Here is a 57,671-nt window from a genome sequence, read left to right as displayed (position 1 = left end):
AAACGGTCGAAAATCCTGAACTGAATGGTGAGGTAGCAATTTCCGAAGAGCCCTCTGCAGATATTAATAATGAAGCTACCGAGGCATCTGATGATACTGCTGAAACTAACGAATAAAAGTCAACTTTAAAATAACTTGAAATGAAAAAAATATTTTTAACCGCAACCCTTCTGGCAGCTGTTACCGTTTTCGGGCAGAAAAAAGAAATTGCTGCCGCTGTAAAAGCAGTTGATTCCGGCGACCTTGCCGGTGCCAATGCGCAAATCAGCCAAGCAGAAAGTGCGATGAATAATAATATTGCCGTTCTGGAGCCAGCCGTTTTGGAGCAGTATTACTATGCAAAAGGCCTTGCCCTATTGAAATCCGGTAAAACAGCCGAAGGCGCACAGTACCTTTCGAAAATTAATGACCTTGCAAAAAATCCTGTCTACGTAGGAAAAGACGGACGTACCAAGATGTACTTTGTTGGAAAAGCAGCAGCAGATGCTTCCGGCCTGAGTAGTTTGAAAGAAGAGCGCTATACTCCGGTCCTGATGTCTAAGCTTGCCGGTTCCATCAATCCGGTGATCGAAACTGCCAACAAGCAGGCACTCGACGCTTACAATGCTAAAAAGTACGCGGAAGCAGCACCGAAGTTTGCAGAAGTGTATAATCTTCTCAACGCGGCAGGTCAGGATAATAAAAAGTACTTGTACTACGCAGGTCTGGCCTATGCCTTGGCAGATAAAAAAGACGACGCTATCAAAGTATATAAGCAGCTGATTGACAGTAATTACAATGGCGTAGAAACCACCTACACGGCGAAAAACAAGAAGACCGGCGAAACTGAAAACCTGGAAAAAAGCACTTGGGAACTGTATAAGAAAATGGGAGCTTCCGGAGAGTATGTTGATTTCAAAACAGAAACTTCTCCGAGCATGGAACAGGAACTGTATGAAACCACAGTGGCCCTGTTGTTAGACAGCGAACGCTCCGATGAAGCGTTAGCCTTGATCGAGCAGGGACTGAAAAAATTCCCGACCAATGCGAAACTGGGCGAACTTCAGGGAACAGCGTATTACAAAGCCGGAAAAACGGATGAGTTTACCAAAAGCCTGAAAGCACAGCTCGCTAAAAATCCGAACGATGCCACCAACTGGTACAATCTGGGCGTACTGCAAAGTAAAGATCCGGCCCTGCAGGCAGAAGCTACTGCTTCTTATAAGAAAGCAATCGAACTGAAACCGGACCTGATTCAGGCGCATCAGAACCTCACCTATTTGACCATGGGGGATGACGCCAAAGCTATTGATGATTATAATGCTGCACGTACAGCGGGTAAAACCGAATTGGCGAACCAGATCATCGAAGCACGTCGTGTACGCCTGGCCAATACATTGCCATACGCTGAAATGTGGTACAAGCAGGATCCGGGCAACCTCGACGTAGTTTCATTGCTGCGCGGTCTCTACTTATCCACAAAGAATGATGCAAAATATCAGGAATTCAAAGCGAAAGAAGCTGAATTGAGCAAAAAGAAATAATGTAGTTACCACTAACTACCAATTGCAAAAGCACACTTTATTATATAAGGTGTGCTTTTTTTAGCACAGCATCTGAAATTTTTAAGGCGTAAAAAAAGGCTGGCTGTCATTTTCTTCGTAAATTCACCTTCAAATTACCTTTTTTATGAATCCAGCAGAAAGAATAGCAAGTTTGCGCCAGAAGATGGCCGATGAAAATATAGATGCATTTATCGTGTACTCCGCAGATCCGCACATGAGCGAATACCTTCCGGCGGAATGGCAGGAACGTTCCTGGCTGTCGGGCTTTACCGGCTCCGCAGGATTTGTGGTGGTAACAAAAGAGAAAGCAGGCCTCTGGACCGATGGCCGGTATTTTACGCAGGCACCCATTGAACTGGCAGGTTCCGGCATTGATTTGTTTAAAGACGGCATGGAAGGCACGCCGGATTATATCGACTGGATCATCGACAATACGCCGGAGCACGGTGTCGTCGCTGTGAACGCACTGGCAACTTCGCACGCCAACTGGGAGAAACTCAGCGAAAAACTAAAGGCAGCAGACAAAATGCTGATTGACGAACCTTTGCTTAAAGACCTTTGGACCGATCGCAATCCCAATGCGGTAAAGAACCCGATTTTTGTACATCCCGTGGAGCGCGCCGGGAAATCAGTGACCGAGAAAGTGGCCGACATTCGACACAAAATGGAAGAAATGTGTGCCTCCGTTCATATTATTTCCAGTCTGGATGACGTTGCTTGGACCCTCAATCTTCGTGGCAGCGATGTGCAGTCCAATCCTGTGTTTTTAGCGTATATTATTTTAACAAAAAATGAAACCAAGCTTTTTGTAGACCTTGAAAAGCTTGATGCTGAATCGCGCGAACAGCTGCAGGAAGCCTGGGTGAAAATTCTGCCATACGAAAAGTTTTATGAAGAACTGGGTACCTGTGAAAACGAAACCGTATTGGTTTCACCTACCAGCAACCAGGCTATTTTTGAAGCCTTAAAAGAAAAAAACACTTTCATCAAAGCACCCGTTCCCGGCAATCTGATGAAAGCCGTGAAAAACGAAACCGAACTCGCCGGCTTCCGTACCGTCATGAAACGCGATGGGGTAGCGATGGTGAAATTCCTCTACTGGCTTACGCATCAGGCCGGAAAAGAAGCGATGACTGAATACAGCATCGGCGAAAAACTACTCGGTTTCCGCGCCGAAGGAGAAAACTTTGTCGGCGAGAGTTTTGGCAGTATTGTGGGCTTTCGTGAAAACGGCGCCATCATGCATTATTCTGCCAAGAAAGAAGGAAGTAAAGACGTAACCAACCAGGATACCATCCTCGTAGATTCCGGCGGCCAGTACCTCGAGGGAACCACTGATATTACTCGTACGCTGGCACTCGGTACGCCTTCTGATGAATTTAAACACAATTGCACGCTGGCGCTCAAAGGGCTCATTCAGCTTTCCATGGTCAAATTTCCCAAAGGAACACGTGGTGTGCAGCTCGATGCTTTCGCGCGCCTGGCTTTGTGGAAAGAAGGGAAAGACTATAACCACGGCACCGGTCATGGCGTCGGCAGTTTCATGAACGTGCACGAGGGGCCGCAAAACATCCGCAAGGATATGAATTTCCAGGAACTGTTGCCGGGCATGGTGCTGTCCAACGAGCCGGGCTTTTACTGGGAAAACCATTACGGGATCCGTCATGAGAACCTGATTGCGGTGCAGGAAGTCGAAACCACTGAATTCGGAACTTTCTATGAATTTGAAACATTGACTATTTGTCCGTTTGATCGGAAGGTCATTAAAACAGAATTGCTGACAGAGCCTGAAAAAGACTGGCTGAACGGTTACCATGCTTGGTGCCGCGAAAAGCTGGAAGGCCAGCTGCAGGGCGAAGTGCTCAGCTGGTTCCTGGAGCAGGTTCGACCTCTATAAAATTTGAAAAGCAGATCGTAATCGGTCTGCTTTTTATTTGGGCGTGCCCCGCGCCTTCGCTGCGCTGCGGCGCGCGTCGGGCTTTTCACTGCAATTCCTCCCGGCCTCCTATCGTCGGCCGGTCCGGGATTTCCGCTGCAATCCCTCACGCAACTCCCGCTGCCGTGGAAAGTTTTAGCCATTTACTGTAGAAAAAGAAGAAAGAGTAAAGAGGAAAAAATAAAATATAATGAAAGTTTAAAACCTTCATTTTCGACATAAATGGTTCTGCTGCAATGCTTTAATGTGCGCAGTATTCCCTCCACCTTCGCATTTTCAATAAGGCATACGATTCATACCAAAACTTTATACTCAGTACAACATACTTCACACATTATATTTAGCGCTTTCTACAGTGTACATTTTACTTTATACATTATACATTCTACATCACATCCACTGCCCATTTTTTCCTATTTTTGCCCGATGCGCTGGCTGAAAATTTTTCTCGTTATTATTATCCTACTCGGCGGTGTGTACGCTGCACTTATGTCTGTGGTGGATGAAAGTCAGGATTTCACTGTAGAGAAGGAGTTGCCGTATCCTGTGGATAAAGTATTTCCACAATTTGTCAACCTCCAGAATTTTGCACGCTGGAATACCTTTTTTTCCAAAGAGAAAAATCTTTCTTTTCAGTTTTTCGCGCCGTACGAAGGGCAGGGGAGTTCCATGACCTATCGCAGTGCAAAAGGAGATAAAAAGGGAGGCGAACTGTTCGTGCGATATATTAATCCCAACCGTACTTTAAAGCTGGAACTTTTTGAAGGGGAGGATAATATGCCGTATCATATTGATATTAAATTTATTCCTTCCGGAAATAAAACCAAAGTAATCTGGTACATCCACACGCCAGCACAACCATATCTGAAACGTTCTGTAAATCTAATTGAAGAAGATGACTGGGCCGGCTCCGTAGATAAAAGCATGGCGCAGCTTTCTCAAATGATGGGGAACAAAGTTCAACGCGAAAACCGGCGCAATGCAGTAGTCTTCGACAGTATCTTTGTCGATCGCCAGGAAAGTGCCTTGCTTCTGGGCATCAGTGCCAATGTGAAAAACAACAAAGGGGCGTTCTTCCAGAGTATTGTGCAGCACCATAACAAAGTCACCAACTATGCGAAACTCGATTTAGGTAAAGAAGAAGATGAGTTCGGCGAACCGCAGTTGCTGGCAGATGGTGATCAGTTCAAGGATAAAATCATTTCCTTTTATTACGGCATTCCGATGCTGCGCCGTGAAAAAATATTTGACAATAATTTCACCTATCGCGAAACTCAGGCCGGCACTTCGTATGTGATGTATTATAAAGGAAATTTCGCAGGTCGCCTGCGTGCCGTTCAGCAGTTACGCGAAAAGGCGAAGTCCGAAAATCTGATTCCGGGCAAAATTATCATTACCTTTCTGGAAGAACCGGTTTCCGAGGACAAGGTCTTATTGAAAATATCAATGCCTGTATCTTAGAAAGTCACCTGCAGCGCGGATTATTGCTGTTCATCAGTTCACATATTTTTGTTAAATTTGTTCTCTTAAATTATAACCCCAGATAATTTGTAAATGATGGACAAATTTTCGTTCCTAAATGCTGTACACGCACAGTTAATCGACGACTTATACCAACAATATCTGAAGTATCCGGATTCACTGGAGCCTTCCTGGAAGTCTTTTTTCCAGGGCTTCGATTTCGCGTTGGAAAATTATGGTGAGGAAGCAGGGTACAGCGGCGGAACACAGGCTTCGGCTCCGGTGCAAGCGACTGAACAGGCTGCTGCGCAAGGGCAGATTCCCGAAGAGATTGAAAAGGAGTTCAAGGTGCTGAACCTAATTGAAGCCTATCGCACCCGCGGCCATCTTTTTACAAATACCAATCCCGTGCGCGAGCGCCGGCACTTTGAGCCAACGCTGGCTATCGAGAATTTTGGGCTTAGCAAGCAGGACCTGACTAAAAGATTCAGCTCTGCCAAAGAAACCGGGATGTCCGGACCTGCTACTTTGCAGGAAATCATAGACCATTTGCAGCAGATTTATTGCAGCTCCATCGGACTGGAATATATGCACATCGGTAATGTGGAAGAGCGCCAGTTCATCCGCGAGTGGATTCACGTAAACAGCAATCGCCCGAAGCTGAACGCAGATGAGAAAGTGGAAATTCTGGAAAAACTAAACCAGGCCGTTGCTTTTGAAAATTACCTGCACACGAAGTTTGTGGGCCAAAAGCGTTTTTCGCTGGAAGGAGGCGAGTCTTTAATTCCGGCATTGGATCAGCTTATTACCCGTTCTTCTGAATTGGGAGTTGATGAGGTGGTGCTGGGGATGGCACACCGCGGACGACTGAATGTACTCACCAATATTTTCGGTAAATCGTATAAACAAATCTTTTCTGAATTCGAGGGGAAAGAATTTGAAGAAGATGTGTTCTCCGGTGATGTGAAATACCACCTGGGATCATCTAAAAAAATAAAAACCGCTAAAGGCGAAGAAGTTGCGATTAACCTCACACCGAATCCGTCGCACCTGGAAACAGTCGCGGCTTTGGTCGAAGGAATCTGTCGCGCAAAAGTGGACAATATCTACAAAGATTTCGGAAAAGTACTTCCGATTGTGATTCATGGCGACGGTGCGATTGCAGGTCAGGGAATCGTATATGAGGTGGCGCAGATGATGACTTTGGAAGGTTACCGCACCGGCGGAACTGTTCACATTGTGGTGAATAACCAGGTTTCGTTTACCACCAATTATCAGGACGCGCGTTCTTCCGTCTATAGCACCGATATCGCGAAAGTAACCGAATCTCCGGTGATGCACGTGAATGCTGATGACGTGGAAGCGGTGGTACATGCGATTCGTTTTGCAGCGGATTTCCGTGCGAAGTTTGGCAAGGACGTGTACATTGACTTGTTGGGCTACCGTAAATATGGTCATAACGAAGGTGATGAACCGCGGTTCACACAGCCGAATCTTTATAAACTGATTTCCAAGCATCCGAATCCGCGTGAGATTTACAAAGATCAGCTGATGAAGGAAGGCATCGTTTCCAGCGAGAAAATGAAGGAAATGGAAAGCAGTTTCAAAAAACTTCTGGATGCTGATTTCGATGCATCTAAAGAAATTGAAAAGAACGCCCTGGATCTGTTCATGGAAGAAGCATGGAAAGACTTTCCGCTGGCAGCCCGCGATACTGCTCTGAATCCTGTTGATACAAGTTTTGATCTGACAAAACTGAAAGAGCTCGCCATCAAAATGAGCACGTTGCCGGCTGACAAAAACTTTATTAAAAAAGTAAGCCGCTTGTTCGAAAATCGTCTGAAGATGATTGAGAACAACCAGCTGGACTGGGCTTTGGGCGAATGGCTGGTGTATGCTACGCTTCTTTCAGAAGGGCAAAATGTTCGTATTTCCGGGGAAGATGTGGAGCGTGGTACCTTCTCGCACCGTCATGCTTTAATTAAAACAGAAGACACCGAAGAAGAATACATCCCGCTGCGTCATATCTCCGACAGCCGATTTGATATTTATAACTCTCACCTTTCTGAATATGGAGTACTTGGTTTTGACTACGGGTACGCCATGGCATCCCCGAGCACACTGACGGTTTGGGAAGCGCAGTTTGGTGACTTTATGAATGGTGCACAGATTATTATTGACCAGTATCTGGTAGCTGCTGAAGAAAAATGGAAAATTCAGAGCGGTCTGGTGATGCTGTTGCCACACGGCTTCGAAGGCCAGGGTGCTGAACACAGTTCCGCACGTCTGGAGCGTTTCCTGACACTTTGTGCCAATGATAATATCACCGTAGCCAACGCGACCACGCCGGCCAACTACTTCCACCTGATGCGCCGGCAGATGAAATGGAACTTCCGCAAACCACTTGTGGTAATGTCTCCAAAATCATTGCTCCGCCATCCGAAGGTAGTTTCAACGCTGGAGGAACTGGCCAACGGATCTTTCCAACCAATCATTGATGATCACTCTGCAGATGCACCGAAAATTGAAAAACTGGTGCTGTGCTCCGGTAAAATCTATTATGAATTACTGGCCAAAAAAGAAGATCTCGGCGTAGATAATATTGCGCTGGTTCGTCTGGAACAGTTATATCCGCTTGATTTTAAAAAGATCAACGCCATCTTGGAGAAATACGGCAAGCGCAAGCAATTGCTGTGGGTACAGGAGGAGCCGGAAAATATGGGTGCGTGGACATTCATCCTGCGCAACTTCCGTGAAACCGGTATTCAGGTAATTGCACCGGTAGCCAGCGGTACACCGGCACCGGGAAGCCATAAAATGTTTGAGCGTAACCAGAATGATGTAATCAACCGCGTGTTCGACCGTAATGATGAACCTGAAAAACGTCCGGTAACTGCGTAATTGTATCTTTAGTTTTAATATTATAAAAAATATATCCGATGTCCATATTAGAAATGAAAGTTCCCTCTCCGGGAGAATCCATCACCGAAGTTGAAATCGCAACGTGGCTTGTACAGGACGGCGATTATGTAGAAAAAGACCAGCCCATTGCCGAAGTCGACTCCGATAAAGCGACACTGGAACTGCCCGCGGAAGAAAGCGGCGTGATTACCCTGAAAGCCGAGGAGGGAGACACAGTAGAAGTGGGTCAGGTGGTCTGCCTGATTGATATGTCTGCTGCCAAACCTGCCGATGGGGAAGCGAAAGAAGAGAAAAAAGAAGAAGCTCCGGCTGCTCCTGCGCCAAAACAGGTAGAGAAAAAGGAAGAACCTAAAAAACAGGAAACGTATGCAACCGGAACTCCGTCTCCAGCGGCCAAGAAAATCCTGGACGAAAAAGGAGTAAATGCTGCACAGGTTACCGGTACCGGACGCGACGGACGCATCACGAAAGAAGATGCACAAACGGCATCCGTTCCGGCGATGGGATCTGCTGACAACGGCGGTTCCCGCAGCACCAGCACCAGCAAACTGTCCGTACTGCGCAGAAAAGTGGCGGCCCGTTTGGTTTCAGTGAAAAATGAAACCGCGATGCTGACGACGTTCAATGAAGTGGACATGTCCGAGATCTTCCGTTTGAGAAAACAATACAAAGAAGAATTTGCACAAAAGCATGGCGTAGGTTTAGGCTTCATGTCCTTCTTTACAAAAGCGGTTACGCGCGCTTTGCAAATGTATCCTGATGTGAATGCCAGTATTGATGGTGATTATAAAATTAACTATGATTTCTGCGATATCTCCGTAGCAGTTTCCGGTCCGAAAGGCCTGATGGTGCCGGTGCTCAGAAATGCAGAAAATATGTCTTTCCGCGGAATTGAAGCCAACATTAAAAATCTGGCGGAACGCGTACGCGATGGCAAAATCACCGTTGATGAAATGACCGGTGGCACCTTTACCATTACCAACGGTGGTGTATTTGGCTCCATGCTTTCCACACCGATTATCAACCCGCCGCAGTCTGCGATTCTGGGAATGCATAACATTATCCAGCGTCCGGTAGCGGTAGATGGTCAGGTGGTGATTCGCCCGATGATGTATCTTGCTATGTCGTATGACCACAGAATCATTGACGGCCGTGAGTCTGTAGGCTTCCTGGTGGCTGTGAAAGAAGGAATTGACAATCCCGTGGAAATCCTGATGAACGGTGATGAAAGACGCGGTCTGGAACTGTAATTTTTATTACCGAAAAATAAATATTCAAGATCCCGCTGATAAAGGCGGGATTTTTGTATCTCTTGCCCTAAATATTGCTGCCATGTTTTCCACTACCTCTTTTGACATTAAAGTTTCAGTTGTTCCGGAATACGATATCATGAACAGTTATCCTTCGGAAAACCGTTTTGTTTTCAGGTACAATATCATTATTGAAAACCTGGGAAAGGAACCCATTCAGCTGCTGCGACGCAAATGGATGATTTATGATTTAGGATATGGTTTTACAGAAGTCTCCGGCGACGGTGTGATTGGATTGACCCCTGAAATCATGCCGGGCGAGAACTTCTCCTATTTTTCCAATGTAATGCTGCGCTCCGGCGTGGGAAGTATGTTTGGAATTTATTATTGCACCAACCTGAATACCAGTGAACAACTGGAAATAGAAGTTCCGCGCTTCAACCTGATTGCTGATATTCTGAGCAATTAATATTTACAGAACTTTCAAGTTTTTCTGCATCACACTGTGGATTTCGTCGGTACGTGTGACCATCATCTGATCAAAAGCAAGCAGCGCTATTTTCGCACAAACTTCAGCATCATCCCCCGCGCGGTGGTGATTGAAACTTAACTGGTGGTGATCTGCCAGGCTCTTTAAACCATATTTCGGTAAATGTTTCCAGGACTTTTTTGCAATGGAAATACTGCAGAGGTAGTTCATCTTTGGCCGGAAAAAACCATAGTGGTCCAGGCAGCTTCTTAGTACGCCGGCATCAAAGCTGGCATTGTGCGCAATCATTAAGGAGCCATACATCAGTTCTTCCGCCTCGTGCCACATTTCTTCAAAGGTGGGCGCGTCCTTAACCTCATCAGGTGTGATTCCGTGGACGGCGATATTTCTGGGACTAAAATACGGGTAGCTGGGCGGCTTGATGAGCCAGGTTTTCGTCTGTTTCACTTCGCCGTTTTCCACCACACAAATACCCAGTTCACAGGCTGAGTTCCGTTCGAAAGTAGCCGTTTCAAAATCTATAGCGCAAAAATCAATCATAAAATATAATTGCGAATTAATATTTCGCTAAAACGCAAAGGTACTGAGAATCTAAAAAGTATAACGATAAATAGTTGCTAAATATAACTCTGTATCTGGAATTTTATTTACCTAAAAAGCTCTTAAACACAAGCCATTTTTCGCTGTAGTAGTGTGTAATCTGCTTTTTTTGTCTTCTCTTGATATTTCCCGGCAACATTCGGTAAAAAGCAAAATGTCCTTTTAAAACAGCAATAAAATGCTTCGGTCCTAACTTTAAACCAAAATAAAATGCGGTGAAGGCATCCAGCACCAGCCGGCTGAAGATGACCGGAAAAAGCTTATCCGCAGGCAGATTTTTGGCGAGCATAGAAAGATTATTCCTAATGTTGAGATAGGTTTTTCGCGGATTTTGCTTTGTTAAGGTACCGCCACCAACGTGATAGACGGTACTGTCCGCGCAATAATATATTTTTTTTCCGGCATTCTGAAGCCTCCAGCACAAATCAATTTCTTCCTGATGCGCGAAGAACCGTTCATCAAAACCGCCCATCTCGAGAAACTCCTGACTGCGAATAAACAGGCAACAGCCGCTCGCCCAGAATATTTGCGCATTGCTATTATATTGACCTTCGTCTTTTTCAATATTTTCAAAAATGCGTCCGCGACAGTAAGGAAAACCTAAATTGTCAATCAGTCCGCCCGCCGCACCGGCAAACTCAAATTGATCCTTCTGATGATAATCTAAAACCTTGGGCTGTATGGCAGCAATGGAGCGGTCACTTTTAAATAAGTTTAAAACGGGCTCCAGCCAGCCTTCAGTAACTTCCACATCGGAATTCAACAGGCAATAATATTCTGCTTCAATATGCTGCAAACCCTGATTGTACCCGGCGGCAAAACCCGCATTTGTGGGATTGACGACAATCTGAACCTCTGGGAAATATTCCTGTAAATATAAAATGGAATCGTCTGTGGACGCATTGTCAATAACATATACTTCGGCCTGTGCAGAATGGCGGATTACGGTGGGCAAAAACTTTTCCAGCCAGGATTTTCCGTTCCAGTTCAGTATTACGACCGCCAGCGTATCAGACATGGGAAACGGTATTTTCGGTTTCTCTCATCGTTTTAATGGCGTGATCATATTTCCAGCGGCGGTGCGACCATAAATAATTGTCCGGATGTTTCCGGATTGTATTTTCGAGTAAAGTGTGAAACTTAGTCACTACTTCATACGGCTCAAACCGCTCACCATCCGGATAGATGCGATGGTAATTTACCTGGTAAAATCCACGCTTAACTTTCTTCATTTCACAGAAAACAAAGGCCATATCCATGCGTGTTGCAATTTTATCATATCCGATAAAAACGGGTGTTCTTTGATTTAAAAAACGAAGTCCGAGATTTATTTCTGAATAATGCGGTGTTTGATCGGCCACGAACATATAAACCGAGTTGCCATCATTAGGAGTACGGAAGATGTGACGAATCACCTCTCTGGCTTCTACCGCCGTATTCCCGAAACGATTGCGTAAACTCTTGATCTGGTCTTCCCAAAAACCATTTTGTACTTTGCGGTACACGGCAATGCTGTGTTCCTGTGGAATTAGTAAAGCAAGCGCATTGTACCATTCCCAGTTGAAAATATGACCGGATAACATGATGACATTTCGCCCCTCGGCTTTGGCTTCTTTAAAAACATCGCGGTTTAAATGTTGCACCCGAACCCGTAATTCCGTTGAACTGATGGTAAACGATTTAAAAGTTTCCACAATATAATCGCAGAAATTACGGTAAAACTGCTTTTCAATTTTGCGCAATTCCTCTGTGCTCTTTTCCGGGAATGAATTTTTTAAATTATTTTGAATGACTTTCCGCCTGTAACCAATCAGGTAATAGGTCACCATAAAAATAAGGTCGGAGAAAATGTACAGGATCTTCAGCGGTAACCGGGAGAACAGCAGCAGGAATTTAAATAAAAAGTTCATAGGCGAAACGCAAATTTAATCATAATAAAGTTTATTTTTACAGTCGTTTTATTAATTTGCAATACTAATATTTTAGAAATATGAATTACACTTTGAAAAGTTTAGTTGTCGGTGCACTTTTTCTTACAGCTGCTTCTGCATGCTCCCAGAACACAGCGCCGGCACCTGCGGATACTGCTCAAAAAACAGCGGTAAGTGACAGTGCTGCGGAACTGGCTGCCAGGAAAAAAGCTGCCGAAATGGAAAAAGCCAAGCTGGCCAAACCCTATAACCCTTCTGAAAATGCAGAAAGCAGACTTGCCGAACTTATTAAACAGGCCAAAGCTGAAAATAAAAACATTATGATTCAGGCCGGTGGGAACTGGTGCATCTGGTGCCTTCGTTTTAATGATTATGTACAAAAAACGCCTGAATTAAAAGAGATCGTGGATACTAACTATCTGTACTGGCATCTGAACTATTCTCCGGAGAACAAGAACGAAAAAGTATTTGAGCAACTCGGCAATCCGGGCGCGAAATACGGTTATCCCGTTTTTGTTGTCTTGGATCAGAATGGCAAGCAAATTCACACCCAGGACAGTGCCGTACTGGAAGAAGGAAAAGGCTACAGCCTGCAAAAAGTGAAAGATTTTTTCCTGGCCTATGCGCCAAAGAAATAACACATGGCCGGATGATTTCCGGCCTTTTTTATCCCAATAGTTTCCGGATCCAGCTAAACTTTTTTTGCGCGTACGGCGGATATTTTAGATTTGGTTCGCCCCAGGTTGCTCTTTTCAAAACCCCTTTTTGATGAGAAAAGGTTTCAAAGCCAAATTTACCGTGGTAGTTCCCCAGCCCGGAATTTCCTACACCGCCAAAAGGCAGATTGGGATTGCTCAGATGCATAATGGTATCATTAATGCACCCGCCACCGAATCGGACATTGTTGATAAATTGTTCCTGCTCTTTTTTGTCGTTGTTAAAAAGATATGCAGACAGCGGTGCAGGTTTTTCGGAAATCAGATTCAGTGCGTCCCTAAAGTCTTTATATGTCAGTATAGGCAGCAGCGGTCCGAAAATTTCCGCCTGCATAATTTCATCCTCAGGCTTTGCAGGGAAAATAAGGGTAGGAGCAATATATCTTTGCTGCGCATGAGTTTCTCCTCATAATAAATTGGTGATCGATTGAGCAGTTTTTGTAAACGACTGAATTCTTTTTCGTTAATAATTTGAGTGTAATGCGCAGCTTCAGCGTTATAGTCAAATTTCTCGATGAAATGAACAAGCAATTTTAAAAGCTTTTCTGCAACGCTTTCATGCACAAGAATATAGTCGGGTGCCACGCAAGTTTGCCCGGCATTTAAAAATTTACCCCAGATAATTCTCCTGGCTGCAATTTCCAGATCTGCAATTTCTGAAATGAAGGCCGGGCTTTTTCCGCCGAGCTCAAGGGTCACGGGGACCAGATTTTTCGCGGCGGCTTCGTACACTTTCCGGCCGGTGGCGGTGCTCCCTGTGAAGAAAATTTTATCAAACGGCAGTTGTGTAAGCTGCTGACCGGTATTTTCGTCGGCAGTAATTACTTTTAAAAATGCTTCATCAAAGTTGTTGTTAATGAGTTCCGCCATCATTTTCATGGTTGCCGGTGCAGTTTCACTGGGTTTGATGATGACGGTATTCCCGGCAGCGATCGCGGCAATTGCAGGTGATAACGAAAGCTGATACGGGTAATTCCACGCGCCGATTACCAGGACGCTGCCGAGTGGCTCCTGATAGATGGTGCTGCGCCCCCGCATGTTTGCCAGATTGGTGCGAACGCGTTTAGATTTGGCGAGTTTATGAGAGTGTTTTAAATAATAGTTGATATCATTCAAAAGAAATCCAATCTCGGTCGTGTACGTGTCAAAGGCTGGCTTCTTAAAATCCCTATAGATTGCTTCGTTCAGTTTTTCTTCATTCTGCCGGAGAATTTCTTTTAATTTTTTTAGCTGTTGCAGTCTAAAGGCAACCGGTCGTGTGGCACCGGAGCGGAAATATGATTTTTGTTTATCTAAAAGGATCTGGTAATTCATAAGGTCGGAAAATCAGTAGATATATTGTTATATAGATAAGAATTGCTGAGTGTACGAAGGTTAAATAATCAAGACTTGATGCTGCACGAAAACAACTTTTCAGCGCCCTATTCTGATGCAAAACTGTCACCAAAAGAGAAGGCACGGTCAGATATTTTACGTAAATTTGTGCATCTAAAAAAGTAAAAAGAAAGAATGAATTCGTACAAAAATCCCCTTGAAGAGCGCTATTCAAGCAGGGAAATGCTGTATAATTTCTCGCCCGAAAATAAATTTCGCACTTGGCGAAAGCTGTGGATTGCACTGGCAGAAATTCAGCGTGACCTTGGACTGGATATCTCGGAGGAACAGATTGCTGAATTAAAGGCAAAAGCCGAAGAAATCGATTTTGAAGCGGCAGCTGTTTATGAAAAAAAGTTTCGGCATGATGTGATGGCACAAGTTCACACGTATGGTGATGCCGCGCCTTCCGCGAAAGGAATTATTCACCTTGGCGCCACGTCTGCCTTCGTAGGAGACAATACGGATTTAATTCAGCTCCGGGATGGTTTGCAGTTAATCCGCCGCCAGATGGTCAGCCTGATGAAAAAGTTGTCTGATTTCGCACTTCAATATAAGGATTTACCGACTCTTGGTTTCACACATTATCAGCCGGCGCAGCTCACCACCGTAGGAAAACGTGCGACGCTCTGGCTGCAGTCTTTGTTGCTGGATTTTGAAGAGCTGGAATTTTTCCTGGAAACGCTTCGTTTTCGCGGAGTGAAAGGTACTACTGGTACAGCAGCCAGCTTTCTGGAATTGTTTGAAGGTGACTACTCCAAGGTAAAGCATCTGGACAAAGAACTGTCTGCCCGGTTTGGTTTTACCAAAGTATTTGGCGTTTCGGGGCAGACTTACGACCGCAAGATTGATGCGAAAGTCACGGCCTTGCTGTCTAATATCGCACAGTCTGCACATAAATTTTCAAACGATTTGCGCTTGCTGCAAAATCTGAAAGAACTTGAAGAGCCTTTTGAGAAAGATCAGATTGGTTCCTCGGCGATGGCCTATAAACGAAACCCGATGCGTTCCGAAAGAATCGGCGCTCTGGCAAAATTCGTGATGTCCTTATCGTCCAGTTCGGCCATGGTTGCTTCTACCCAGTGGTTTGAACGAACACTGGATGATTCGGCTAATAAGAGATTAACGATTCCGCAGGCTTTCTTGGCTGTAGATGCTATTTTGCTGATCTGGAATAATATCATGTCCGGATTGGTGGTCTATGAAAACCGCATTAATAAACATATTATGGAAGAGTTACCGTTCATGGCAACCGAGTACGTAATTATGGAAGAGGTGAAAGCCGGTGGTGACCGCCAGGAAATTCATGAAACCATTCGCGTGCATTCCATGGAAGCCAGCAAACAGGTGAAGATGGAAGGAAAAGCGAACGACCTGATGGAAAGGCTGCAGAATGACAGCAGTCTTAAAATGGACAAATCGGAATTGGGAAAAATCATGGATCCCGTCAATTTCATAGGGTTTGCGCCGGTGCAGACTGAAGAGTTTATCCGGCATGAGGTTCAGCCTGTGCTGGAGCGATACAGCGACCTTGTATCTGACGGCGAAATCGACCTTAAAGTTTAAATAAAATCATGCAGCTTCTTCGGCTGCATTTTTAATTAAATGCTGTTCCTGTTTTTAAGAAATTACAGTTGCAGTTTTTAGATATAAATTACATGAAAAAAAGAATTTTTGTAGAAAAGCGTGGCCTGTTTGATGTGGAAAGCCCAAAGCTGATGCATGAAATTAAAGATATTGCACCTTCTGCGCGGGATCTGAAGGTATATAACATCTATGATGTTTTTGGTGTAACCGACGAAGAGTTTCAGCAGGTAGTCTATAATACATTTGCTGATCCGGTTACCGATATTTTGCATGAAGAAAATCCTGCCCAGAACCAATTTTTTGCCTCCGAATTTTTACCCGGACAGTTTGATCAGCGGGCCGATTCCGCACAGCAGTGTATAACCTTGCTTACCGGCAATAATCAATCCGTGGTTCGCAGCGGAAAACTGTACGATTTTGCGGGTATCAACGAGCGGGAACTTCGCACAGTCAAAGATTTTATTATTAATAAAGTTGAGTCGCAGGAAAAAGACCTTCATCAGCTGGAAATACCGCAACAGAGCGCGCCGGAAGAAATTGTTATTTATGATGATTTCATCAATTTTTCCCAAGAGGAACTTTCTACTTTTTATGAAAAAGAAGGTTTTGCTTTCGGACTGGATGATCTGGCTTTAATTCAAAATTATTTTAAGTCTGAAAACCGTAACCCGACCGAAACAGAGCTGAAGGTCCTCGATACTTATTGGAGCGACCACTGCCGGCATACCACTTTTGAAACAGAACTGACCGACATTACCTTTGAAGGGGATTTTAAGGAAACTTTAGAAAATATATTTGCCCACTATCTTTCCACAAGAGCAGAGCTGGGCCGTGAGCAGAAACCACTCACGCTGATGGATTTAGCGACCGTATGCGGCAGATATTTCAGAAAAACCGGACAGCTGGAGGATTTGGTGATTTCTGATGAAATTAACGCCTGCACCATTAAGGTAGATGTGGAATACGACGGAAAGTCAGAACCATGGTATTTGTTATTTAAAAATGAAACCCATAATCATCCAACTGAGATTGAGCCATTTGGCGGAGCCTCAACCTGTCTCGGCGGAGCGATTCGTGATCCTTTATCCGGTCGCGCGTTCGTGTATCAGGCTATGCGCTTATCCGGCGCTGCAGATATTCTGGAACCTGTATCTTCCACCATTCCCGGAAAACTGCCGCAACGGCAGATCAGCCAGCAGGCAGCGAACGGTTATTCGTCCTACGGCAATCAGATCGGACTTGCCACAACGCAGGTTAGCGAAATTTATCACGAAGGATACCGCGCTAAACGCATGGAAGTTGGCTTCGTTGTCGGTGCGGTGCCTCAGGATGCCGTTCGTCGGGAAAAACCTCAGCCCGGTGATGTAGTCATTCTTTTGGGCGGTGCCACAGGAAGGGATGGTGTAGGCGGTGCTACCGGCAGTTCAAAGGAGCAGGATGAAACTTCTATTCATACACTGGCGACCGAAGTTCAGAAAGGTAATCCGGTGGAAGAACGAAAGGTTCAGCGGTTGTTCCGTCATCCGGAGGTAACCACTTTAATTAAAAAATCAAATGATTTTGGTGCCGGCGGTGTTTCAGTCGCTATTGGTGAAATAGCGGATTCGCTTGAAGTCAACCTGGATGTACTGCCCTTAAAATATGAAGGCCTGAACGGAACAGAACTCGCTATTTCCGAATCTCAGGAGCGAATGGCAGTGGTGGTGGCTGCCACCGATGCTGATAAATTTATCCGTTTCTGCGCAAAAGAAAACATTAAAGCTGTTGAAGTTGCCAAGGTCACGGACAGCGGCCGCATGCAGATGTACTGGCGCGGAAAGAAGATCGTGGATCTGCAGCGCTCGTTTCTGGATACCAACGGATGCCAGAAACAACAGCAGGTAGAAATTGGCCATTTACAACCAGTTCAGCTGGAAGAACCTTTGTTTACAGAAGAAAATTTCCTGGAAGCGCTGGCAGAAAAGAATATTGCCTCCCAAAAAGGACTTTCGGAAATGTTTGATGCCTCCGTGGGCGGCACAACGGTAGCGATGCCGTTCGGCGGCCGATTCCAGCAAACACCGATGGAAGGCAGTGTGCAAACATTACCGGTACAAAACGCCACCTCGGTGGAAACCGTATCGCTGGCCAGCTGGGGTTTTGATGCGGAGATCTCCGCGCAAAACTCGATGATCGGTGCTGCCAATGCAGTGGTGGAAAGTGTGGCAAAAATTGTGGCAATGGGCGGTGATTATCGCCGTATCCGTTTAAGCTTTCAGGAGTATTTTGAAAAGCTGGGCGATGATCCGTACAAGTGGGGGAAGCCGTTGGCCTCTTTGCTGGGAGCATATGATGCACAAATGCATCTTGGCGTGGCAGCTATTGGTGGTAAAGACTCCATGAGCGGCACCTACCAGAATCTTCATGTGCCACCGACGCTGATTTCGTTCGCATGTGCGCCCGGTAACAAGTCAGATATCATTTCACCGGAGTTTAAAAAGAGCGGTAATTATATCTACTACTTCCAGCATATTCCTCAGGAAAATGGTTTGCCGGATTACGACCAGCTGAAAAATATTTTTGAGTTTTTGCATGAAAATATCGAAGCGAAAAGTATAGTTTCAGTGAAGACCGTTAAAGAAGGCGGCCTTGCTGTTGCGCTTGCCAAGATGACTTTTGGTAATCAGTTGGGTGCCCGCATTGACATTAACGAAAGCTTCCTTTTAAAGAAAGAATGTGGAAGCCTGGTCGTTGAATCTACGGTGCGGCTCGATCATCTTCTTCTTCAATTAATAGGTGAAGTACAGCATCAAAAAGCGCTCATAATCAATGGAAAAGAATACGATACCCAAAAATTACATGAAGCATGGACCGGGACATTTAAGAGTATTTTCCCAACGCGTGAACCAAGCCAGATCATGGTGGAGTTCCCGGAAGTAACCCAGATTCAGGCGAGAAACATCAGAAGAAAAGCAGCACATCCTACAGCTGCGCCACGGGTCTTTCTGCCACTTTTCCCCGGGACCAACTGTGAGTACGAGACACAAAATGCTTTCAGAAAAGAAGGTGCGGACGTCCATAGTTTGCCGCTGGTAAATCTGAATAATGATTTGCTGCAGGAAACCCTTGATCAGTGGGTGACAGAAATTAATCGGTCGCAGATCTTAGTTTTCTCCGGTGGGTTTTCAGCAGGGGATGAGCCCGACGGGTCGGCGAAGTTTATCGTGAACGCACTTAAGAATGAAGCCATGCGCGAAGCGATTCACAAACTTCTGGAACGTGACGGGTTGATTTTGGGAATTTGTAATGGATTCCAGGCTTTGGTTAAATCAGGTTTGCTGCCGTATGGTGAAATCCGCGATCTGGATCAGGAGTCACCGACTTTAGCGCATAATGCCATCGGCCGGCATATTTCCCAAATGGTCCGCGTACGTGTGACCAGCGATAACAGTCCGTGGCTTTCAGGGATGCAAGGGCAGGAGTACACAATTCCGATCTCGCACGGGGAAGGACGCTTTATGGCGCCGGAGCAAGTGCTTAAAAATCTGTATGAACAAGGCCAGATTGCAACGCAGTACATAGACCTGGCAGGAAATATTGCACATGGAATGCCGTTTAATCCAAATAATTCTTTGTTTGGGATTGAAGGAATCACTTCGGCCAGCGGACAGATTTATGGACGAATGGGACATACCGAAAGATTCAGTGCCGGCCTGATGAAAAACATTCCGGACGCTTCTTACCACAATATTTTTAAAAACGGAGTAGAGTATTTTAAATAATATAAGCTATTAATATTATATAATGCATTTAAAAGCTCTTTTGCTTATATTTGAAAGATGATTGCTGTTATCACGGGAGATATTATTAATTCAGAAAGCAAACCGGCAGAAAAATGGCTGCCGGCTCTGAAAAGCCTGCTTCAGCAATGGGGCAGTACACCTGCTGACTGGGATCTTTACCGGGGAGACGAGTTTCAGTTGAAATGCAAAACAGAAGATGCGCTGCAATGCAGTTTGCTCATTAAATCTTTGCTGCGAACTACCGCACAACTCGACGCCAGAATAGCCATTGGAGTCGGTGAGGAAACGTTTACCGGTGCAAGCATTACTGAATCCAACGGAACAGCGTACGTGAATTCCGGCCGACTACTGGATACGCTTACTGTTTCCGGTGATACGCTGGCCATCAGCACAGACGATCCGTTACTGGATGCCGATATCAATATCATGCTGCGCTGGGCACTTTTGCAGTTTGATCAGTGGACTCCCGCGGTGGCTCAGATCATTCATCGGTTATTGCTGAATCCCGGTGCGACCCAGGAAAGCTTGGCTCGGGAATTAACGATCTCGCAGTCTTCCGTAAGCCAGCGCTTGAAGCGTGCTCATTTTGACTTAATAAAGCAAACCGACACGTATTACAGAACCAAAATCCAACAGTTGCAATGATATTCATCCCACTGATATTAGCGCATTTGCTCGGTGACTTCTTTTTACAGCCGGATCATTGGGTGCGGGATAAAGAGCGAAAAGGAGCCAGAAGTAAATATCTGTATCTGCATGTCCTGCTTCATATGGCGCTGGCCGCAGTATTCCTGTGGAATGCCGAGCTGTGGAATGTCGGGCTGTGGTGGGTAGTACTGTTTATCGGAATCAGCCATGGGATTATTGACTGGCTGAAAATCACTTTTCAAAAACCGAAAACCAAAAGGAGGTGGTTTTTTCTGGATCAGCTGGCACATCTGCTGGTGATTGCAGCAATTAGTTTAGGAATCATAGGCTGGACAAAAATAAAGTTCTTCGTAACTCCCGAAATAATTACGGTGGTAACCGGAGCGCTCTTCCTGTTGTTGCCCTCTTCTATTATGATCAAAACGGCTATTTCCGGCTGGACTCCTACGGCATTGCCACCCGAACAACTCGAAACCGATTCGCTGGCTAATGCCGGAAAATATATCGGCATGCTGGAAAGACTGCTCGTCTATATTTTTGTGCTCACCGGACACTGGGAAGGCGTAGGATTTATGATTGCTGCCAAATCAGTATTTCGTTTCAGTGATTTAGCGCAGGCACGACAGCGAAAGCTTACCGAGTATGTGCTGATTGGTACCTTGCTCAGTTTCGGTGCAGCCGTAGTAACGGCACTTGCCGTACAATATTATCTAAAATGAAACTAATATAAAAGTACTATGACTAAAGGAAACATGCTTTATGAAGGAAAGGCAAAGCAGGTTTTTGAAACTGATAATCCCAATGAAGTGATTGTCCGTTTTAAAGATGATGCTACCGCCTTCAACGCACAAAAGAAAGGCAACGTGGACCTGAAAGGCGAAATGAACAATGCCATTACCACGCTGATCTTTGAATACTTAAATAAAAAAGGAATTCCCACCCATTTCATTAAGCAACTGGATGAACGCGAACAGTTGGTAAAAAAGGTACAGATCATTCCGCTGGAAATGGTGGTGCGCAATTATTCAGCCGGCAGCATGGCGCAGCGCCTCGGGGTAGCAGAGGGGATCAAATCGCCGGTGACCATTTTCGATCTTTGTTATAAAAAAGATGAGTTGGGCGATCCGCTGATTAATGACCATCATGCTGTTTTTCTGGGTGCCGCCACCTACGATGAACTCGATGAAATGTATGAACTCACCTCCGACATTAATGATATATTAATTGAACTTTTTGCGCAAATTAATATCATACTGGTGGACTTTAAAATTGAACTGGGCCGCACACCGGACGGTAAAATAATTCTGGCAGATGAAATCTCGCCGGATACCTGCCGCCTCTGGGACCGCGACACCATGAAAAAACTCGATAAAGACCGTTTCCGCCGAGACTTAGGTGAGGTCACCGAAGCTTATGTGGAAATATATGAGCGCCTGAAAAAACATTTGCACGGCGCATAAAGAAATCAACTCTTTAATGAAAAACATTGCAAAGTTCAGAACGGAGTATCTGAACTCTTTTAAAGAAAATACATACGGCCGAAATCTGCTCAAAACAGAAGATCCCTGGGACGCGCCGCAGGAAGAGTGCGGTATTTTTGGGTTGTATTCCAGTGAAGATCTGGATACCTTCTCACTGTCGCAGTTTGGTCTGTTTGCCCTGCAGCATCGCGGGCAGGAAGCCTGTGGGATTTCGGTAATGAATAAAAGCAAAATCTTTAACTTAAAAGATGAAGGCCTGGTGCTGGACGTTTATAAAGAAATTCGCGATCCGGAAACATTTATGGGTAATGCAGCGATTGGCCATACCCGATACACAACAGCCGGCGATAAGAAAAAATACAACTACCAACCTTTCTTTGCCAAAAACGAGTACGACCAGATTATTCTATCTATCGCTCACAACGGTAATCTAACCAACGCGCGCGAACTCAAAGCAGAGCTGGAAACAGAAGGCGTGGTGTTTAAAGCAACCTCGGATTCAGAAGTTATTCTGCGCCTGATTCAGAAAAACCTGGACTTAGGACTGCGCGCGGCCATCCGGACAACAATGGAAAAAATCAAAGGTGCCTATTCTGTTGTAGGTATGACACGAAATAAATTTTTTGCCTTTCGGGATTTCCACGGTATTCGTCCGCTGGTGCTGGGTGCCATTGACGAAAAAACCTATGTAGTAGCATCGGAAACGGTGGCACTGGATGCGGTTGGTGCCCAGTTTGTGCGGGATATTTTGCCAGGCGAAATTGTTTTTACCCATGAAAATGAACCGGGCCTGCAAAGTTTCGTCGTGAAGGAAAATTGTGAGCAACGTATCTGCGCTTTCGAATACATTTATTTCGCGCGCCCGGATTCCACATTGGAGGGAATTAACGTTCACGAAATCCGGGAAAAATCCGGTGCGAAGATCTGGGAGCAGGCACCCGTGGAAGCAGATTTGGTTTTAGGTGTTCCTGACTCGGGCGTGCCGGCAGCTATTGGTTTCTCAGTAGCCTCGGGCATTCCGTTCCGGCCTGTTTTAATTAAGAACAGGTATATCGGGCGCAGTTTCATTATTCCGACGCAGGAAATGCGCGAGCGGATCGTGAACCTGAAGCTTAATCCCATTATTTCTGAAATTAAAGATAAACGCGTGGTGATTATTGACGATTCGATCGTGCGTGGGACCACGTCTAAAAGACTGGTGAAAATTCTGAAAGATGCGGGTGTCAAGGAAATCCATTTCCGCAGCGTTTCGCCGCCGATTATCGCACCGTGTTATCTGGGAATTGATACGCCTTCCAAAGATGATTTAATTTCCGCTAACATGACCAAAGAAGAACTGCGTGAGTATCTCGGCGTGGATTCACTGGAATTTCTGAGCATGGACAGTCTGCGTGAAATTTTGGGCAGTTCCAATCACTGCTTCGGTTGTTTCACCGGCGAATATCCGGTGCCGAAAGGAGAGGACATTGTTATGTTTTAAATAAAAAAGGTTGAGCATTAAGCTCAACCTTCCTTTTGTTATATATAAGGGTTGTGTTTTAGAATTTGTAAGCCAGACCTACCTGGAATACGTTGTTCTTTACTGCATCGGAACCACTTGGACGGTCCTTGGCAATATCTGATAAACCTGCGGTATATCTTGCAGTCAGACCTACGTTTGGTGTAAAGTAATATCCTGCACCTAAACCTACACCAAAGTTAAAGGTGTTGAAATTGTCAGTACTAATATCACTTGTTACAGTTCCAGTTGTATTGCCGTTCTCAGTGCTTTTTAATTTATCTTTTGCACTGACCATCAGACCAAACTCAGGACCTGCTTCCAGGTAAAATGCTGGGGTAGCGTTATACTGGAACATAACAGGTACAGTAATATAATCTAAATGTCTGGCATATTCAGTTCTGTAGGTTGTATTACCAACGTCAGTTTTTGTTAATGTTACTTTAGAACCTAAATTATTGTACAAAATTTCCGGCTGAATGCTGAAGTTTTCTGCAATTGGTGCATTCATAAACACACCCGCATTGAAACCAATTTTTGAACTTTGGTCGCTCAGCGTTGCATCGTCAGAAAGTGATGAAACGTTCATACCAGCTTTGATCCCGAATTGTTGTGCAAATGCTAATGATCCCATTACGACAGCTGCACTTAAAAATAACTTTTTCATAATTTCAAATTTTCAAATTGTTTTGGCTGGGTTGATTAAATAATCAGGCGCCAGCCTTTTTTAAATTTTTTGTTTTACGACAACAACATTCGCAAACGCTGTGCCAAAGAAATTTTAAAAAATGAAAAATTAAACGCGTGTTTAATCAAATAATTTTATAAGAACCTTATAATCAAGTGATTAAGTTTTGGTCAAAATAGTATTCTATAAATAACAGATCGTTTTGTGCCAGAAAAGAACTAGCTCTTTTTCGCTAGTGTTTTATAAAATGTAATAGATTCTAAAACTAAATCTGCTCTGATTTCTACATCAAAAACGGCCGTTCCGATCGCTTTTAACAGCACGAAAAGAATTTGATTTTGATTGTTCTTTTTGTCGTTCTGCATCAGTTGCATCAGTTCCTCTTCATTGATTTCAGCTAAATCGATCAGCGGAAACCATCGCATCAGTGCACTGATGATTTCTTCCGCGGTTTCCTGCTCCAGCGAGCCGGCCTGTACAGACAAATACGTTTCGCAAATCATGCCGGCAGCCACTGCCTCGCCATGCAGCAGCGGACGGTTTTCTGCGAGGAACAAACTTTCTATGGCGTGACCGATGGTATGACCGAAATTTAAAATTTTGCGTTGGCCCTGCTCGGTAAAGTCAGATTCCACCACCTGTTTTTTAATATTCATTGAGGTTTGAATGTGTGGCGCGAGCTGATCTGTGGTAAGCTCTCTTAATTGGCTAAGCGCCTGCCAGTGTTTGGCATCTGCAATTAAACCATGCTTCAGCATTTCCGCAAAACCACTGCGAAGTTGTTCAAAAGGAAGGGTCTTCAGGAAATCGGGAAAAAGGAAAATTTGCTTCGGGAGAGAAAAGGTGCCGATGACATTTTTAAGAAAAGCGTGATCAATCCCGGTTTTGCCACCGATCGAAGCATCGCACATCGCCAGCAGGGTGGTTGGTAAGTGCACGAACCGCAGGCCACGTTTATAAGTAGCAGCAATAAAGCCGCCCATATCTGTAATAACGCCGCCACCCACATTGATCATCAGCGCTTTTCGGTCAGCCTTAAAGTGGATCAGGATATCCCACAATTGCGCTGCTGTGTCGAGCGTTTTCATTTCTTCACCTGCGGCAATTTCTATGATTTCAAACGGAATTTCAGTTTCCAGCTCCGGCAGCAAAACAGGCAGACAATTCTCGTGCGTATGCTCATCGCACAGGATAAATATTTTTGAAGGTTTTTCGGTTTTCAAATATTGGTTGAGCTGCATGAAACTGCGATCCAGGGAAGAAATCATATGATGAAATTTCTCACAAAAATAAGGTTTAATTTAGTTTCGGCATTGGCGTTATATTGCTAAATTTGCGTTACTTTTTTAATTCCCGAAATGAACATTTTTAATGATACCCAGACTGCTTTTGCAGACAAGTCTGATGCGCAACTCAAGAAAGCTTTCTGGATGTTCAAAGCCATTGAAAAACCAACACTTACACGCTTTGGTATTTCAGCACTTAATTTTAGTGTGAAAAGCAGCCTTCCATTCGTGACCGGCATTGTGAAGAACACCTTATTCGAACAGTTTTGCGGCGGTGAAACCCGCGAAGAAAGTATGAAGGTGGTGGACCAAATGTACAAACACCATATTGGCAGTATCTTCGATTACGCGATTGAAGGAAAGGCAGAGGAAGCAGTTTTTGACCAGACCTGCCGTGAAATCAAGGAAAACATCAGATTCGCAGCCGGAAATCCTGCCATTCCTTTTGTGGTTTTTAAACCAACCGGTTTCGGCCATATCGATATTTATGAAAAGGTAGGTGCAAATAAGCAACTGACCGAAGCGGAGCAACAGGAATGGAACCGCGTCGTGAAGCGCTATGAAGAAGTTTGCCAGCTGGCGTTTGATCAGTATGTGGTTATTATGGTCGATGCGGAAGAAACCTGGATGCAGGACGCCACGGACGAATTGGTAAATCAAATGATGGAGCGCTTTAATAAACAAAAAGCAATTGTTTGGAACACCATTCAGATGTACCGCACCGGACGTATTGAATATTTAGAAAAAGACCTTGCCCGCGCGACTGAAAAAGGATATTACCTTGGGTATAAGTTTGTGCGCGGCGCTTATATGGAAAAAGAACGATTGCGTGCGTCCGAAAGAAATTACCCGGATCCGATCCAGCCAACCAAGCAGGCTTCCGATGATAATTACAATGCCGCGATTGAATTTACCATGAATCACCTCGACCGTGTTTCTGCCTTCTTTGGAACCCATAACGAGGAGTCGACCGCTTTGGTAATGAAAAAAATGGCTGAAATGAATCTGCCGAATGATCATCCGAATGTGTGGTTTGGTCAGCTCTACGGTATGAGTGATAATATTACCTATGTGCTGGGCGCGAAGAAATACAATGTTTGCAAATACCTTCCGTACGGACCAGTAAAAGATGTGGTGCCTTACCTTACAAGACGTGCACAGGAGAACACCTCCGTAGCAGGGCAAACCGGCCGTGAGCTGGGCTTGATCGCGAAGGAACTTAAAAGACGACACGAACAGAAAAGCTAATTGCGTATAATTTTGTTATAATGCTTTTTGAAGTATAAAGACGGAGTGTATCCGTCTTTTTTTATGATATTTTAAGAAAGAAAAATGCCTTAATTTTAGTAAATTTGTAAGTAGCATCTAGTAGTACTTTGCTGCTGTTTTTGAATTATTATTTTACGAAAATATACATGTTAACATACGCTCAGATCATATTACCATTAAATCTTTCGGGAACTTTTACCTATACAGTGCCGGAAGATCTGGTCAAAAAATTACAGCCCGGGATGCGGGTGCTGGTTCCATTTCGTGGCAAGAAAATTTATACAGGGATCGTATTTGGTATTCATCAGCAAAAGCCGGAAACCTTCGTGCCGCGAGAACTGATCACTCTTCTGGATGAACAGCCGATTTTACCACCGGAGCAGTTGAAATTCTGGAACTGGCTGTCCGAGTACTATCTATGTAACCTGGGAGAAATTTACCGCTTTGCCTTTCCTGCTTCCCTTAAGCTCGAAAGCGAAACATATCTTAAATTAAAACCAAACGCAGTCATAAAGCTTGAACAGCTGGAGGTGAATGAAGTGTATCTTATCCAGGCGCTGGAAGTGCGGCAAGTCATTAACCTTACCGATATTGAAGCTTTCATCCCAAAAAAAGATATCATCCGCACCATCAATTCACTGATTGACCTGCAGTATATAGAAATTGATGAGAAGATAAAGGAGAAATATAAAGCCAGGGAAGTGGCTTATGTGCAAATTAACCGTGACCGCGTGACGCCGGAGTTCTTGCCGGAAGTATTGTCTTTCCTGAAACGGTCACCAAAGCAGCAGGAACTTTTTCTGCATATCCTGCATGAAGAAACGGAAACCGGTGTGCCGATTAAAAAGTCGGATTTATTTTCAGATGCTCATTTTGCTTATGCACAGCTAAAAGGGCTGGCTGAAAAAGGACTGGTTACGGAGCACGTGCAACAGGAAGACCGCCTGGATCAGTACGCTGGCGAACAGGAAGAGTTGGAACCGCTTACCCCTTCTCAACTGGAAGCGCTGGCTGAAATTACCGGTGCTTTTAAAGAAGATAAAAATGTACTCCTGCACGGCATTACTTCTTCGGGCAAAACGCACCTGTATGCCGAAAAGATCGAGGAAATTGCGGCACAAGGAAAAAACGTGTTATTGCTATTACCTGAGATTGCACTGACCAAACAAATCGTACGCCGGCTTGAAAAAAAATACGGAAATCAACTCGGCTATTACCATCAGAAACTCACTGACTTTGAAAGGGTAGAGGTCTGGCGCAAAGTGCACAATAATGAAATCCGGATTTTGATAGGTACGCGTAATGCTTTATTCCTGCCTTTTACAAATCTCGGACTTGTAGTAGTTGATGAAGAACATGACACTGCCTATAAACCCCGCGAAGTGAATCCTTATTTCAATGCGCGGGATGCGGCGCAGGTTTTTGCGAAATATTACGGCGCACATGTTATTCTGGGTTCTGCCACGCCGTCGGTGGAAACGTATTATGCCGCGCGGAAAGGGGTTCTGCACTATGTGTATTTAGGCGAGCGATATGGTAAGGTTGCGGTTCCCAACTTCGAACTCATAGATTTCAAGGAAGAGCAGGACGCAAAAACCGTTTTCGGCAGTTTCTCGCAACCCTTGATTAAATCGATTCAGCAAGAGCTTGATGAACAGAAGCAAACCATGGTGCTGCATAACCGCCGTGGCTATGCGAATGTGGTGGAGTGCGAGAGTTGTGGTCACGTAACCTACTGCTCCAATTGTGATGTGGTAATGACGTACCACAAGTCCACCAATGAGATGAAATGCCATTACTGCGGCCACAAGGCGGCAAAGCCTGCCATTTGTCCCAAATGCCATTCGGAAAACCTGAATGTGCGCGGCGTGGGCGTTGAGCAGATTCACGAGGAAGCCGAAAGGCTTTTTCCGGATGCTGAAGTTGATCGCATGGATGTGGACTCGATGCGTCGCAAATATGCCTATGAAAAACTCTACGAAAAACTGGAGAAAGGCGAAACTGATATTCTGGTGGGCACCCAGATGATCGCCAAAGGTCTGGACTTCGAAAATATTGAACTGGTGGCCGTGCCGCGTGCAGACTCGATGTTGTACGTTCAGGATTTTCGGGCAGAAGAACGCGCTTACCAACTGCTGACGCAGGTTGCGGGACGTGCCGGTAGGGTTTCGGGCAAAGGGAGGGTCTTGGTACAGACTTTCAATCCGCAGCATCAGGTCTTTCAGTTGCTCAAAGAGCAGAATGTGGAAGCTTTATACGATCACATGCTGGAGGAAAGGAAAAAGTTTCATTATCCGCCCTTCGTCAAACTTATTCTTATTGAGCTGAAGCACCGGCGGGAAGATAAAGTAAACCGGGCCGCGCAGTTCATGGGTTCTGTCTTAAGAAAATATCTGCCGGAGGAATGTGTGCTGGGTCCTGAAAAAGCGCCAATTGCCCGACTCAATCTTATGTATCAATATCAGCTGATGCTGAAATTGCCGCGCGGAAAAAAATATCCGGAATATAAAAAGCTGGTGCTCAAAAGTTTCGAAGAGTTTGAAGAAGTAACTGCGTACCAAAGCATCAAGCGGTCGGTATATGTTGACTTTTAACAAATATTAACAAAGTTTACAAAGTTTTACCGTTGCCAGGCGGGTATCCGTTGGCAATAATCAGTACTTTTGAGCGTTTGAAAGAAAATTTGTTTTGATAAACCTTTTCTTTTACCATTTAAAAATAAGAAACTTACGTTTAAATGATTAATCTTAAAAAACTACTGACCGGTTCTGCTCTTGCCTTTTCAGCAATCTTTTACAGTCAGGGAACCTTCACTAATCTTCCGTCCAATTATAATACCGCTTCTTCTGAAGCTGCTCCGGAAAAGTTACTTTCAGCGAAGGAGCTTGTAGATATCAAGCTTAATGCCATGATGAATGATCCGGTGCTGCGAAATGCAAACTGGGGTTTTGTCGTATATGATCCGAAGACCAAGAAAGTCATCAGTTCGTATAATGAGCATGCTTCGCTCATCCCGGCTTCCACCACGAAACTACTTACAACGGATACGGCGATGAGTATGCTCGGTGAAGATTTCCGCTGGATCACGCAGCTGGAATATTCCGGAGAAATTGATGCGAACGGCGTATTGCAGGGAAATCTACACATTATCGGAAGCGGTGATCCGTCCTTGGGAACCAATAAAGGCGGCGCTTATGCCTACCGACAAATTATTGCTGATTTTGCCGGCGCTATGGCCGACCGGGGTATCAAAAAAGTGGCGGGTGATATCATAATCCAGACGGCACTCTTTAAAGTTAATAAAAACCAGAACCTGCCGGAAAATATTGTTTGGCTGGAAAACGGAAATTATTATCTGCCGGCCGGAACAACCTATGAAATCAATCCTAAAAATGAGAAACTGGTAGCGCGGCAGAAAAATCCATTCTCTGATCACAAAAGCTACTACTACATTTCACCTTATATTCAGAAAATTGTGTACGCTGATCAGTTTGAAGGCGGCTATCTCACTACTAAACTCCCTGATGCACCGGCGTACCTGGCCAATAACTTAAGAACTACGCTTGTAAAAAGTGGTTTGCCGGTAACCGGAAAAGTGGTGACACGCACGGCTGATCCCAACCCGGAAAAAAGAACAGTGATTACCAGATACGAGAGTCCCACTTTGGCGGAAATCATCGGGTATACCAATCTGCACAGCGATAACGCTTTATCAGAAGCAATGCTGAGAATGGTGGGGTTTCAAAAATACGGTGACCAAACACTGGAAAGCGGCCGTAACGCGGTGATGAGTCACCTGAGAGCAGTTTCATTCGATACCGATGGTCTGAATTATTTTGACGGCAGCGGACTTTCCCGTAATAACGTGGTTACTCCAATCTCCCAGGTGAAGTTTCTTGCCAATCTGATGAACGAGAATTACTACCGCACGTTCCGTAATACCTTGCCTGTTGGCGGACAAACCGGTACGCTTCGCCGCACTTTCAACACGGTGGGTAACGGACAAATCTTTGCAAAAACCGGTACGCTGAACCGTGTGAAGACACTTGCCGGATACATGGAAACCAATACCGGCCGGACCCTTGTTTTCTCACTGCTGATTAATAATTACAGCGGTTCCGTAGATCAGGTGAAATCGCGGATGGAGCAAATCCTGGAACCTGCGCTGCAATTGTAGAATAATTCTTAAATATTTGAAAAACCTTCCCAAACCGGAAGGTTTTTTTATCTTTATTAAAAATTTTATATGAAACAAATATATCTGTTGATGTTGTCGTGCTGCGGTTTGAGTGTCGTGGCGCAGCAGATGGACGTACAGAAAATGCGTGCCGCAGAAGCAAACCGGTATTCTAAAATGATTACTTATAACGTAAATCCAAATACACTTAATTACGATTTACTATACCAAAGGCTGGAGCTCAACCTGGATCCGGCAGCGCGCTATATCAGCGGCGATGTGACCAGTCATTTTAAAGCAAACTCGGTGATGTCTGAAATGTATTTTGACTTTTCTACAAATCTCACCGTATCACAGGTAAAATATAAAGGGCAGCCGGTCTCATTCAGTCAATTATCCACCAAGGAGATCAAAATTCAGCTCGGGCAGTCTTTAGCGGCGGGTGCCGTTGATTCGCTGACGATTTCGTACGCCGGAACGCCGGGAGCCTACGGCAGTGCCGGAGACGCATTTGCCATTTCCACCCAGGGAGGAACGCCGGTCCTCTATACTTTAAATGAACCTTATGGCGCGCAGGAATGGTTTCCCACCAAGCAGAGCATGAATGATAAGATTGAAAAAGTGGATCTGGTTATTACAACTCCGGGCGCGTACAGCGTTGCCGGAAACGGGAAACTCGTATCGGAAACTACGCTACCCGATGGTAAAAGACGCACCTTCTGGCAGACCAATTATCCGATTCCGGCATACCTTATTGCTGTAGGTATTACGAATTACGTCAAAATAAACGACACGATGGGCACGCCGCCTTTTCCATTTGTGAACTACGTTTATCCTTCCACGGCAAATAACAATTCGGCGATGAATAATATTGCGTGGACAAAAGAAGCGATGAATCTCTTCGAAACTTATTTCGGTCCTTATCCCTACCGCGAGGAAAAGTACGGCCACATGCAGTTCAACTGGGGCGGCGGAATGGAGCATGCTACCATGTCGTCTATGGGCAGTTTTGGTAAAGGGCTCATCGCGCATGAACTGGCGCATCAGTGGTTTGGGGATAAAGTCACCTGCAAAACCTGGAATGAGATCTGGCTCAATGAAGGTTTCGCTACCTTCGGCGAACATCTCGTGAATGAAAAACTGCTGATGTCCGCGTCGCAGTTTCAAAATTATCTGCAGGGAGAGATGGATTATATCACTTCCTCAGCGGGAGGATCGGTGTACGTGGCCGATTCGCAGCTTGGCAATACAGACGCTGTTTTCAGCGGGCGTTTAAGCTACTCAAAAGCAGGCTACGTTGTTCGCATGATGAAATGGATTTTAGGTGAAGAGGTATTTTATCAGGCACTCAAAGATTTTCACAACCGGCCGCAACTGGCCTATTCCTACGCCGGAACAGAAGATTTGGAAAACTCTGTTTTGCAGACTTCCGGGGTTGATTTATCAGGTTTTTTCCAGGACTGGATTTACGGTCAGGGGTACCCGTCCTATCAGATTAAATGGAATCAGACCACGGCGCAGCAGCTCGTTATAAAAGTGAATCAAACCCAGAGTCATTCCTCTGTAAATTATTTTGAACTTCCGTTGCCGGTCAGAATTAAAGGCACCAATGGTGAAGTCCTCAACCTGAAACTTGAAAATTCTATGAATGGCCAGAGTTTTACCGTTCCGGTCAACTTCACTGTCAGTACAGTTACCTTTAATGACGAGAAACATTTGGTGACCCGGAACTCCACGGTAACGAAAGATGGGACTTTATTATCTGCAACGGATCCAACTGCTGAAAAGATGGCTGTATTTCCCAATCCGGTTCGTGATCTTTTATATATCAAAGGATTAAAAAACACAGAACAGTTTGAAATCTACAGCATCGACGGAAAACAAATTTTAGATGGCAAAACGTCAAATATGATTAATGTCCGTTCACTTCCGGCCGGACTTTACCTGCTGAAATTAGACCGGCAAACATTTAAATTTATTAAAGAATAGATGACCTAATCTTTATACATACATAGATTTCAGAGCCTGCGCATGCGGGCTTTTTTTCGTATTTTAGCGACACTAAATTATTACTATGATCTCCAATGAATTTCTGCAATCACTGCAATCAGAGCTTGAAAATATTAAACAGGACGGGCTGTATAAAACCGAAAGAATCATTACTTCCCCACAGAGTGCGGTAATCGAGGCGAACGGAAAGCAACTGCTGAATTTTTGCGCCAATAACTACCTCGGTCTTTCTAATAATGAACGGGTGATGAATGCTTCCAAGGCGGCTGTAGATTCACATGGATACGGAATGTCGTCTGTGCGTTTTATCTGTGGTACGCAGGATATTCATAAAGAACTGGAAAAGAAAATATCCGACTTTTTAGGCTTGGAGGACACTATTCTGTACGCAGCTTGTTTTGATGCAAACGGCGGTGTATTCGAACCTTTGTTCACGGCGGAAGATGCCATTATTTCTGATGAACTGAATCACGCTTCCATTATTGATGGCGTTCGTTTGTGTAAAGCAGCGCGATATCGCTATAAAAATAATGACCTCCGGGATCTGGAAGAGCAGTTAAAAATTGCTTCTGAGAAAGAGCACCGTTTCAAAATTATTGTGACCGACGGCGTTTTCTCAATGGACGGAATCGTAGCAGATTTGAAAGGCATCTGTGACCTGGCAGAAAAATATAAGTGTCTGGTGATGGTGGATGATTCCCACGCCACCGGTTTTATAGGTAAAACAGGCCGCGGTACGCATGAGGCAAATGATGTGATGGGCCGGGTCGATATTATTACATCTACTTTAGGAAAAGCACTGGGCGGTGCGCTGGGCGGTTTTACGTCCGGTAAAAAAGAAATTATTGATATGCTTCGTCAGCGTTCGCGTCCGTATTTGTTCTCCAACTCGCTGGCACCCGGTATTGTGGGTGCGGCCATCGAAGTGCTGGATATGTTGACAGAAGATACTTCCTTACGTGATAAAGTAATGGAAAATGCCGAATATTTCCGGGCAGAAATGAAAGTCAAAGGATTTGATATCCCGGACGGTGACGCTGCCATTGTACCGGTGATGTTGTACGATGCACCTCTAGCTCAGAAAATGGCTGAAAAATTAATGGATGAAGGAATTTACGTGATAGGTTTCTTCTTCCCGGTGGTGCCGCGCGGAAAGGCCAGAATCCGGGTGCAGTTATCAGCCGCGCATACCCGTGAACAACTGGATCAGGCGATCGAAGCGTTTACGAAAGTAGGTAAGGAGCTCGGCGTGATTTCCTGATTGACATGTAATATAACTTATAAAGTCCCGTCGCCACTGGTTTCGGGACTTTTTAAATTCACAAATCCGACATTTTAAAATATAAAACTATCTTAGCGGTAAACCCGGACGAACTATGTTTAGCAAACAGGAAGCACAGGCGATGAAGAAAGAATTCTGGACCGCTTTTGGAAAATCTTTTCCGCGGCAGTGGATTCTTTATGATACCCAGATTAAGGACTTTTCATTTAAATTCAATGCAGACAACAAGAAAGCAGAGGTATCTCTCGATATCGAAATGAAAGACGAACTGTTTCGTAATGCGTACTATGAAAAGATGGAGTCCCTGGAAAATATGCTGCAGGAGGAAGTTGGTTACGTTTATAAAAATGAATTTTATACACTGGAAAATGGCAAAGTAATCGCACGCTTCTGGACGGAGCTAACAGGCGTTTCTATTTATAATAAAAATACCTGGCGTGACATTTTCGAATTCTTTATTGAAAAGATGGAGGGTTTTGAACGTGTCTTTCTGGAGTACGAAGATTACATTAAAGACATGTGACTTCAGGCAAACCGGCGCTGTCTCAGATAATGAAACAGACCGCCAACTGCTGCTACAATCGCCAATGGTATAAAAATGGTCATCCAGCGCCAGTAGGAACGTTCTTCATCTACTTTTGCCCGGTCCAGCAGGCGAATCTGCAAATCGCGGTTCCGGAGTTCCATCAGATTATCATCGTCCAGCAGAAAATCCAGCGCGTTTTGCAGAAACTGCCGGTTTCCATAAGATTGCTTAGTGAGAAGATCCTCACCGAGCGGCAGCGGAGTTCCTTTGTAGATTTGGTTCCGCCCTACATCACCATCAGCAATGACGATCATTTTATTGTCAGGGCTTTCTGCACGGAAGTTGGGAAACTTTTGTCTTTCGCTTCGGTTTTCATAAGCAGACCTGAATTTACCTTCCAGGCTCACTGCAAAAATTTTCGGCGTTGATTTGCTTTCGCCGGCAGCCACCGAATCAGCGCGCACGATTTCCGACAGGGCAACATAATTTGGCACCTGTTTCACTTGGGTGTGTGTACTGGATTCGAACAAAACCTGTGTTTTAATATTCGGCCGGCCGAGCGTATCAATGGACGTTGGGAATTCAAATTTAACAGGGTTCAGGTTTTTGGTAATGCTGTTCTTGGTTTCCGAAATTCCCAGCGGAAAATAGGGCCACATGAAACTGGTGTATTGCGGATTTCCGGCCACTTCGCCGGTTTGGAGCCTAAGCAAAGCTGCTTTTTGTTTGTCTTTGACCAGACCCGCGTTAATTCTTATTCCATAATTAAAGAAAAAATCCGTCATGTTCAGGTCGATCGGGTAGGCCATGATTTTATCAGTGTGCAGCAGTGTATCCATTTCAGCATTCACGGCATCCATCATCCAGAGCGTTTTTCCGCCTTTCATTATGTATTGGTCCAGCAGCACTTTTTCATTTTCGGTAAAAGTCTTGCGCGGTTTTGCAATTACGAGTGCATGAGCCTGCTCCAGTAAAGGCATATCTGCGTACGTAAGTTCCTTTTGATTGGACGGAATGATCGGTCCGGCATTGTAATTCTCCAGTGCCATTTCCATAAAACCGCTGAACTCTTCCGGACGCAGTTCATCCTGATTAATCAGGATACCCACATTTTTTCTCTTGTCCTGTGTTAAACTACGGATGTTCGAAATGAGATTGTACTCCAGGTTTTCAATGGAAAGAGACAGTTGCTCCTCTGCACTGATTCCGGTCTGATTAACAATCAGCGGAACAGCAGTCCCATATTCATCATACCGCAGTGCCGCATAGGGAAACAATACAATCTCAGAAATCCGGCCCTCCTTCATATCGGGCAAAATAGAAGGTTGCATTCCCATCGCAGCCAAAGTATCTTTTGACATTTTAGTTTTAATGGGATCGATAAATGTATAAGAAACCTTTGGATTTATTTTACTGAACTCTTCGAGCATAAAGCGCGTTTCCTCCTGCAGTTGCCGAAAACTTGCGGGAAAATCACCTTCCAGATATACCTTTACCGAAAGAGGTTTCGCAATTTCTTTAAGAATTTTCCTGGTTGGTTCAGACAGTGTATATCTTTTTTCCTGCGTAAGGTCCAGGCGCGTACCGAAAACACCTGAAATGGCAGCCAATAGCAGAATAAGAAGGACAACTGAGATCGAGATTGTTTTTTTAGACATCAGATATTGTTATTTCTTACGACTAACTGCAAAGGCAGCAGCGCCCAGTGAAAGAATGATGATAAAAATAAAATAAGCTACATCGCGGCTGTCCACCAACCCGCGGGTAAAAGGCAGGAAATGCTTGTAGAATCCCAACGCTCCCAGGTAATAATCGGCGGTGCCTAAAAGCCGGTAACTCGCTAGTTGCTCTATTCCGAAATACATAAAAAACGAAATGACTACACCCAGTAAATAGGCGGTAATCTGATTTTTTGCCAGCGCTGAAGCTAATAATCCGATGGCTGAAAGAGCACCGGTGAGCACCACAACACCAAGGTAACTGCCCAGCGTTGCACCGCTGTCCAGATTCCCTTCCGGTAACCCAAGCTGATAAACTGCGATAAGATAAACAAAAGAGGGCGCCACGCACAGCAACGCAACGAACCAAACCGCCAGAAATTTTCCGGCGACAATATCCAGTACGGACAGCGGCTGCGAAAAAAGCCAGCTCAGCGTGCCTGATTGTTCCTCTTCGGCAATGGAGCGCATCGCAACGGCAGGAATCAGAAAAAGAAGTATCCACGGAATCAGCACGAAATAACTCTGCAGGCTGGCCGTGCCGATATCGAAAATATTAAAATCGTTTTCAAACCAGAATAAAAACAGTCCGCCGATCACGGTGCTGGCGGCCATCACAAACCAGATGCTGCGGTTGCCGATAAACTGCCAGAGTTCTTTTTTAAAAATTGCCGTCATAAACTTTTGCCTTATTTACTGTTCAGATTTATTTCGGTTTTTAGCCTTATTAACCAGCTTTACTGTAAGCATAATGAGTACCGCAAAAACCAAAAAGCCACAGATGAGCTGCCACCAATAGGAGAGTACTGCTGATTTAAGCAGAACCGTAAATATGACTAAAAATAAAATTAAGGTCGCGATTTCATTGGCCTGCCTCAATGCGAGATTTTTAAATGGAAGTGTTTTGCCGTTAAGCTGCTGGAATTGTTGTACCCGTTTCCAGCACCACCAGTGATACATAGCCAGACCAACCAAAAAAGTGAGTTTTAAATGAAACCATGGGGTTTTCAGTAAGCCCGTGTTCAGTATAATCATAGTAATCCCGGCTACGAGCATAATCACGCCGGCCGGAACGGTGATAATGTTCCACAACCGTCTGGCCATAAAGGCATATTGTTCACGGAGCACTTGTTGTTTTGTTGCTTCAAACTCGTCGGTGTCCTTATAATAGACAAAAAGCCGCACCAGATAAAAGATTCCGGCAAAGTAGCTTACCATAAAAACAACGTGAAAAGCTTTAACAATTAAATATAACATGCACTTAAAAATGGTGCACAAAGATAGTGTTTCCCCAGCTTTTTAAGGAATTGCGATTGCGGCGGAAATGAAATATTCAGAAGAACGTAAATGGAAATTATGGCTTACGGCTAAATTCCACAAAAATGTTTTCGCCTACCTGCAGGCCGAAGAGTGTTTTGGCACCGTTGTCACGATTTCCTTTATAAATGGTGAGTTCCAGCATACCCGCATCATTAAAAATAGCGGCAGCTTTGCCATGGCATTCCTGTTCTGCAGCCCAGTCATGCACCAGGTCTGTGTACTGATCGTATACGCGGGAGAGTGCCAGGTTCCGAAATTTCACCAGGAAGTAATCAAATCCGGTACTGCACTTTTCGAAAAATCTGCGGTTGATATTGCTGACAACGTTGCCGAAATTGTCAATATATATAATTTCACCCACCAGCATTTGTTCGCTTTCATTAAAGACGGCGCGGGGCTGAGACAACTGCTTCGGCGTATCAAAGCGGCGGCCGATCATTTCCGGCAGGCCCCCGTTATACAGGTGTACTGACACCGGCGCAAAGATATCGGTAGACGTGAACCGGATCTCATCATCAAAGCGGTTGTTGAATGTGATTTCATAAACAGCTTCCGGTTTTATGTCATTGAAGATCAGGCTGAGCAGTCCATTATCGGCGGCAATAAAGTAATGGCCATCGGCTTTGTATAAAATACACTTCCGTTCTTTGGCATGAAAACTGTCCACCGAAATAATGTGCACCGTGCCTTTTGGAAAGAAGGGGTACGCATTGCGCAGAATGTAAGCGGTTTGCAGTAAATTATAAGCCTGAATCTCATGTGAAATATCAACAATCATTGCACCGGAGTTTTGGGCCAGGATGGCGCCTTTCACCGCCGCAACGCGATGATCAACTAATCCATAGTCCGAGGTAAAAGTTATTACTGCCATGAGTTTTTCAGAAGGATTGCAAATTTAGAATAAAAAAAATTTTCAGCTTTGGTACTTTCGTGCTGATGATACGAAGTAATTTAGAAATAAAAAACTACATTTAGAATCCCATACAGGATCTGACGGTGTTTAGTACAAAACCTCAAAGATTAAATTCAAATAAAACCATATGTACGAAATAAATTATGAACTCCACGATATTGACCTGACCAGTTTCTATGGTGTCAATAACCAATACTTTAATTTACTTAAATCCAGATTTCCCACACTGAAAATCACAGGCCGGGACCACAGTATTTTTGCCGCCGGCAACCGCGATGCATTGGATTTGTTCAAGCAAAAGCTCGATGATATTGTGGATTATATTTCCAAAAGCAGTTCAGTGTCGCTGAAGGATTTTGAAAATATCCTCAATTTCAAAAACGAAGAAGAAAAGGAACTCGTGTTTGACCAAGACATTATCGTGAAAGGCGTGAACGGCAAAATTATTAAAGCTAAAACCGCCAACCTTAAAAAACTGGTGCGCGAGAGTGAAAAAAAGGATATGGTCTTTGCCATTGGTCCCGCCGGAACCGGAAAAACATACACCAGTGTGGCACTTGCGGTGCGCGCCCTGCGCGACAAAGAGGTGAAAAGGATTATTCTGACAAGGCCGGCCGTGGAAGCAGGGGAGAGTTTAGGTTTTCTGCCGGGTGACCTGAAAGAGAAACTGGATCCGTATCTGCAACCGCTATATGATGCTTTGCGGGATATGATTCCCAACGAGAAGCTGGAAGGACTGATGGAAAAACATGTGATTGAAGTCGCACCACTGGCGTTTATGCGCGGCCGGACGCTGGACGAGGCCTTTGTTATTCTGGATGAAGCGCAGAACACGACCCATGCTCAGATGAAAATGTTCCTGACCAGAATGGGAATGAATGCAAAATTCATCATTACCGGAGATCCAAGCCAGGTGGACCTCCCGATGAAACAAAAATCAGGCTTAAAAGAATCAATGCGCATTTTGCAGGATGTAAAAGAGATCGGTTTTGTGTATTTGCATGAGGAAGATGTGGTTCGGCACCCGGTCGTGCGGAAAATTATTGCAGCATATGGAAAAGAAGATCAGCGACAGCGTGAAGAGGGTTAACATACGGGTTTCCGCGCTGTTTCAAATTATTTAAATGAAATATTTTATAAATAAAAATTAACTTTTTTACGTTAAAAATTCTTAATGGAGCATGTTTTGATAGGGTTTGTGCAGGAAATAGAAAGAATGGTGTTTAGAGACGTTGTTCCTGACAAACATTAAAACCAAATCAAAATAAAATATGAAAAAGTTAATTCTCGCCGCTGTTGTGGCAATGTTTAGTACCAATGCGGCCGCTCAGCTGCAACAGGGAAACTGGATGGTAGGTGCGCAGGTCGCCAACATTAAATTTACAAACGGATTCAATATGAATCTGACTCCAAAACTGGGTTATTTTGTGCAGGACCGATGGGCTGTGGGTGCGCAGGTCGGCTTGGACGTAGCTAGTCCGGAAGGCAGCAGTGACACCCAGACAACCTGGAGCATTGCACCATTTACACGGTATTATTTTGCTTCCAACGAAATTGATAACCTCCTGAGAAACGGAGCGTTCTTCGCTGAAGGAAGCGCCGGTTTTGGAGGGAATAATTCCAGCGCCGGTAATTCTACCAACGGTGTAGAATTGGGAATTGGTGCCGGTTATTCTTATTTCATTACCCAAAATGTAGGGTTGGAAGGAATGCTTAAATACCAGGGCCTTGTAGGAGGTGGAAATACTACGGCGCAAGGTAATCTTTATTTAGGTGTAGGATTCCAAATCTATCTGCCGAACTCCCGTGCAGAAGCAGCGCTGCGTGATCAGCAATAACATTTACGTATTTACTTACATGATAAAAACTGTCCACCCGGGCAGTTTTTTGTTTTTGTTATTCGTTCAAAAAAGATAACGCAATCCCCTGACAAAAATATAAAATACTGATTCATAATTAATTCATCAGGTTCAAGTGAAAATGCTTTTGTCGAAAGCGTACCAGGTTTATTTTTTCTTTTGATTCCGGCAATAATTTGGCTTAAAAATATGGTAATACATGATTAGAATCAGTTTTTATTAAAACAGGTGTTTAATATTTCGGTTGATTGAGAATAGAGGCTACATTTGCGCAGAACTTTAAAAGAAATAAAGACATGAAAAAGTTATTGATGGCAAGTGCAGTAGCACTGTTCGGACTGATGAGCGCACAGGAATACAAACCTGTTGCCGGTGATGTAACTGTAGATCTGGGAATTTCCGGAGGACTGGGAAATACTTCAGTTAGCCTTCCTGACCAAGGATTTGGTGCAGGTACCATGTTTAAAGCACGGTATTTCGTGACTGACAAATTCGCGTACAGAGGAACTTTGTTCGTGGCTAACCAAAGCGAAACTGATAATGCAACCACCAACACTGTTGTTAAAGATAATACTTTTGGTTTAGGACTTGGTTTCGGTGCTGAAAAACATTTCACTGGTACTGAGCGTTTGTCTCCGTATGTAGGTGGTGATATTATGATTGGGTTTGCGTCAAATAACACAAAGTCAACTGTATCTGTTCCTAATACAACTCCAGTAATTACAGAGACCAAAGGTCCAAACAACTTCAGAGCAGGAGTTCGCGGCGTGTTTGGCGCGGATTACTACTTCGCTAAAAAAGTATTCTTAGGAGTTGAAGCTGGGTTAGGATTAATCTATGAATCTGAAGGAGATGTTACTTACAAAGTAACTGGTCTGCCTGATACAAAAATTGAGGGAGGTGATAACTTCACCATTGCTCCAGCAGTTGTAACAGGAATTCGTTTAGGATACGCGTTCTAAGAATTGCGTTTCTTCATATTCAAGAGCCGGCTTTTTGCCGGCTTTTTTACGTTTTTATGAAAGTAACCGCCACAATTTTGATAATTGTTTTTTTTAAAATAGTGTGTGCAAATTCATCATATTTTAAATTATAATTCAATTATATTTGGGGCAATTTAAATTTTAAATATCATGAAGAAAATTTTATTAGTGGCAGGACTGGCCTTGTTTGGAACTGCATCAGCGCAAATGTCGCAAAATCCTGCTCTAACAAAGGGAAAATGGTTGGTAGAAGCGAATACTAACTTTGGAGTTTTAAGTCCAGCAAATACTTCGATCGGCTTTTATTCCAATGATGGAAATTCGCTTTTCAAAATTGGAGGTGAAGGAGGCTATTTTGTAGTTGATAATTTAGCTGTAAAAATCGGTTTGGGTGTTACATCAATTACTGAAGAATATTACGGCTATTACGGTGTTACATCTGAAACATCCACAGCATTTAATTACAAAGTAGGTCTTAAGTACTACATCGCAAGTATGTTCCCAGTTCAGGTTGATTTTAATGGAATTTCATCAGAGGGAGAGTCAATTAACGCTGTAGGTTTCCAAGGGGGATACGCGTGGTTTGTTGCTCCAAACATCTCAATCGAGCCCGGTCTTCGTTATGATCTAGGAACTGCTGAAGGTTCAAGTGGCATCTTTTCCGGCAACGTAGGATTTGCATTACACTTTTAATGAAAGTAAATTCAAAAACAAACAATCCCGGCTCTCACGAACCGGGATTATTTATTTTATAATATCGATAAATTATCTTCCGAACAGATTTCCCATACCAGGCATCTTCGGCATTCCTTTGCTCATCATTTCCATCATCTGTTTTCCCTGGGGACCCTGCAGCATTTTCATGGTTTTGCCTAATTGCTCAAACTGCTTCATTAAGGCGTTCAGTTCTTCGATTTTGCGTCCGGAACCTTTGGCAATCCGGTTCTTGCGCTGGGTATTGATGATGGACGGGCGGCGTCTTTCTTCCGGCGTCATCGAGTTAATCATCGCTTCGATGGGTCCGAACGGATCGTCTTCCATGTTCACGTCCTTCAGGCCTTTGCTTGCGCCCGGTAACATGCCGATCAGGTCTTTCATGTTACCCATTTTCTTGATCTGTTTAATCTGCTTCAGAAAGTCATCAAAACCAAATTCGTTCTTGGCAATTTTCTTGTGCAGCTTCTTGGCTTCTTCTTCGTCAAACTGCTCCTGCGCGCGTTCTACAAGGGAAACCACGTCACCCATGCCGAGGATACGGTCCGCCATACGTTCCGGATAGAACACATCCAGCGCTTCCATTTTCTCGCCGGTAGAGATGAATTTAATAGGCTTATGTACCACCGACCGAATCGTCAGGGCAGCACCCCCGCGCGTGTCACCATCTAATTTCGTTAAAACGACACCGTCAAAGTTCAAAGCTTCATTAAACGCCTTGGCCGTATTCACAGCATCCTGACCGGTCATGGAATCCACCACGAACAATGTTTCGTTGGGCTTAATGAAATAATGAATAGATTTAATTTCATTCATCATCTGTTCATCTACCGCCAAACGACCGGCGGTATCCACGATGACCACGTCATGGTTGTTGCTCTTGGCAAACTTCACGGCGTTCTCCGCAATTGCAGATGGGTTCAGCGCTCCTTCTTCGGTATACACCGGAATTCCGGTCTGTCCACCCAATACTTTCAGCTGCTCAATCGCGGCCGGACGATACACGTCACAGGCAACGAGCAGGGGCTTTTTATTTTTCTTAACCTTCAGGTAGTTGGCCAATTTTCCGGAAAAAGTTGTTTTACCGGAACCTTGTAAACCGGCAATCAGAATCACGGTAGGTTTCCCCGCCAGGCTAATTCCTTCGTGCGTGCTACCCATCAGGTCTACCAGCTCATCATGAACAATTTTCGTCATGAGCTGTCCCGGCGTCAGGCTCGTCAGTACATTTTGCCCCAGGGCTTTGTCTTGTACACGTTTGGTCAGGTCTTTCGCAACTTTATAGTTAACGTCGGCATCCACCAACGCGCGGCGGATCTCCTTAACGGTTTCCGCAACGTTGATTTCGGTGATTTTTCCGCGGCCCGAGATGTTGTGCAGTGCCTTATCTAATTTATCCTGTAAACTGTTGAACATAATAAAAAGTGTAAGAAAACGCAAAAGTACGGATTTTCGGGCAATTGCGGGAAACTTATGTATTTTTGCCGGATGAATTTTGCAAACTTTTTCTGGCTGCTGCTGTCTGCTACGTGTTTAAATATACTGGTTTATCTTTTCTTTAAAACCTATCTCGTAAAGGGAAATGCGCCGGCGATGAAATTCCTGACGATCAATATTATCAAAGACGTAGCATGGGCAGGCTATTGGATTTATATTTTGCCGCGCGAAAGAGAAAATTTCCTCATGGTGACGCTCGTTTTTTTGCTCAGTTCTTTTCTTATATATTATAAAGTAATACGGCACTTAAACAGGCTTTAAAACATGACTGACAAAAATCAATTTTAGGTGTTGGTGAGTTTTAATTAATTCGGTATATTTGCACACCGATAAATCTGACTTATGAACAAGAAAATTTCTTCGTTATTGCTGGGTGTTTTTCTGTCGTTTTCCAGTATTTCCGCGGTAGCCCAACAGGCACCGGAGACAGCCATCACAGAAACGCAGCCGGTTACTGAAGCCGGTAAAGAAGAAAAATTCAATGCGAAAGATATGATCATGAGTCATATCGGCGATTCGAACGAATGGCACATCCTGACCCTGAACGAGGGAACTCCGCAGGAAAAACACGTAAGCATTCCGCTTCCGGTGATTATTAAAGACAAAAACGGACTTCATACGTTCATGTCCAGTGCGGTGGCACACGGTCATGAGCATGATGGATACACGATGGAAAACGGCCAGGTTGTTTCCACACAAGGGTTGGAGCAGGCAAAACTGTTCTCCGTGATGAGCGGTAAGCATACTTCCGAGAATGCCTTCTATGATTTCTCTATTACCAAGAACGTAGCTGCGATCTTTATTTCAATTATTGCAATGTTCCTGATCTTCGGAAGCATGGCGCGCAACTATAAGAGCTCACTGGTGCCGAAAGGAGCCGGTAAGTTCATGGAGCCTATCATTCTTTTCATTCGTGATGAAGTAGCAATTCCGAATATTGGTACCAAGAAATACAAGAAATACATGCCGTACCTGCTGACTGTTTTCTTCTTTATCTGGATTAATAACATGTTTGGATTGATTCCTGTTCCGCCTTTCGGATATAACCTGACCGGGAATATTGCGACAACAGCGGTTCTGGCAATCATTACGCTACTGATCACCATTTTCAGTGCAAACAAGGATTACTGGAAGCATATCTTTATGCCACCGGTGCCGTACCTGTTGTATCCGATTATGGTTCCTATTGAAATCATCGGGGTCTTTACTAAGCCTTTTGCATTGATGATGCGACTTTTTGCCAATATCACGGCAGGACACATTATGGTGCTGGCAATTATGTCCCTTATTTTTATCTTTAAAACGCCATTGCTCGGATTTGCCTCAGTACCACTGGGATTGTTTATCGGAGTGCTGGAACTTTTGGTAGCTGCGCTGCAGGCGTATATCTTCACGGTATTATCAGCGCTGTTTATCGGAATTGCAGTACAGGAGCACGAACATGAGCATGCACATTAATTAATTAGAACATTTTTTTAACCTCTATATATTTTTATTATGGAAACTATTTCACAGGGAGTTGGTCTTATTTACGTAGGGATCGGTTTGGCAGTACTTGGCGTAGGTATGGGTATTGGTAAAATCGGTGGACACGCAATGGACGCAATTGCAAGACAACCTGAACAAGCTGGTAAGATCCAGGGAGCAATGCTGATTGCTGCAGGTCTTATTGAAGGTGCAGGTCTGATCGCAATCATCTTCGGAGCGTTCGTAAAGTAACACTCCACCCCATAAAATTCCCGGCAGCGCGGTTGGCTCTGCCAGGAATTTTTTCTCCTGAGAAGCCATAAAAAAAAGAAAAAAACTAAAAAAGATATAGTTATGATAGAACCTGGAATTGGTTTATTGTTTTGGATGACGCTTACCTTTGTAATCCTTTTGGTATTATTGGCTAAATTTGCCTGGAAGCCGATTTTAAATGCCGTAAACGAAAGAGAAGTTACCATAGTAGATGCGTTGAATCAGGCGAAGCTGGCACGTCAGGAAGTAGAAAACCTGAAAGCGGAAAACGAAGTGATCTTGCGTGAGGCGAAAGCAGAACGTGACCAGATTCTGAAGGAAGCACGCGAAATCAAAGACCGTATCGTAGGGGAAGCAAAAGATGCTGCACGCCTGGAAGGTGATAAAATGATCGAGCAGGCCCGCCAGACCATCGCTTCTGAAAAAGCGGCAGCAGTAGCTGACATCAAAACGCAGATCGGAACTTTGTCCCTGAACATTGCAGAATCTATTCTTAAAAATAAACTGGATAGCGATACCGCTCAAAACGAACTTGTATCCAATATCCTTAATACTTCTAACCTGAACTAAACATGGTAAGCAGTAAAGTAGCCAAACGATACGCGCAGGGCTTGCTGCAGTTTACGCAGGAAGCCGGCAGTACGGATACCGTGTTTGCAGAGATGAAAACATTGGTGAACACCATCAATGGTTCCCGGGAACTACAGAGCTTTCTGGCGTCTCCGGTAATTGATGTAAAGAAGAAAACAGCCGCCGCTGCAGCGATTTTTAAAAACCTTTCACCGGTATCTCAAAACCTGATTAACCTGGTGATTAAGCAGGGCCGCGAGAGCCAGCTGGCAGGCATCGGGAATGCCTTTGTGAATAAGGTGGAAGATATGCGCGGTGTACAGCGTGTTACAGTAACATCGGCAGCGCCTTTAGCTGAAGAGAACATTCAGAAAATCCTGAGTTCCGCAGCACTTGTTAATTTAAACAATAAATACGAAGTGACCTCTGTAGTGAATCCCGAAATTTTGGGTGGCTACATTCTTCGTGTGGGAGACCAGCAGGTAGATGCGTCTGTACGCACCAAGCTGGAGCGCCTGAAAAAAGAATTTCAATTAAACTAAAACTAAAACAACCATAAAATGGCAGAAATAAATCCGGCAGAAGTATCTGCAATTCTTAAGCAGCAATTAGCCAACTTTGATACACAGGCCAATGTGGAAGAAGTAGGAACAGTGCTTACCATTGGTGATGGTATTGCACTTGTGTACGGTTTGGAAAATGTGCAGTATGGTGAACTTGTGAAGTTCTCCAGCGGAGTGGAAGGGATCGTACTGAACCTTGCTGAAGACAATGTGGGGGTAGCACTTCTGGGCGAATCCAAACTGGTAAAAGAAGGTGACACCGTAAACAGAACCAAACGTATTTCTTCTATCAAAGTAGGAGAAGGAATGCTGGGCAGAGTAGTGGATACCCTGGGGAATCCTATCGACGGGAAAGGACCTATCGCCGGTGATTTGTATGAAATGCCATTGGAGCGCAAAGCACCTGGTGTAATCTTCCGTCAGCCGGTAAACGAGCCGCTGCAAACGGGAATTGTTGCGATCGACTCCATGATTCCGGTAGGACGCGGCCAGCGTGAGCTTATTATTGGTGACCGCCAGACGGGTAAAACGACCGTGGCGATTGATACGATCATCAACCAGAAAGAATTTTATGATGCAGGTCAACCTGTATTTTGTATATATGTGGCTGTGGGGCAGAAAGGTTCTACCGTTGCACAAATCGTTAAAACACTGGAAGACAAAGGAGCTCTGGCCTACACCGTTGTAGTGGCTGCGAATGCTTCTGACCCTTCTCCAATGCAGGTATATGCTCCGATGGCGGGTGCTGCCATTGGTGAATATTTCCGTGACACGGGTCGTCCGGCACTGATCGTGTATGATGACTTGTCCAAACAGGCGGTTGCGTACCGTGAGCTTTCCCTATTGCTGAGAAGACCACCGGGGCGTGAAGCTTATCCAGGTGACGTATTCTACCTGCACTCCAGACTGTTGGAAAGAGCTGCAAAAGTGATCAAAGATGACACAATTGCTGCGCAGATGAATGACCTTCCGGATTCACTGAAGCCAATCGTAAAAGGAGGTGGTTCTTTAACCGCACTCCCAATCATTGAAACACAGGCGGGTGACGTTTCTGCGTATATCCCGACCAACGTAATTTCAATTACAGACGGACAGATCTTCCTGGAATCTGACTTGTTTAACTCCGGGGTTCGTCCTGCAATCAACGTGGGTATTTCCGTATCACGGGTAGGAGGGAACGCTCAGATTAAATCCATGAAGAAAGTTTCCGGTACCCTGAAACTGGACCAGGCGCAATATAAAGAACTGGAAGCGTTTGCTAAATTCGGTTCGGATTTGGATGCTTCTACACAAGCGGTAATCTCCAAAGGAGAGCGCAACGTGGAAATCCTGAAGCAGCCGGTTAACTCGCCGCTTCCTGTTGATTCACAGGTAGCCATGATTTACGCCGGAACAGAAAACCTGCTGAGAAATGTTCCTATCAATAAAGTGAAGGAATTCCAGATTGAGTACGTAGACTTCCTGCGTTCCAAGCATCCGGAAACGATGGCTGCGATCAAGGCCGGGAAAATTGATGACCAGATTACCGGTGTGCTGAAACAGGCGGCAACGGAGCTGGCTTCCAAATATAATTAATTAGACGATTTGAGAATTAGATAATTTGGTAAAGGCAAGTAGCGAAATCATATTATCTGATTCTCCTATTTTCAAATTTATAAATTAAAGAATGGCAAACTTAAAAGAAATACGGGGCAGAATTACTTCCATCTCCTCCACAATGCAGATTACCAGTGCCATGAAAATGGTTTCTGCTGCAAAGCTGAAGAAAGCAACTGATGCGATCGTGATGCTGCGTCCTTATTCTGAGAAATTGCAGGAAATTATCGAGAACGTAAGCGCTACTACAGATCTGGAAGAAGTTTCCACCTATACCGAGCAGCGTGAAGTACAACGTGTGTTGTATGTTGTTGTAACCTCCAATAAGGGACTTGCCGGCGCGTTTAACTCTTCTGTAATTAAGGCTCTGAATCAGTCCATCGCCAATGCACCGTATGAAATTGAAATCATGACGGTAGGTAAAAAGGTGTATGACGCTGTTCGCCGAAACCGTAAAGTGTACGATAATCAAAGTGCGATTTTCGACGGAATGAGCTTCGAGGCTGTGAGCGGATTCATGGAGAACGTGATGCGCGATTATCGCGACGGCCGTTTTGATAAAGTTTTTGTGGTGTACAATAAGTTCATCAATGCTGCAACGCAAGAGGTAAAAACCGAGCAGGTATTACCAATTGCAATGCCGGAGAAAACGGAAACAGCCAATACCGACTATCTTTTTGAACCAAATGCCAAAGAAATCCTGGAAGTGCTGATGCCGAAGTCCATCAAGACGCAGGTGTACAAAGCAATTCTGGATAGTATTGCTTCCGAACACGGTGCGCGGATGACTGCCATGCATAAAGCGACGGATAATGCACAGGCGCTGAAGAATGATTTGGTGATCTTCTATAACAAAGCACGCCAGGCGGCAATTACCAATGAAATTCTGGAAATTGTTTCCGGCGCGGAAGCCTTGAAAAACAGCTAAACTGTTTTGGTAATATAACGAAAAAGCGTTGCATATTGCAGCGCTTTTTTTGTGTAACGGTTATCGAAGGTTAACTTTAATTAAAATTCAAATATTCTAAATTTATGTATATTTGTCGGTATATACTCTTATTTTTACTGAATGGACTCTGACATATTTAAGCTGTTTTTAGCCTTATTTCTTGTGATCTTAAATGGTTATTTTGTAGCTGCAGAATTCTCTATCGTTAAAGTTCGTTATTCCCAGATTCAGTTGAAAGCTGCCGAAGGTAATTCCATGGCAAAGCAGGCTGAGCATATTATTAAGCATCTTGATGAATATCTTTCCGCCACGCAGTTAGGAATTACGCTGGCTTCACTTGCCTTAGGTTGGGTTGGTGAAAGCGCGATGCACCATGTCATCGAAAATATTTTCCATTATTTTAATTTTAATATTGCCGAAACGGTTGTCACCACTATTTCTTTGGTCTTAAGTTTCCTGCTGATTACGGTAATGCACATTGTGTTCGGTGAACTTATTCCCAAATCAATAGCGATTCGTAAATCGGAGCAGACCAGTATGGTGATCGCTATGCCGCTGCGCGCGTTCTATACGGTTTTTAAACCCTTCATCTGGTCGATGAATCATATGTCGAATGCGTTTCTGCGTTTGATTAAGATTTATCCGGCCTCGGAACAGGAAATTCACTCCACGGAGGAATTGCAGTTGCTCGTAAAACAATCGGCAGATTCCGGTGAGATCGAGGAAGAGAACTACGAGATTATCAAAAACGCTTTTGATTTCACGGACCATAGTGCCAAGCAGATTATGGTGCCGCGCCAGAATATTGCCTCTATTGATTTCGAAGATTCCGTAGAGGATATTATTTCGGTAATTATGGAGGGCGGCTATTCGCGGCTCCCCGTGTACAAGGACTCCATTGATAACATCATCGGAATTTTTTACGCGAAGGAAATCATCCGGGAATACGTTAAGAGAAAAGGTGAGTTAACACACGATGATTTAAAAGAACTGATGCGTGAAGCCTTCTTTGTGGTGGGCAGCAAGAAGATTTCGGACCTGCTCAAAGTGTTCCAGCAAAAGAAACAGCACCTTGCGGTGGTTATCGACGAATTCGGCGGCACCGAAGGGATTGTAACGCTGGAAGATATTCTGGAGGAACTTGTGGGTGAAATTCAAGACGAGGAAGATGAAGAAGAACGCATCGTAGATAAAGTAGGCGAAAATGTGTACTGGGTCAAGGCTACCCAGCCGCTCGATGAAATTAACGAATGCCTGCCGAGACCTTTCCCGCTTTCCGAAGACGGAGAATACAACACGCTTGCCGGATTTATTCTGCACGAACTCGAAGATATTCCGCTGGAAAACCAGGAATTTGAACTGAACAAATACAAGTTTAAAATCCTGAAGATGCAGAATAAAAGTGTTGATCTGGTGGAATTAGTGTACGAAGAACCCAGCCTCCTGAATGAACTGGCCAACGAAATGGGTGAAATCTGATAGAAGTTACAATATGTATTTTGATACAATTTACAATATAGACCATTACAATCCCCAGCGTGAATACGAGGAAGACATTGCCTTACTTGAAAAAGAAGACGATGTGTACAAACTCGTTTTGTGGAATGATGATGTCAACACCTTTGATTACGTAATTCAGGCGCTTATCGAAATTTGCCACCACACTTTGGAGCAGGCAGAGCAGTGTACCATTCTGGTTCATTATAAAGGCAAATGTACCGTGAAAACCGGTAGTCTGGAAGATCTTAAACCCATGCACGAAAAGTTGCTGGGCCGCAGTCTGACCTCCGAAATCGTGTAAGCAGCCGCGCTGCATTTTTTTAAATCAAAACATATTTATGATTTCAGTTTTGCTATGGGTAATTGCTGCCACAGCTATTATCAGTTTTATAGCTTTTAATAACCAAAGCATCTTCGAAAAATACAAGTTTAATGTAGGTGCCATCCGTCATAACAAGGAATATATCCGATTACTGTCGGCCGGATTTCTGCACGCGGACATGATGCATTTGGTCTTCAATATGCTCACGCTGTATTTCTTCGGGCCAATCGTGATCCAGGCCTTTGGAGATATAGCCTTTCTGATTGTGTATTTCGGTTCGGTGTTGCTGGGAAATTTATTTTCATTGTACCTGTACAAAAATCAGGGCTGGTATTCTGCCATTGGGGCCAGCGGGGGCGTAGCCGGGATCTTGTTTGCAGCTATTGCGGTGTATCCGCAAATCGATATTTATTTCTTTTTCATTCCGATTCCGATTCCGGGATATATTTTCGGCGCGCTTTATTTTGGCTATTCGGTATATATGATGCTGAATCCGCGGCAGCACGATAATATCGGCCACGCGGCGCATTTGGGCGGCGCAGCTTTCGGACTTGCCTATTCTGTACTGACGGTGCCGGCGGCGGCGGTAACGAACGCAGTGTATCTGGGCATTATGAGCCTGCCTTTGCTGTATATGGCGTATCAGGTCTTTATCCGGAAGCGTTTACTTTAGGAGCAGGACGGGTCGTTTCCATTTCGGCAAACCGTCGCGCTTTCACTACTCGCTTGCCGCGCGGGCTTTGGCCCGCGCGGCAGAGCTCAAACAGGCCGTTCAATCGCGGCTAGTTTTGATAGGTCTTTCTTCTTTTTACGCAAGCGAAATCTGCGCCTGTGCGAAAGCATTGGTTCATGAACTTGAACGCCTGACGTAATTGTAGACTTGTATCATTGTACGTCATATCACGAAAATCCCGAACGGATAAAATTATTGTAGAAAGAGAAACATTCAATTGAATTCCGAAGTGATTAAATTGTTACAGATAAATCATATCCCATTAGAATCCCGAAGGGATGACATTATTATAGAAAACATCAGCTACAATTAGAATCCTGACGAGATGACATTTTTATATCTTCAACCATTATATTGTTCAGATTTACACCGGTTATGTCACCCCTTCGGGGTGTAATGATTGCTCATTCGAAAATTTGAAATAATTTCAGCCCTTCGGGCTTTACAAAAACTCGTTTCGGCGCTCGCTTCGCTCGCGCCTCCATAGTAATATCTTCACACCACTCAACAAATCACTGTATCAACAAAAAAACCAACAACTCATTTTCTCCCCACCACAAACCGGTCGTTCCCCGACAAATCTTTTACTAGCGAAGCTTCCTCAAGCATCGGTGTAAACAATGCCAGCGTCTCCGCGCCCAGCAGCTGGTTAATTTCGAGGAAAATAAATCCACCTTTTTTTAAAAATATCTTGCAGTCTTCCGCAATTTTACGGTAGAAAACCAGCGCATCCGGTACGGGCGCAAATAAAGCAATGGTCGGTTCAAAATCTTTTACACCGGAAAGAATATCAACTTCTTCCTCCAAGCCAATATACGGTGGATTCGATATAAACACATCGTACTGGCCCTCTAATTCGGTGCGTAAATAATCCATCTGATTAAACTTAATGTCAACTTTCTGCAGTTTCGCATTTTCACTGGCTATTTTCAAGGCTTTCGGTGAAATATCTACGGCACGTACTTCGGCATCCGGCAAATGCTTTTTCAAAACCACTGGAATAATCCCGGAGCCGGTGCCGATATCCAGAATTTTCAGTTTGGTTTTACTCATTAATTGTTGAAGCGCTAGCTCTAAAAGTTCTTCTGTTTCTGGCCGCGGAATCAAAACGTGTTCATTGACTTTAAAATTCAAACCATAAAATTCCGTTTCTCCGATCACTTGCTGATACGGTTTGCCCGACTGAAGTGCTTCCAGCATTTCACCAAAATGCGACATTTCTTTTTCGCTGACTTCTTGTCGGTCAGTATCCGGTTTAGTTTTGACAATCTTTTCTGCAACCGCATTAAAAATAATCCGGATTTCCGCGCGTGTATAGTGGGAGGCAAGCCCGGTGTAAAACAGTTCCTGAATTTGGTGAAGAGTCATAGGCATTTCAAAGCCCTAAAATTACTTTCTTTTTTCTAAAACTGTTTTTAGCAAACCGCTGCATCTTTTTATCTGCTGTTCTTCCGAAATAAATTCATTAATTTTGAGCCTGTTCAGAGTTGAAGAAAATGAGAAAATATTTGTTAGTCGCTGCTGCCGCCGGTTGTATGATTTCGTGTGGTACGCCGGGAAAGGTTGTTGTGAAAAGAGAAACGCCCACCAAAACTGTAAAACGCGATACAAACCTGAAAGTACTGGATTCCTATTATACCGGTAAAAACTCCGCGATCGTGGGTGAACTTTTGAAAGATGCCCAGAAATACCTGGGTGCTCCCTACAAATATGCCGGCAATACTTCCGCGGGATTTGACTGCTCCGGTCTGGTGTCTAAAGTATTTGATGAAAACAAATACAAACTGCCACGCCGTTCCGAAGACCAGTCCACTCAGGGAAAGGAAATCAAAATTAAAGAAGCACGTCCGGGAGATCTGGTTTTCTTTGCTACTTCCGGTGGATCCCGGGTTACGCACGTGGGCATTGTACACGACATTGGTCGGGACGGGGAAGTTAAATTTATCCATTCATCTACATCGAAAGGCGTAATTATTTCGTCACTGAACGAAAAGTACTGGAATCAGGCTTATTTATTTGCCCGCAGAATTCTATAAAATCAAATAAAACTATATTAAAAATAACATGACATTACAGGAAACGATAGAGAATATCTGGGAAAACCGGGACCTTCTGCAGCAGGCTGAAAGCCAAAATAGCATCCGCGAAGTCATCCGACTTTTAGACCTGGGTGAATTGCGGGTAGCGGAACCAACAGATAACGGCTGGCAGGTGAACGAATGGGTTAAGAAGGCAGTCGTGATGTACTTCCCGATTCAGCAGATGGAAACCATTGAGGTTGGCCCTTTCGAATTCCATGATAAAATGCCGCTCAAAAAAAATTATGCGGAGAAAGGCGTTCGCGTCGTACCGCATGCAGTAGCCAGAGAAGGTGCTTTTATCGCCTCCGGTGTCATTTTGATGCCTTCTTATGTTAATATCGGTGCATACGTGGACAGTGGAACGATGGTAGACACCTGGGCGACTGTCGGAAGCTGCGCGCAGATTGGAAAAAATGTACACCTGAGCGGTGGTGTCGGGATTGGCGGTGTGCTGGAACCTTTGCAGGCAGCGCCGGTCATTATCGAAGATGATGTGTTTGTGGGTTCCCGTTGCATCGTAGTGGAAGGCGTGCATGTAGAAAAAGAAGCGGTGCTGGGTGCGAATGTAGTCTTAACGGCTTCCACTAAAATCATAGATGTAACCGGCGAGACACCGGTCGAACTGAAAGGCCGGGTTCCGGCACGTTCGGTTGTAATTCCGGGCAGCTATACCAAGAAATTTGCCGCCGGAGAATATCAGGTGCCGTGCGCTTTAATCATCGGTCAGCGAAAAGAATCTACCGACAAGAAGACGAGCCTGAATGATGCGCTGCGCGAAAACAATGTCGCTGTTTAACAATTTGCAGTTCGTACTGTGAAAGAAAAGTTTTTAAAATCCATCCTGAGTCCCAAATATATTTTTGGGATTTATTTTCTTATTATGATATTTAAACATAGGTGTGCTAATAAGTTGTATAAACCCCAATGTATAGTACCTAACGCTTTATAATGAAAATTGCTTTCGACGCCAAACGGTTTTTTCAGAACAGATCAGGTTTGGGGAATTATTCGCGGGACTTGGTGCGCATGCTCAGCGACTTTTATCCCGAAAACCAGTATCTGCTTTTAAATGAAAAAGAAACTGATTTAGGGGCAGAGATTGCCGGAAGAAAGTCTGTTTCTTTTGTTCCGTTGGCTGACTCTTTTTTAGCCAGGCAGCGTACGATGGGCCTTGGCGCGCAGGAAGAAGATGCAGCTGTTTTTCATGGTTTGTCCGGGGAATTGCCGTGGCATTGGAACCAAAAGCCGATCAAAAAGATAGTTACCATTCATGATTTAATCTTCGTCCGTTTTCCGCAATATTATTCTTTTTTCGACCGTAAAATTCATTTCTGGAAATTTAAAAAAGCTTGTCTTGCAGCAGATCAGATTATTGCAATTTCGGAGCAAACAAAACAGGATATTGTTGAATTTTTAAAAATTCCCGCCGCAAAAATAAGCGTGGTCTATCAAGGCTGTCACCAGGCTTTTAAGATTAAATATAGTCGCGAACACTTAGAAGAAATCCGCAAGAAATATGAGTTACCGGCGCGGTTTATTTTAAATGTGGGTACCATTGAAAAAAGAAAAAATACTCTCAATATTTTAAAGGCTATAAAAGGAACAGATATTCCTCTCGTGATTGTTGGACGAAAGACAAAATATTTTAAAAAAATTCAGACTTCTAGCAAAAAGAATAAGCTCTGCCGCCAGCTTTGTTTTCCCGAAAATGTCCCGATGGAAGATTTAGCCTGCCTGTATCAGCTGGCCGATATTTTTGTGTATCCAAGTTTTTTTGAAGGTTTTGGTATTCCGGTCATTGAAGCTTTATTTTCAGGAACTGCAACGATTACCAGCAACATCTCTTCTTTACCCGAAGCGGGCGGACCGGCTGCCCTCTATGTACACCCACAAAATCCTGAAGATTTGAAATCGAAAATTTTATTTTTGTGGAACAACCCTGCCGAGCGCCAGAGGCGGGAAGAAATAGGTCTAGAGTACGTGAAAAAGTTCGAAGATCGCGCTGTTGCGGAAAGTTTAATGACAGTATATCAGGAGGTTATTGCGCGAGATTAAATTTTATTTGATAATATCTTTGCATCATTAATTCAGCTATGAAAAACGTATTCACTTTTATCCATCAACATCATCTCATCTAAGGACGGGTTGATTATGTTATAGCACTAAGTGAATTAAAAAACAATACAAAACCGTCTGGACATAACCAGGTTTATTTTTACAGCCGCAGCCGCCACCGGATTTGGAAAAAGGGTGAAACCTCGGGAAATACGCTGGGGGTAATATGCATCGCAGAAAACTGCGATCAGGACACACTGCTCATCAAAGGTTTACCGGCTGGACCTACCTGTCACACCGGAGCGTACAGTTGCTTCGGCGAACGTGAAAAAATGAATTTTCTGAACAATCTGGAAAAAATCATTTCGCAGCGCATAGATTCCGGCAGCGCCGATTCGTATATATCACAGCTCGTTCAGAAAGGACTCAATAAAGTCGTTCAGAAAGTGGGAGAGGAGGCCGGGGAAGTAGTAATTGAAGCTAAAGATAAAAATGACGACCTCTTTAAAAATGAGGCCGCTGATCTGTTATTTCACCTGATGATTTTATTAAAAATAAAAGGAACGTAGCCTTCGGGATATTGAAGAAGTTTTACGGCAAAGACACGTTTCGGCCGGTTAATTTATTTTGGTGATACCATGATTTTCCTGCTGATGTGCTCATCACCTGCAGTTAAAGTCGCTACATACATTCCCTTGACCAGGCGGGATAAATTCACAGTGGACTGATTTTGTACCTGCAGCACTTTTTTGCCCGCCATATCGGTGAGGACCAACGTGTATTTCGGCGGCACTTCTGTTGGAAAAGAAATGTGCAAAAGATCTGTGACCGGATTCGGATACAATTGGATTCCGTTCAGCTTTTCCAATCCGGGATCGATTGCAGATAAGAGCGCGGTACCAGCTGTAGCGAAGTGTTGCACGGCACCTACCGCAGCTTTGGTTACTTGGTACAAATACACCGGATCCATATTCGCATATATATCAGAAGATGTATGCGGATGTGTGCTTTCATTGGATTCATAAAAACCTGTAATCACTTCGCCATTTGTCTGAAATGGCATATAATCCGAAGCATACGCGCGGTCTGTTATGGTTTGCAGCGGAGAATACAGTCCCACCAGCTTGATCAGTTCCTGCGTCACCTGCGCAGAAGCAGCGTTGTTCGAATTGGGCACCGAAAAATCCTGTTCGCAGGTAATCGTATTGTTAGTGCTTCCTGCCACACCGCCGACCTGATCGATATTAAAAACCAGCTTAATATCCATTTTTGGTGTCGTACCGTTAACCACAGTACTCACATAATGCTGGCTGCCGAGCAAACCTTGCTCCTCACCGCTAAAGTTGATAAACTTGATGCTGTATTCCGTTGGAACATCTTTCAGAATGCGCGCGACTTCCAGGATGAGCGACACGCCGCTGCCGTTGTCGTTCACGCCGGGACCAACGATCGTATCGTAATGACCGCACACAATCACATACGTGTCGGGATATTTGGTGCCGGTTTTCGTCAGTATTAAATTTTTTGTGGTTTTGCCACCGTAAGAGAACGCATTTTCGGAAAGCTGGCTTTCCTCGTAACCGAAAGACAGATATTGCGAACGCAGCCAATCATAGGCGTTGTTATTCGCAACAGAGCCGGTGGTTTTCACACCAAGGGCTGCAAATTTGGTCAAATAAGAATTGATGTTGGTTTGCGAAACCTGATCCGCGCGTTGCTGATAAGCTTCGATGAAATTTTGCGCCGATAAGGAAAAAGAACACAAGGCCAGCGCCAGCAGAGAGAGTTTTTTCATCTGCTAAAAATAACAAAAAAACCTCACACCAAAAGTGCGAGGCTGATTCTTGATAACAGAAAAATTCTACATTATTTTACTTGGTCCACAACTGCTTTGAACGCTTCCGGGTGATTCATTGCTAAATCCGCCAGAACTTTACGGTTCAATTCGATGTTGTTGGTTTTCAGAGCACCCATAAACTGGGAGTAAGACATTCCGTGCTGGCGGGCACCTGCATTAATACGGGTGATCCACAGGGAACGGAAGTTTCTTTTCTTCTCTTTTCTGCCGCGGTAAGCATATTGCATTGCTTTTTCCACGGC

Annotated in this window: 53 protein-coding genes and 1 pseudogene (2 of these 54 running past the window's edge); 39 read left to right on the top strand and 15 right to left on the bottom strand. The window is 44.3% G+C overall.

Annotation, left to right across the window (positions count from 1 at the left end):
• The 7 genes from gyrA to apaG form a co-directional block, all read left to right on the top strand.
• Window positions 1-116 carry the final stretch of a DNA gyrase subunit A gene (gene gyrA, locus MVI27_RS00770; RefSeq protein WP_246958744.1) on the top strand. 2,467 nt of this gene lie to the left of the window's left edge, so the window shows 116 of its 2,583 coding nt (coding positions 2,468-2,583); its start codon lies beyond the left edge, outside the window; its stop codon occupies window positions 114-116.
• Between the two features lie 24 nt (window positions 117-140).
• Window positions 141-1,523: a tetratricopeptide repeat protein gene (locus MVI27_RS00765; protein WP_246958743.1), complete on the top strand. Its 1,383-nt coding sequence runs from the start codon at window positions 141-143 to the stop codon at window positions 1,521-1,523.
• Between the two features lie 145 nt (window positions 1,524-1,668).
• Window positions 1,669-3,441: an aminopeptidase P family protein gene (locus tag MVI27_RS00760; RefSeq protein WP_246958742.1), complete on the top strand. Its 1,773-nt coding sequence runs from the start codon at window positions 1,669-1,671 to the stop codon at window positions 3,439-3,441.
• A gap of 465 nt (window positions 3,442-3,906) precedes the next feature.
• A complete protein-coding gene (locus MVI27_RS00755; RefSeq protein WP_246958740.1) occupies window positions 3,907-4,941 on the top strand; it encodes an SRPBCC family protein in 1,035 nt (344 codons plus the stop codon).
• Window positions 4,942-5,037: 96 nt separating this feature from the next.
• A complete protein-coding gene (locus MVI27_RS00750) occupies window positions 5,038-7,842 on the top strand; it encodes a 2-oxoglutarate dehydrogenase E1 component (protein ID WP_246959154.1) in 2,805 nt (934 codons plus the stop codon).
• 38 nt (window positions 7,843-7,880) lie between these two features.
• The gene (gene odhB / locus MVI27_RS00745) at window positions 7,881-9,113 is read left to right on the top strand and encodes a 2-oxoglutarate dehydrogenase complex dihydrolipoyllysine-residue succinyltransferase (protein WP_246958738.1); all 1,233 of its coding nucleotides are present in this window, start codon (window positions 7,881-7,883) and stop codon (window positions 9,111-9,113) included.
• 82 nt (window positions 9,114-9,195) lie between these two features.
• The gene (apaG, locus tag MVI27_RS00740; protein ID WP_246958737.1) at window positions 9,196-9,582 is read left to right on the top strand and encodes a Co2+/Mg2+ efflux protein ApaG; all 387 of its coding nucleotides are present in this window, start codon (window positions 9,196-9,198) and stop codon (window positions 9,580-9,582) included.
• Between the two features lie 3 nt (window positions 9,583-9,585).
• On the opposite strand, the gene MVI27_RS00735 is transcribed toward apaG, so the two are convergent.
• The 3 genes from MVI27_RS00735 to MVI27_RS00725 form a co-directional block, all read right to left on the bottom strand.
• A complete protein-coding gene (locus MVI27_RS00735; protein WP_246958736.1) occupies window positions 9,586-10,143 on the bottom strand; it encodes a 3'-5' exonuclease in 558 nt (185 codons plus the stop codon).
• Window positions 10,144-10,246: 103 nt separating this feature from the next.
• Window positions 10,247-11,221, bottom strand: a complete 975-nt coding sequence (locus tag MVI27_RS00730) for a glycosyltransferase family 2 protein (RefSeq protein ID WP_246958735.1) — start codon at window positions 11,219-11,221, stop codon at window positions 10,247-10,249.
• Window positions 11,214-12,113: a lysophospholipid acyltransferase family protein gene (locus MVI27_RS00725; protein WP_246958733.1), complete on the bottom strand. Its 900-nt coding sequence runs from the start codon at window positions 12,111-12,113 to the stop codon at window positions 11,214-11,216. Before MVI27_RS00725 ends, MVI27_RS00730 begins: the two co-directional genes overlap by 8 nt.
• 80 nt (window positions 12,114-12,193) lie before the next feature.
• On the opposite strand from MVI27_RS00725, the gene MVI27_RS00720 reads away from it, so the two are divergent.
• Entirely contained in the window at window positions 12,194-12,772 is a 579-nt protein-coding gene (locus MVI27_RS00720) for a thioredoxin family protein (RefSeq protein ID WP_246958731.1), read from the top strand.
• Between the two features lie 28 nt (window positions 12,773-12,800).
• Here MVI27_RS00720 and MVI27_RS11895 read toward each other — a convergent pair whose 3' ends face one another.
• Together MVI27_RS11895 and MVI27_RS00715 are read right to left on the bottom strand one after the other, a co-directional pair.
• Window positions 12,801-13,184 (bottom strand): aldehyde dehydrogenase family protein, encoded by a 384-nt coding sequence (locus tag MVI27_RS11895; protein WP_323134577.1) that lies wholly within the window; start codon window positions 13,182-13,184, stop codon window positions 12,801-12,803.
• Window positions 13,145-14,164 carry an aldehyde dehydrogenase family protein gene (locus MVI27_RS00715; protein WP_323134576.1) on the bottom strand — a complete coding sequence of 340 codons (1,020 nt, stop codon included), beginning with the start codon at window positions 14,162-14,164 and terminating at the stop codon, window positions 13,145-13,147. Before MVI27_RS00715 ends, MVI27_RS11895 begins: the two co-directional genes overlap by 40 nt.
• A 195-nt stretch (window positions 14,165-14,359) precedes the next feature.
• Here MVI27_RS00715 and purB point away from each other — a divergent pair, with 195 nt between their 5' ends.
• The 6 genes from purB to purF all read left to right on the top strand — a co-directional run bounded on the left by purB (window position 14,360) and on the right by purF (window position 23,202).
• The gene (purB, locus tag MVI27_RS00710; protein WP_246958730.1) at window positions 14,360-15,790 is read left to right on the top strand and encodes an adenylosuccinate lyase; all 1,431 of its coding nucleotides are present in this window, start codon (window positions 14,360-14,362) and stop codon (window positions 15,788-15,790) included.
• Between the two features lie 92 nt (window positions 15,791-15,882).
• Window positions 15,883-19,572: a phosphoribosylformylglycinamidine synthase gene (locus MVI27_RS00705; RefSeq protein ID WP_246958728.1), complete on the top strand. Its 3,690-nt coding sequence runs from the start codon at window positions 15,883-15,885 to the stop codon at window positions 19,570-19,572.
• 57 nt (window positions 19,573-19,629) lie between these two features.
• Window positions 19,630-20,238, top strand: a complete 609-nt coding sequence (locus MVI27_RS00700) for a SatD family protein (protein ID WP_246958726.1) — start codon at window positions 19,630-19,632, stop codon at window positions 20,236-20,238.
• On the top strand, window positions 20,235-20,960 hold the full coding sequence (locus MVI27_RS00695) for a DUF3307 domain-containing protein (protein ID WP_246958725.1): 726 nt from the start codon (window positions 20,235-20,237) through the stop codon (window positions 20,958-20,960). The genes MVI27_RS00700 and MVI27_RS00695 overlap by 4 nt, the downstream gene beginning before the upstream one ends.
• A gap of 18 nt (window positions 20,961-20,978) precedes the next feature.
• Window positions 20,979-21,701, top strand: a complete 723-nt coding sequence (purC, locus tag MVI27_RS00690) for a phosphoribosylaminoimidazolesuccinocarboxamide synthase (protein WP_246958724.1) — start codon at window positions 20,979-20,981, stop codon at window positions 21,699-21,701.
• Between the two features lie 16 nt (window positions 21,702-21,717).
• The gene (gene purF, locus MVI27_RS00685) at window positions 21,718-23,202 is read left to right on the top strand and encodes an amidophosphoribosyltransferase (protein ID WP_246958723.1); all 1,485 of its coding nucleotides are present in this window, start codon (window positions 21,718-21,720) and stop codon (window positions 23,200-23,202) included.
• A 58-nt stretch (window positions 23,203-23,260) separates the two neighbouring features.
• Here purF and MVI27_RS00680 read toward each other — a convergent pair whose 3' ends face one another.
• The gene (locus MVI27_RS00680) at window positions 23,261-23,887 is read right to left on the bottom strand and encodes a porin family protein (protein WP_246958722.1); all 627 of its coding nucleotides are present in this window, start codon (window positions 23,885-23,887) and stop codon (window positions 23,261-23,263) included.
• A 239-nt stretch (window positions 23,888-24,126) separates the two neighbouring features.
• Window positions 24,127-25,176, bottom strand: coding sequence for a 3-dehydroquinate synthase (aroB, locus tag MVI27_RS00675; protein ID WP_246958721.1), 1,050 nt, complete (start codon window positions 25,174-25,176; stop codon window positions 24,127-24,129).
• Between the two features lie 90 nt (window positions 25,177-25,266).
• Here aroB and MVI27_RS00670 point away from each other — a divergent pair, with 90 nt between their 5' ends.
• From MVI27_RS00670 to MVI27_RS00645, 6 genes are all read left to right on the top strand, one after another.
• Window positions 25,267-26,442 carry a proline dehydrogenase family protein gene (locus tag MVI27_RS00670; RefSeq protein WP_246958720.1) on the top strand — a complete coding sequence of 392 codons (1,176 nt, stop codon included), beginning with the start codon at window positions 25,267-25,269 and terminating at the stop codon, window positions 26,440-26,442.
• A gap of 167 nt (window positions 26,443-26,609) precedes the next feature.
• Complete coding sequence (priA, locus tag MVI27_RS00665; protein WP_246958719.1) at window positions 26,610-29,057, top strand: replication restart helicase PriA; 2,448 nt, start codon at window positions 26,610-26,612, stop codon at window positions 29,055-29,057.
• Window positions 29,058-29,200: 143 nt separating this feature from the next.
• Window positions 29,201-30,640 (top strand): D-alanyl-D-alanine carboxypeptidase/D-alanyl-D-alanine endopeptidase, encoded by a 1,440-nt coding sequence (gene dacB / locus MVI27_RS00660; RefSeq protein WP_246958718.1) that lies wholly within the window; start codon window positions 29,201-29,203, stop codon window positions 30,638-30,640.
• 69 nt (window positions 30,641-30,709) lie between these two features.
• Complete coding sequence (locus tag MVI27_RS00655) at window positions 30,710-32,629, top strand: M1 family metallopeptidase (RefSeq protein WP_246958717.1); 1,920 nt, start codon at window positions 30,710-30,712, stop codon at window positions 32,627-32,629.
• An 85-nt stretch (window positions 32,630-32,714) separates the two neighbouring features.
• The gene (gene kbl, locus MVI27_RS00650; protein ID WP_246958716.1) at window positions 32,715-33,911 is read left to right on the top strand and encodes a glycine C-acetyltransferase; all 1,197 of its coding nucleotides are present in this window, start codon (window positions 32,715-32,717) and stop codon (window positions 33,909-33,911) included.
• Between the two features lie 115 nt (window positions 33,912-34,026).
• Complete coding sequence (locus MVI27_RS00645) at window positions 34,027-34,455, top strand: DUF4268 domain-containing protein (protein ID WP_246958715.1); 429 nt, start codon at window positions 34,027-34,029, stop codon at window positions 34,453-34,455.
• Between the two features lie 2 nt (window positions 34,456-34,457).
• Here MVI27_RS00645 and gldG read toward each other — a convergent pair whose 3' ends face one another.
• The 4 genes from gldG to MVI27_RS00625 all read right to left on the bottom strand — a co-directional run bounded on the left by gldG (window position 34,458) and on the right by MVI27_RS00625 (window position 38,367).
• Window positions 34,458-36,116 carry a gliding motility-associated ABC transporter substrate-binding protein GldG gene (gene gldG / locus MVI27_RS00640; RefSeq protein WP_246958713.1) on the bottom strand — a complete coding sequence of 553 codons (1,659 nt, stop codon included), beginning with the start codon at window positions 36,114-36,116 and terminating at the stop codon, window positions 34,458-34,460.
• A 9-nt stretch (window positions 36,117-36,125) separates the two neighbouring features.
• Window positions 36,126-36,854, bottom strand: a complete 729-nt coding sequence (locus tag MVI27_RS00635) for an ABC transporter permease (protein ID WP_246958712.1) — start codon at window positions 36,852-36,854, stop codon at window positions 36,126-36,128.
• Between the two features lie 15 nt (window positions 36,855-36,869).
• Window positions 36,870-37,433 (bottom strand): CopD family protein, encoded by a 564-nt coding sequence (locus tag MVI27_RS00630; RefSeq protein WP_246958711.1) that lies wholly within the window; start codon window positions 37,431-37,433, stop codon window positions 36,870-36,872.
• A gap of 97 nt (window positions 37,434-37,530) precedes the next feature.
• The gene (locus MVI27_RS00625; RefSeq protein ID WP_246958710.1) at window positions 37,531-38,367 is read right to left on the bottom strand and encodes an SAM hydrolase/SAM-dependent halogenase family protein; all 837 of its coding nucleotides are present in this window, start codon (window positions 38,365-38,367) and stop codon (window positions 37,531-37,533) included.
• A 169-nt stretch (window positions 38,368-38,536) separates the two neighbouring features.
• On the opposite strand from MVI27_RS00625, the gene MVI27_RS00620 reads away from it, so the two are divergent.
• From MVI27_RS00620 to MVI27_RS00605, 4 genes are all read left to right on the top strand, one after another.
• A complete protein-coding gene (locus tag MVI27_RS00620; RefSeq protein ID WP_246958709.1) occupies window positions 38,537-39,499 on the top strand; it encodes a PhoH family protein in 963 nt (320 codons plus the stop codon).
• A gap of 181 nt (window positions 39,500-39,680) precedes the next feature.
• Complete coding sequence (locus MVI27_RS00615) at window positions 39,681-40,247, top strand: porin family protein (protein ID WP_246958708.1); 567 nt, start codon at window positions 39,681-39,683, stop codon at window positions 40,245-40,247.
• A gap of 317 nt (window positions 40,248-40,564) precedes the next feature.
• A complete protein-coding gene (locus MVI27_RS00610; protein ID WP_246958707.1) occupies window positions 40,565-41,230 on the top strand; it encodes an outer membrane beta-barrel protein in 666 nt (221 codons plus the stop codon).
• A 171-nt stretch (window positions 41,231-41,401) separates the two neighbouring features.
• A complete protein-coding gene (locus MVI27_RS00605; RefSeq protein WP_246958705.1) occupies window positions 41,402-41,944 on the top strand; it encodes a hypothetical protein in 543 nt (180 codons plus the stop codon).
• A 72-nt stretch (window positions 41,945-42,016) separates the two neighbouring features.
• On the opposite strand, the gene ffh is transcribed toward MVI27_RS00605, so the two are convergent.
• Window positions 42,017-43,381 carry a signal recognition particle protein gene (ffh, locus tag MVI27_RS00600; protein ID WP_246958703.1) on the bottom strand — a complete coding sequence of 455 codons (1,365 nt, stop codon included), beginning with the start codon at window positions 43,379-43,381 and terminating at the stop codon, window positions 42,017-42,019.
• Between the two features lie 72 nt (window positions 43,382-43,453).
• Here ffh and MVI27_RS00595 point away from each other — a divergent pair, with 72 nt between their 5' ends.
• The 10 genes from MVI27_RS00595 (at window position 43,454) to MVI27_RS00550 (ending at window position 51,375) form a co-directional block, all read left to right on the top strand.
• Window positions 43,454-43,723, top strand: a complete 270-nt coding sequence (locus tag MVI27_RS00595; RefSeq protein WP_246958702.1) for a hypothetical protein — start codon at window positions 43,454-43,456, stop codon at window positions 43,721-43,723.
• A gap of 81 nt (window positions 43,724-43,804) precedes the next feature.
• A complete protein-coding gene (gene atpB, locus MVI27_RS00590; protein WP_246958701.1) occupies window positions 43,805-44,920 on the top strand; it encodes a F0F1 ATP synthase subunit A in 1,116 nt (371 codons plus the stop codon).
• 39 nt (window positions 44,921-44,959) lie between these two features.
• On the top strand, window positions 44,960-45,181 hold the full coding sequence (locus MVI27_RS00585; RefSeq protein ID WP_246958700.1) for an ATP synthase F0 subunit C: 222 nt from the start codon (window positions 44,960-44,962) through the stop codon (window positions 45,179-45,181).
• Window positions 45,182-45,283: 102 nt separating this feature from the next.
• A complete protein-coding gene (gene atpF / locus MVI27_RS00580) occupies window positions 45,284-45,772 on the top strand; it encodes a F0F1 ATP synthase subunit B (protein ID WP_246958699.1) in 489 nt (162 codons plus the stop codon).
• Between the two features lie 2 nt (window positions 45,773-45,774).
• Complete coding sequence (atpH, locus tag MVI27_RS00575; RefSeq protein ID WP_246958698.1) at window positions 45,775-46,314, top strand: ATP synthase F1 subunit delta; 540 nt, start codon at window positions 45,775-45,777, stop codon at window positions 46,312-46,314.
• An 18-nt stretch (window positions 46,315-46,332) separates the two neighbouring features.
• On the top strand, window positions 46,333-47,910 hold the full coding sequence (gene atpA / locus MVI27_RS00570) for a F0F1 ATP synthase subunit alpha (RefSeq protein WP_246958697.1): 1,578 nt from the start codon (window positions 46,333-46,335) through the stop codon (window positions 47,908-47,910).
• Between the two features lie 91 nt (window positions 47,911-48,001).
• Complete coding sequence (gene atpG, locus MVI27_RS00565; RefSeq protein WP_246958695.1) at window positions 48,002-48,859, top strand: ATP synthase F1 subunit gamma; 858 nt, start codon at window positions 48,002-48,004, stop codon at window positions 48,857-48,859.
• A gap of 141 nt (window positions 48,860-49,000) precedes the next feature.
• Complete coding sequence (locus tag MVI27_RS00560) at window positions 49,001-50,359, top strand: hemolysin family protein (protein WP_246958693.1); 1,359 nt, start codon at window positions 49,001-49,003, stop codon at window positions 50,357-50,359.
• 13 nt (window positions 50,360-50,372) lie between these two features.
• Complete coding sequence (locus tag MVI27_RS00555; RefSeq protein ID WP_246958691.1) at window positions 50,373-50,681, top strand: ATP-dependent Clp protease adaptor ClpS; 309 nt, start codon at window positions 50,373-50,375, stop codon at window positions 50,679-50,681.
• Between the two features lie 37 nt (window positions 50,682-50,718).
• A complete protein-coding gene (locus tag MVI27_RS00550) occupies window positions 50,719-51,375 on the top strand; it encodes a rhomboid family intramembrane serine protease (RefSeq protein ID WP_246958690.1) in 657 nt (218 codons plus the stop codon).
• Window positions 51,376-51,975: 600 nt separating this feature from the next.
• Here MVI27_RS00550 and prmC read toward each other — a convergent pair.
• A complete protein-coding gene (prmC, locus tag MVI27_RS00545) occupies window positions 51,976-52,803 on the bottom strand; it encodes a peptide chain release factor N(5)-glutamine methyltransferase (protein WP_246958689.1) in 828 nt (275 codons plus the stop codon).
• Window positions 52,804-52,931: 128 nt separating this feature from the next.
• On the opposite strand from prmC, the gene MVI27_RS00540 reads away from it, so the two are divergent.
• From MVI27_RS00540 to hisE, 5 genes and pseudogenes are all read left to right on the top strand, one after another.
• Window positions 52,932-53,471: a C40 family peptidase gene (locus MVI27_RS00540; protein ID WP_246958688.1), complete on the top strand. Its 540-nt coding sequence runs from the start codon at window positions 52,932-52,934 to the stop codon at window positions 53,469-53,471.
• 28 nt (window positions 53,472-53,499) lie between these two features.
• On the top strand, window positions 53,500-54,312 hold the full coding sequence (locus tag MVI27_RS00535; RefSeq protein ID WP_246958687.1) for a 2,3,4,5-tetrahydropyridine-2,6-dicarboxylate N-succinyltransferase: 813 nt from the start codon (window positions 53,500-53,502) through the stop codon (window positions 54,310-54,312).
• Window positions 54,313-54,464: 152 nt separating this feature from the next.
• The gene (locus tag MVI27_RS00530; protein ID WP_246958686.1) at window positions 54,465-55,571 is read left to right on the top strand and encodes a glycosyltransferase family 4 protein; all 1,107 of its coding nucleotides are present in this window, start codon (window positions 54,465-54,467) and stop codon (window positions 55,569-55,571) included.
• Between the two features lie 101 nt (window positions 55,572-55,672).
• Window positions 55,673-55,828: pseudogene (locus tag MVI27_RS11890) on the top strand (phosphoribosyl-AMP cyclohydrolase); the annotation flags it as partial.
• A gap of 75 nt (window positions 55,829-55,903) precedes the next feature.
• The gene (gene hisE, locus MVI27_RS00520; RefSeq protein WP_246958685.1) at window positions 55,904-56,140 is read left to right on the top strand and encodes a phosphoribosyl-ATP diphosphatase; all 237 of its coding nucleotides are present in this window, start codon (window positions 55,904-55,906) and stop codon (window positions 56,138-56,140) included.
• 53 nt (window positions 56,141-56,193) lie between these two features.
• Here hisE and MVI27_RS00515 read toward each other — a convergent pair whose 3' ends face one another.
• The gene (locus MVI27_RS00515) at window positions 56,194-57,366 is read right to left on the bottom strand and encodes a M28 family peptidase (protein WP_246958684.1); all 1,173 of its coding nucleotides are present in this window, start codon (window positions 57,364-57,366) and stop codon (window positions 56,194-56,196) included.
• A 71-nt stretch (window positions 57,367-57,437) separates the two neighbouring features.
• Window positions 57,438-57,671: the 3' portion of a 50S ribosomal protein L20 gene (rplT, locus tag MVI27_RS00510; RefSeq protein WP_246958683.1), read on the bottom strand. Its footprint extends 111 nt past the window's final position; 234 of the gene's 345 nt are visible here — the last part of the coding sequence; its start codon lies beyond the right edge, outside the window; it ends in the stop codon at window positions 57,438-57,440.

This window comes from Chryseobacterium salipaludis, assembly GCF_022968825.1.
Lineage (GTDB): Bacteria > Bacteroidota > Bacteroidia > Flavobacteriales > Weeksellaceae > Kaistella > Kaistella salipaludis.
The sequence above is the reverse complement of the archived record's forward strand: the minus strand, read 5'-3'. Positions and strand labels throughout refer to the sequence as shown.

Coding starts and splice junctions, on each gene's coding strand:
- MVI27_RS00765 (WP_246958743.1), top strand. CDS start 141: ATGAAAAAAATATTTTTAACCGCAACCCTTCTGGCAGCTGTTACCGTT.
- MVI27_RS00760 (WP_246958742.1), top strand. CDS start 1,669: ATGAATCCAGCAGAAAGAATAGCAAGTTTGCGCCAGAAGATGGCCGAT.
- MVI27_RS00755 (WP_246958740.1), top strand. CDS start 3,907: ATGCGCTGGCTGAAAATTTTTCTCGTTATTATTATCCTACTCGGCGGT.
- MVI27_RS00750 (WP_246959154.1), top strand. CDS start 5,038: ATGGACAAATTTTCGTTCCTAAATGCTGTACACGCACAGTTAATCGAC.
- odhB (WP_246958738.1), top strand. CDS start 7,881: ATGTCCATATTAGAAATGAAAGTTCCCTCTCCGGGAGAATCCATCACC.
- apaG (WP_246958737.1), top strand. CDS start 9,196: ATGTTTTCCACTACCTCTTTTGACATTAAAGTTTCAGTTGTTCCGGAA.
- MVI27_RS00735 (WP_246958736.1), bottom strand. CDS start 10,143: ATGATTGATTTTTGCGCTATAGATTTTGAAACGGCTACTTTCGAACGG.
- MVI27_RS00730 (WP_246958735.1), bottom strand. CDS start 11,221: ATGTCTGATACGCTGGCGGTCGTAATACTGAACTGGAACGGAAAATCC.
- MVI27_RS00725 (WP_246958733.1), bottom strand. CDS start 12,113: ATGAACTTTTTATTTAAATTCCTGCTGCTGTTCTCCCGGTTACCGCTG.
- MVI27_RS00720 (WP_246958731.1), top strand. CDS start 12,194: ATGAATTACACTTTGAAAAGTTTAGTTGTCGGTGCACTTTTTCTTACA.
- MVI27_RS11895 (WP_323134577.1), bottom strand. CDS start 13,184: ATGCAGGCGGAAATTTTCGGACCGCTGCTGCCTATACTGACATATAAA.
- MVI27_RS00715 (WP_323134576.1), bottom strand. CDS start 14,164: ATGAATTACCAGATCCTTTTAGATAAACAAAAATCATATTTCCGCTCC.
- purB (WP_246958730.1), top strand. CDS start 14,360: ATGAATTCGTACAAAAATCCCCTTGAAGAGCGCTATTCAAGCAGGGAA.
- MVI27_RS00705 (WP_246958728.1), top strand. CDS start 15,883: ATGAAAAAAAGAATTTTTGTAGAAAAGCGTGGCCTGTTTGATGTGGAA.
- MVI27_RS00700 (WP_246958726.1), top strand. CDS start 19,630: ATGATTGCTGTTATCACGGGAGATATTATTAATTCAGAAAGCAAACCG.
- MVI27_RS00695 (WP_246958725.1), top strand. CDS start 20,235: ATGATATTCATCCCACTGATATTAGCGCATTTGCTCGGTGACTTCTTT.
- purC (WP_246958724.1), top strand. CDS start 20,979: ATGACTAAAGGAAACATGCTTTATGAAGGAAAGGCAAAGCAGGTTTTT.
- purF (WP_246958723.1), top strand. CDS start 21,718: ATGAAAAACATTGCAAAGTTCAGAACGGAGTATCTGAACTCTTTTAAA.
- MVI27_RS00680 (WP_246958722.1), bottom strand. CDS start 23,887: ATGAAAAAGTTATTTTTAAGTGCAGCTGTCGTAATGGGATCATTAGCA.
- aroB (WP_246958721.1), bottom strand. CDS start 25,176: ATGATTTCTTCCCTGGATCGCAGTTTCATGCAGCTCAACCAATATTTG.
- MVI27_RS00670 (WP_246958720.1), top strand. CDS start 25,267: ATGAACATTTTTAATGATACCCAGACTGCTTTTGCAGACAAGTCTGAT.
- priA (WP_246958719.1), top strand. CDS start 26,610: ATGTTAACATACGCTCAGATCATATTACCATTAAATCTTTCGGGAACT.
- dacB (WP_246958718.1), top strand. CDS start 29,201: ATGATTAATCTTAAAAAACTACTGACCGGTTCTGCTCTTGCCTTTTCA.
- MVI27_RS00655 (WP_246958717.1), top strand. CDS start 30,710: ATGAAACAAATATATCTGTTGATGTTGTCGTGCTGCGGTTTGAGTGTC.
- kbl (WP_246958716.1), top strand. CDS start 32,715: ATGATCTCCAATGAATTTCTGCAATCACTGCAATCAGAGCTTGAAAAT.
- MVI27_RS00645 (WP_246958715.1), top strand. CDS start 34,027: ATGTTTAGCAAACAGGAAGCACAGGCGATGAAGAAAGAATTCTGGACC.
- gldG (WP_246958713.1), bottom strand. CDS start 36,116: ATGTCTAAAAAAACAATCTCGATCTCAGTTGTCCTTCTTATTCTGCTA.
- MVI27_RS00635 (WP_246958712.1), bottom strand. CDS start 36,854: ATGACGGCAATTTTTAAAAAAGAACTCTGGCAGTTTATCGGCAACCGC.
- MVI27_RS00630 (WP_246958711.1), bottom strand. CDS start 37,433: ATGTTATATTTAATTGTTAAAGCTTTTCACGTTGTTTTTATGGTAAGC.
- MVI27_RS00625 (WP_246958710.1), bottom strand. CDS start 38,367: ATGGCAGTAATAACTTTTACCTCGGACTATGGATTAGTTGATCATCGC.
- MVI27_RS00620 (WP_246958709.1), top strand. CDS start 38,537: ATGTACGAAATAAATTATGAACTCCACGATATTGACCTGACCAGTTTC.
- MVI27_RS00615 (WP_246958708.1), top strand. CDS start 39,681: ATGAAAAAGTTAATTCTCGCCGCTGTTGTGGCAATGTTTAGTACCAAT.
- MVI27_RS00610 (WP_246958707.1), top strand. CDS start 40,565: ATGAAAAAGTTATTGATGGCAAGTGCAGTAGCACTGTTCGGACTGATG.
- MVI27_RS00605 (WP_246958705.1), top strand. CDS start 41,402: ATGAAGAAAATTTTATTAGTGGCAGGACTGGCCTTGTTTGGAACTGCA.
- ffh (WP_246958703.1), bottom strand. CDS start 43,381: ATGTTCAACAGTTTACAGGATAAATTAGATAAGGCACTGCACAACATC.
- MVI27_RS00595 (WP_246958702.1), top strand. CDS start 43,454: ATGAATTTTGCAAACTTTTTCTGGCTGCTGCTGTCTGCTACGTGTTTA.
- atpB (WP_246958701.1), top strand. CDS start 43,805: ATGAACAAGAAAATTTCTTCGTTATTGCTGGGTGTTTTTCTGTCGTTT.
- MVI27_RS00585 (WP_246958700.1), top strand. CDS start 44,960: ATGGAAACTATTTCACAGGGAGTTGGTCTTATTTACGTAGGGATCGGT.
- atpF (WP_246958699.1), top strand. CDS start 45,284: ATGATAGAACCTGGAATTGGTTTATTGTTTTGGATGACGCTTACCTTT.
- atpH (WP_246958698.1), top strand. CDS start 45,775: ATGGTAAGCAGTAAAGTAGCCAAACGATACGCGCAGGGCTTGCTGCAG.
- atpA (WP_246958697.1), top strand. CDS start 46,333: ATGGCAGAAATAAATCCGGCAGAAGTATCTGCAATTCTTAAGCAGCAA.
- atpG (WP_246958695.1), top strand. CDS start 48,002: ATGGCAAACTTAAAAGAAATACGGGGCAGAATTACTTCCATCTCCTCC.
- MVI27_RS00560 (WP_246958693.1), top strand. CDS start 49,001: ATGGACTCTGACATATTTAAGCTGTTTTTAGCCTTATTTCTTGTGATC.
- MVI27_RS00555 (WP_246958691.1), top strand. CDS start 50,373: ATGTATTTTGATACAATTTACAATATAGACCATTACAATCCCCAGCGT.
- MVI27_RS00550 (WP_246958690.1), top strand. CDS start 50,719: ATGATTTCAGTTTTGCTATGGGTAATTGCTGCCACAGCTATTATCAGT.
- prmC (WP_246958689.1), bottom strand. CDS start 52,803: ATGACTCTTCACCAAATTCAGGAACTGTTTTACACCGGGCTTGCCTCC.
- MVI27_RS00540 (WP_246958688.1), top strand. CDS start 52,932: ATGAGAAAATATTTGTTAGTCGCTGCTGCCGCCGGTTGTATGATTTCG.
- MVI27_RS00535 (WP_246958687.1), top strand. CDS start 53,500: ATGACATTACAGGAAACGATAGAGAATATCTGGGAAAACCGGGACCTT.
- MVI27_RS00530 (WP_246958686.1), top strand. CDS start 54,465: ATGAAAATTGCTTTCGACGCCAAACGGTTTTTTCAGAACAGATCAGGT.
- hisE (WP_246958685.1), top strand. CDS start 55,904: ATGAATTTTCTGAACAATCTGGAAAAAATCATTTCGCAGCGCATAGAT.
- MVI27_RS00515 (WP_246958684.1), bottom strand. CDS start 57,366: ATGAAAAAACTCTCTCTGCTGGCGCTGGCCTTGTGTTCTTTTTCCTTA.